This is a genomic window from Micromonospora sp. NPDC049101 (genome assembly GCF_040648675.1).
Taxonomy (GTDB): Bacteria; Actinomycetota; Actinomycetes; order Mycobacteriales; family Micromonosporaceae; genus Micromonospora.
In genome coordinates this window covers 169,830-224,608 of sequence record NZ_JBEZED010000008.1, presented here as the reverse complement: position 1 = coordinate 224,608, position 54,779 = coordinate 169,830, and the positions used below count along the sequence as shown (strand labels likewise).

Annotated in this window: 55 protein-coding genes and 1 tRNA gene (1 of these 56 only partly in view); 26 read left to right on the top strand and 30 right to left on the bottom strand. The window is 71.5% G+C overall.

From position 1 onward, the window contains the following. The first annotated feature begins 534 nt into the window (after positions 1 to 534). Positions 535 to 1,293 (top strand): A24 family peptidase, encoded by a 759-nt coding sequence (locus AB0B57_RS13930; RefSeq protein WP_357068846.1) that lies wholly within the window; start codon positions 535 to 537, stop codon positions 1,291 to 1,293. An 8-nt stretch (positions 1,294 to 1,301) separates the two neighbouring features. On the opposite strand, the gene AB0B57_RS13925 is transcribed toward AB0B57_RS13930, so the two are convergent. Then, a complete protein-coding gene (locus tag AB0B57_RS13925) occupies positions 1,302 to 1,931 on the bottom strand; it encodes a phosphatase PAP2 family protein (RefSeq protein ID WP_357068844.1) in 630 nt (209 codons plus the stop codon). A gap of 218 nt (positions 1,932 to 2,149) precedes the next feature. Between AB0B57_RS13925 and AB0B57_RS13920 the strand changes: the two genes are divergently transcribed. Continuing rightward, entirely contained in the window at positions 2,150 to 4,501 is a 2,352-nt protein-coding gene (locus AB0B57_RS13920) for a glycosyl hydrolase family 65 protein (RefSeq protein WP_357068967.1), read from the top strand. Between the two features lie 62 nt (positions 4,502 to 4,563). Here the strand turns inward: AB0B57_RS13920 and AB0B57_RS13915 are convergent, their stop codons facing one another. Further along, entirely contained in the window at positions 4,564 to 5,028 is a 465-nt protein-coding gene (locus tag AB0B57_RS13915; RefSeq protein ID WP_357068842.1) for a hypothetical protein, read from the bottom strand. A gap of 197 nt (positions 5,029 to 5,225) precedes the next feature. Between AB0B57_RS13915 and AB0B57_RS13910 the strand changes: the two genes are divergently transcribed. Further along, on the top strand, positions 5,226 to 6,383 hold the full coding sequence (locus AB0B57_RS13910) for a low temperature requirement protein A (protein WP_357068840.1): 1,158 nt from the start codon (positions 5,226 to 5,228) through the stop codon (positions 6,381 to 6,383). 27 nt (positions 6,384 to 6,410) lie between these two features. Beyond that, positions 6,411 to 7,307 carry a helix-turn-helix domain-containing GNAT family N-acetyltransferase gene (locus tag AB0B57_RS13905; RefSeq protein ID WP_357068838.1) on the top strand — a complete coding sequence of 299 codons (897 nt, stop codon included), beginning with the start codon at positions 6,411 to 6,413 and terminating at the stop codon, positions 7,305 to 7,307. Between the two features lie 6 nt (positions 7,308 to 7,313). On the opposite strand, the gene AB0B57_RS13900 is transcribed toward AB0B57_RS13905, so the two are convergent. From AB0B57_RS13900 to AB0B57_RS13890, 3 genes are read right to left on the bottom strand one after another with little or no spacing between them, the layout of a single operon-like run. After that, positions 7,314 to 7,745: a hypothetical protein gene (locus AB0B57_RS13900; protein WP_357068836.1), complete on the bottom strand. Its 432-nt coding sequence runs from the start codon at positions 7,743 to 7,745 to the stop codon at positions 7,314 to 7,316. After that, on the bottom strand, positions 7,742 to 8,665 hold the full coding sequence (locus AB0B57_RS13895) for a methyltransferase domain-containing protein (RefSeq protein ID WP_357068834.1): 924 nt from the start codon (positions 8,663 to 8,665) through the stop codon (positions 7,742 to 7,744). The genes AB0B57_RS13900 and AB0B57_RS13895 overlap by 4 nt, the downstream gene beginning before the upstream one ends. Further along, entirely contained in the window at positions 8,665 to 8,958 is a 294-nt protein-coding gene (locus AB0B57_RS13890; RefSeq protein WP_357068832.1) for a hypothetical protein, read from the bottom strand. Before AB0B57_RS13890 ends, AB0B57_RS13895 begins: the two co-directional genes overlap by 1 nt. A gap of 57 nt (positions 8,959 to 9,015) precedes the next feature. On the opposite strand from AB0B57_RS13890, the gene AB0B57_RS13885 reads away from it, so the two are divergent. Then, a complete protein-coding gene (locus tag AB0B57_RS13885; protein ID WP_357068830.1) occupies positions 9,016 to 9,660 on the top strand; it encodes a TetR/AcrR family transcriptional regulator in 645 nt (214 codons plus the stop codon). A 29-nt stretch (positions 9,661 to 9,689) separates the two neighbouring features. Here AB0B57_RS13885 and AB0B57_RS13880 read toward each other — a convergent pair whose 3' ends face one another. Next, the gene (locus AB0B57_RS13880; RefSeq protein WP_357068828.1) at positions 9,690 to 10,586 is read right to left on the bottom strand and encodes a LysR family transcriptional regulator; all 897 of its coding nucleotides are present in this window, start codon (positions 10,584 to 10,586) and stop codon (positions 9,690 to 9,692) included. Between the two features lie 130 nt (positions 10,587 to 10,716). Between AB0B57_RS13880 and AB0B57_RS13875 the strand changes: the two genes are divergently transcribed. Then, entirely contained in the window at positions 10,717 to 11,328 is a 612-nt protein-coding gene (locus AB0B57_RS13875; RefSeq protein ID WP_357068826.1) for a dihydrofolate reductase family protein, read from the top strand. Then, positions 11,325 to 12,275 (top strand): GNAT family N-acetyltransferase, encoded by a 951-nt coding sequence (locus tag AB0B57_RS13870; RefSeq protein WP_357068825.1) that lies wholly within the window; start codon positions 11,325 to 11,327, stop codon positions 12,273 to 12,275. The genes AB0B57_RS13875 and AB0B57_RS13870 overlap by 4 nt, the downstream gene beginning before the upstream one ends. Before the next feature lie 39 nt (positions 12,276 to 12,314). Here the strand turns inward: AB0B57_RS13870 and AB0B57_RS13865 are convergent, their stop codons facing one another. From AB0B57_RS13865 to AB0B57_RS13855, 3 genes are all read right to left on the bottom strand, one after another. Continuing rightward, positions 12,315 to 14,246, bottom strand: coding sequence for an ABC transporter permease subunit (locus AB0B57_RS13865; RefSeq protein ID WP_357068822.1), 1,932 nt, complete (start codon positions 14,244 to 14,246; stop codon positions 12,315 to 12,317). Positions 14,247 to 14,347: 101 nt separating this feature from the next. After that, positions 14,348 to 15,784: an extracellular solute-binding protein gene (locus tag AB0B57_RS13860; RefSeq protein WP_357068820.1), complete on the bottom strand. Its 1,437-nt coding sequence runs from the start codon at positions 15,782 to 15,784 to the stop codon at positions 14,348 to 14,350. Between the two features lie 380 nt (positions 15,785 to 16,164). Beyond that, the gene (locus AB0B57_RS13855; protein WP_357068818.1) at positions 16,165 to 16,935 is read right to left on the bottom strand and encodes an IclR family transcriptional regulator; all 771 of its coding nucleotides are present in this window, start codon (positions 16,933 to 16,935) and stop codon (positions 16,165 to 16,167) included. A 179-nt stretch (positions 16,936 to 17,114) separates the two neighbouring features. On the opposite strand from AB0B57_RS13855, the gene AB0B57_RS13850 reads away from it, so the two are divergent. The 4 genes from AB0B57_RS13850 (at position 17,115) to AB0B57_RS13835 (ending at position 19,611) form a co-directional block, all read left to right on the top strand. Beyond that, complete coding sequence (locus AB0B57_RS13850) at positions 17,115 to 18,365, top strand: acyltransferase (protein WP_357068816.1); 1,251 nt, start codon at positions 17,115 to 17,117, stop codon at positions 18,363 to 18,365. After that, entirely contained in the window at positions 18,362 to 19,003 is a 642-nt protein-coding gene (locus AB0B57_RS13845) for an AAA family ATPase (protein ID WP_357068814.1), read from the top strand. Before AB0B57_RS13850 ends, AB0B57_RS13845 begins: the two co-directional genes overlap by 4 nt. 12 nt (positions 19,004 to 19,015) lie before the next feature. Further along, entirely contained in the window at positions 19,016 to 19,294 is a 279-nt protein-coding gene (locus AB0B57_RS13840; RefSeq protein WP_357068812.1) for a hypothetical protein, read from the top strand. A gap of 242 nt (positions 19,295 to 19,536) precedes the next feature. After that, a tRNA-Lys gene (locus tag AB0B57_RS13835) sits at positions 19,537 to 19,611 on the top strand. 120 nt (positions 19,612 to 19,731) lie between these two features. Here AB0B57_RS13835 and AB0B57_RS13830 read toward each other — a convergent pair. From AB0B57_RS13830 to AB0B57_RS13815, 4 genes are all read right to left on the bottom strand, one after another. After that, positions 19,732 to 20,232 (bottom strand): cupin domain-containing protein, encoded by a 501-nt coding sequence (locus tag AB0B57_RS13830; RefSeq protein WP_357068810.1) that lies wholly within the window; start codon positions 20,230 to 20,232, stop codon positions 19,732 to 19,734. Positions 20,233 to 20,376: 144 nt separating this feature from the next. After that, a complete protein-coding gene (locus tag AB0B57_RS13825; protein ID WP_357068808.1) occupies positions 20,377 to 20,922 on the bottom strand; it encodes an SRPBCC family protein in 546 nt (181 codons plus the stop codon). 6 nt (positions 20,923 to 20,928) lie between these two features. Continuing rightward, the gene (locus AB0B57_RS13820; protein ID WP_357068806.1) at positions 20,929 to 21,873 is read right to left on the bottom strand and encodes an NADP-dependent oxidoreductase; all 945 of its coding nucleotides are present in this window, start codon (positions 21,871 to 21,873) and stop codon (positions 20,929 to 20,931) included. Between the two features lie 189 nt (positions 21,874 to 22,062). Next, on the bottom strand, positions 22,063 to 22,917 hold the full coding sequence (locus AB0B57_RS13815) for a helix-turn-helix transcriptional regulator (protein WP_357068804.1): 855 nt from the start codon (positions 22,915 to 22,917) through the stop codon (positions 22,063 to 22,065). A gap of 126 nt (positions 22,918 to 23,043) precedes the next feature. Here AB0B57_RS13815 and AB0B57_RS13810 point away from each other — a divergent pair, with 126 nt between their 5' ends. After that, complete coding sequence (locus tag AB0B57_RS13810; protein ID WP_357068802.1) at positions 23,044 to 24,126, top strand: NAD-dependent epimerase/dehydratase family protein; 1,083 nt, start codon at positions 23,044 to 23,046, stop codon at positions 24,124 to 24,126. Positions 24,127 to 24,133: 7 nt separating this feature from the next. Here the strand turns inward: AB0B57_RS13810 and AB0B57_RS13805 are convergent, their stop codons facing one another. The 8 genes from AB0B57_RS13805 to AB0B57_RS13770 form a co-directional block, all read right to left on the bottom strand. Then, positions 24,134 to 25,333 (bottom strand): hypothetical protein, encoded by a 1,200-nt coding sequence (locus tag AB0B57_RS13805; RefSeq protein WP_357068965.1) that lies wholly within the window; start codon positions 25,331 to 25,333, stop codon positions 24,134 to 24,136. 59 nt (positions 25,334 to 25,392) lie between these two features. Next, the gene (locus AB0B57_RS13800; protein ID WP_357068800.1) at positions 25,393 to 26,142 is read right to left on the bottom strand and encodes a ZIP family zinc transporter; all 750 of its coding nucleotides are present in this window, start codon (positions 26,140 to 26,142) and stop codon (positions 25,393 to 25,395) included. Positions 26,143 to 26,196: 54 nt separating this feature from the next. Then, complete coding sequence (locus AB0B57_RS13795) at positions 26,197 to 27,387, bottom strand: GNAT family N-acetyltransferase (RefSeq protein ID WP_357068798.1); 1,191 nt, start codon at positions 27,385 to 27,387, stop codon at positions 26,197 to 26,199. A gap of 59 nt (positions 27,388 to 27,446) precedes the next feature. Continuing rightward, positions 27,447 to 28,139 (bottom strand): ABC transporter permease, encoded by a 693-nt coding sequence (locus tag AB0B57_RS13790; RefSeq protein ID WP_357068796.1) that lies wholly within the window; start codon positions 28,137 to 28,139, stop codon positions 27,447 to 27,449. Next, positions 28,136 to 28,981: an ATP-binding cassette domain-containing protein gene (locus AB0B57_RS13785; RefSeq protein ID WP_357068794.1), complete on the bottom strand. Its 846-nt coding sequence runs from the start codon at positions 28,979 to 28,981 to the stop codon at positions 28,136 to 28,138. Before AB0B57_RS13785 ends, AB0B57_RS13790 begins: the two co-directional genes overlap by 4 nt. After that, positions 28,978 to 29,316, bottom strand: coding sequence for a PadR family transcriptional regulator (locus tag AB0B57_RS13780; RefSeq protein WP_357068792.1), 339 nt, complete (start codon positions 29,314 to 29,316; stop codon positions 28,978 to 28,980). The genes AB0B57_RS13785 and AB0B57_RS13780 overlap by 4 nt, the downstream gene beginning before the upstream one ends. A 104-nt stretch (positions 29,317 to 29,420) precedes the next feature. After that, positions 29,421 to 30,140, bottom strand: a complete 720-nt coding sequence (locus tag AB0B57_RS13775; protein ID WP_357068790.1) for a protein phosphatase 2C domain-containing protein — start codon at positions 30,138 to 30,140, stop codon at positions 29,421 to 29,423. 115 nt (positions 30,141 to 30,255) lie between these two features. Further along, entirely contained in the window at positions 30,256 to 30,816 is a 561-nt protein-coding gene (locus AB0B57_RS13770; protein ID WP_357068788.1) for an XRE family transcriptional regulator, read from the bottom strand. 56 nt (positions 30,817 to 30,872) lie between these two features. On the opposite strand from AB0B57_RS13770, the gene AB0B57_RS13765 reads away from it, so the two are divergent. Continuing rightward, the gene (locus AB0B57_RS13765; protein WP_357068786.1) at positions 30,873 to 32,099 is read left to right on the top strand and encodes a benzoate/H(+) symporter BenE family transporter; all 1,227 of its coding nucleotides are present in this window, start codon (positions 30,873 to 30,875) and stop codon (positions 32,097 to 32,099) included. 3 nt (positions 32,100 to 32,102) lie between these two features. On the opposite strand, the gene AB0B57_RS13760 is transcribed toward AB0B57_RS13765, so the two are convergent. The 4 genes from AB0B57_RS13760 to AB0B57_RS13745 form a co-directional block, all read right to left on the bottom strand. Continuing rightward, positions 32,103 to 32,474: a hypothetical protein gene (locus AB0B57_RS13760; protein ID WP_357068784.1), complete on the bottom strand. Its 372-nt coding sequence runs from the start codon at positions 32,472 to 32,474 to the stop codon at positions 32,103 to 32,105. Positions 32,475 to 32,656: 182 nt separating this feature from the next. Further along, positions 32,657 to 32,908, bottom strand: coding sequence for a hypothetical protein (locus AB0B57_RS13755; RefSeq protein WP_238642919.1), 252 nt, complete (start codon positions 32,906 to 32,908; stop codon positions 32,657 to 32,659). Between the two features lie 80 nt (positions 32,909 to 32,988). Next, positions 32,989 to 33,462, bottom strand: coding sequence for a large conductance mechanosensitive channel protein MscL (gene mscL, locus AB0B57_RS13750; protein ID WP_357068963.1), 474 nt, complete (start codon positions 33,460 to 33,462; stop codon positions 32,989 to 32,991). Between the two features lie 39 nt (positions 33,463 to 33,501). Further along, complete coding sequence (locus AB0B57_RS13745) at positions 33,502 to 34,182, bottom strand: FCD domain-containing protein (RefSeq protein ID WP_357068782.1); 681 nt, start codon at positions 34,180 to 34,182, stop codon at positions 33,502 to 33,504. A gap of 86 nt (positions 34,183 to 34,268) precedes the next feature. Between AB0B57_RS13745 and AB0B57_RS13740 the strand changes: the two genes are divergently transcribed. Next, the gene (locus AB0B57_RS13740; protein ID WP_357068779.1) at positions 34,269 to 35,549 is read left to right on the top strand and encodes an MFS transporter; all 1,281 of its coding nucleotides are present in this window, start codon (positions 34,269 to 34,271) and stop codon (positions 35,547 to 35,549) included. Between the two features lie 13 nt (positions 35,550 to 35,562). Here AB0B57_RS13740 and AB0B57_RS13735 read toward each other — a convergent pair whose 3' ends face one another. Then, the gene (locus AB0B57_RS13735) at positions 35,563 to 35,916 is read right to left on the bottom strand and encodes an STAS domain-containing protein (protein ID WP_357068777.1); all 354 of its coding nucleotides are present in this window, start codon (positions 35,914 to 35,916) and stop codon (positions 35,563 to 35,565) included. A 164-nt stretch (positions 35,917 to 36,080) separates the two neighbouring features. Between AB0B57_RS13735 and AB0B57_RS13730 the strand changes: the two genes are divergently transcribed. From AB0B57_RS13730 to AB0B57_RS13705, 6 genes are read left to right on the top strand one after another with little or no spacing between them, the layout of a single operon-like run. Beyond that, positions 36,081 to 36,941: an STAS domain-containing protein gene (locus AB0B57_RS13730; RefSeq protein ID WP_357068775.1), complete on the top strand. Its 861-nt coding sequence runs from the start codon at positions 36,081 to 36,083 to the stop codon at positions 36,939 to 36,941. Further along, complete coding sequence (locus AB0B57_RS13725) at positions 36,941 to 37,354, top strand: STAS domain-containing protein (protein ID WP_357068773.1); 414 nt, start codon at positions 36,941 to 36,943, stop codon at positions 37,352 to 37,354. The genes AB0B57_RS13730 and AB0B57_RS13725 overlap by 1 nt, the downstream gene beginning before the upstream one ends. Beyond that, positions 37,351 to 37,770 carry an anti-sigma regulatory factor gene (locus AB0B57_RS13720; protein WP_357068771.1) on the top strand — a complete coding sequence of 140 codons (420 nt, stop codon included), beginning with the start codon at positions 37,351 to 37,353 and terminating at the stop codon, positions 37,768 to 37,770. Before AB0B57_RS13725 ends, AB0B57_RS13720 begins: the two co-directional genes overlap by 4 nt. Then, positions 37,767 to 38,780 (top strand): SpoIIE family protein phosphatase, encoded by a 1,014-nt coding sequence (locus tag AB0B57_RS13715; RefSeq protein WP_357068962.1) that lies wholly within the window; start codon positions 37,767 to 37,769, stop codon positions 38,778 to 38,780. Before AB0B57_RS13720 ends, AB0B57_RS13715 begins: the two co-directional genes overlap by 4 nt. After that, positions 38,777 to 40,135: an ATP-binding protein gene (locus tag AB0B57_RS13710; RefSeq protein ID WP_357068769.1), complete on the top strand. Its 1,359-nt coding sequence runs from the start codon at positions 38,777 to 38,779 to the stop codon at positions 40,133 to 40,135. Before AB0B57_RS13715 ends, AB0B57_RS13710 begins: the two co-directional genes overlap by 4 nt. A gap of 4 nt (positions 40,136 to 40,139) precedes the next feature. Next, positions 40,140 to 41,678 carry a SpoIIE family protein phosphatase gene (locus AB0B57_RS13705; RefSeq protein ID WP_357068767.1) on the top strand — a complete coding sequence of 513 codons (1,539 nt, stop codon included), beginning with the start codon at positions 40,140 to 40,142 and terminating at the stop codon, positions 41,676 to 41,678. Positions 41,679 to 41,691: 13 nt separating this feature from the next. Here AB0B57_RS13705 and AB0B57_RS13700 read toward each other — a convergent pair whose 3' ends face one another. Beyond that, positions 41,692 to 42,489 (bottom strand): AraC family transcriptional regulator, encoded by a 798-nt coding sequence (locus AB0B57_RS13700; RefSeq protein ID WP_357068765.1) that lies wholly within the window; start codon positions 42,487 to 42,489, stop codon positions 41,692 to 41,694. Positions 42,490 to 42,520: 31 nt separating this feature from the next. Between AB0B57_RS13700 and AB0B57_RS13695 the strand changes: the two genes are divergently transcribed. From AB0B57_RS13695 to AB0B57_RS13680, 4 genes are all read left to right on the top strand, one after another. After that, positions 42,521 to 43,099 carry a TIGR03086 family metal-binding protein gene (locus AB0B57_RS13695; protein WP_357068763.1) on the top strand — a complete coding sequence of 193 codons (579 nt, stop codon included), beginning with the start codon at positions 42,521 to 42,523 and terminating at the stop codon, positions 43,097 to 43,099. 206 nt (positions 43,100 to 43,305) lie between these two features. Beyond that, entirely contained in the window at positions 43,306 to 43,842 is a 537-nt protein-coding gene (locus tag AB0B57_RS13690; protein ID WP_357068761.1) for a PadR family transcriptional regulator, read from the top strand. Beyond that, the gene (locus AB0B57_RS13685) at positions 43,839 to 44,540 is read left to right on the top strand and encodes an ABC transporter ATP-binding protein (RefSeq protein WP_357068759.1); all 702 of its coding nucleotides are present in this window, start codon (positions 43,839 to 43,841) and stop codon (positions 44,538 to 44,540) included. Before AB0B57_RS13690 ends, AB0B57_RS13685 begins: the two co-directional genes overlap by 4 nt. Then, positions 44,537 to 46,069 (top strand): FtsX-like permease family protein, encoded by a 1,533-nt coding sequence (locus AB0B57_RS13680; protein WP_357068757.1) that lies wholly within the window; start codon positions 44,537 to 44,539, stop codon positions 46,067 to 46,069. The genes AB0B57_RS13685 and AB0B57_RS13680 overlap by 4 nt, the downstream gene beginning before the upstream one ends. Positions 46,070 to 46,135: 66 nt before the next feature. On the opposite strand, the gene AB0B57_RS13675 is transcribed toward AB0B57_RS13680, so the two are convergent. Both AB0B57_RS13675 and AB0B57_RS13670 read right to left on the bottom strand, forming a co-directional pair. Then, the gene (locus AB0B57_RS13675; protein ID WP_357068755.1) at positions 46,136 to 46,321 is read right to left on the bottom strand and encodes a hypothetical protein; all 186 of its coding nucleotides are present in this window, start codon (positions 46,319 to 46,321) and stop codon (positions 46,136 to 46,138) included. Positions 46,322 to 46,534: 213 nt separating this feature from the next. Continuing rightward, a complete protein-coding gene (locus AB0B57_RS13670) occupies positions 46,535 to 48,631 on the bottom strand; it encodes a S9 family peptidase (RefSeq protein ID WP_357068753.1) in 2,097 nt (698 codons plus the stop codon). Between the two features lie 95 nt (positions 48,632 to 48,726). Between AB0B57_RS13670 and AB0B57_RS13665 the strand changes: the two genes are divergently transcribed. Then, positions 48,727 to 50,085 (top strand): FAD-binding oxidoreductase, encoded by a 1,359-nt coding sequence (locus AB0B57_RS13665; RefSeq protein WP_357068751.1) that lies wholly within the window; start codon positions 48,727 to 48,729, stop codon positions 50,083 to 50,085. 33 nt (positions 50,086 to 50,118) lie between these two features. On the opposite strand, the gene AB0B57_RS13660 is transcribed toward AB0B57_RS13665, so the two are convergent. Then, positions 50,119 to 52,170, bottom strand: coding sequence for a SpoIIE family protein phosphatase (locus tag AB0B57_RS13660; RefSeq protein ID WP_357068749.1), 2,052 nt, complete (start codon positions 52,168 to 52,170; stop codon positions 50,119 to 50,121). A 316-nt stretch (positions 52,171 to 52,486) separates the two neighbouring features. Between AB0B57_RS13660 and AB0B57_RS13655 the strand changes: the two genes are divergently transcribed. Further along, positions 52,487 to 54,779 carry the 5' portion of a HAMP domain-containing protein gene (locus AB0B57_RS13655; protein WP_357068747.1) on the top strand. 2,075 nt of this gene lie beyond the right edge of the window, so only the first 2,293 of its 4,368 coding nucleotides appear in the window; its start codon is at positions 52,487 to 52,489; its stop codon lies beyond the right edge, outside the window.

Below are 54,779 nucleotides of genomic sequence, written 5' to 3'. Positions count from 1 at the left end.
CGGAAGCGCGCCCGGATCAGCACATCCGGAGCCGATCATTGCGCCTCTGCATTCACCGTTACGGATCTTCTACAAATGCATGGTCCCGTGTCGTCGGATTGTGGAGGTGAGGCTTGCATCACACCCAAGGGGCGAGCATAAGCTGACGCTCGCCGATGCAACAGAGGCAATCAAAGCGAATACGCTCCGTGGTGACAGGTGGTGGTGGCGGGTGTCCGTACCGCGTCCGGCGCAACGGCCCGGCGGGAGATCATCCACGGCCGGGCGCCGGTGGGCCGCTCGGGGGCAACGACGTCTCGTCGGCGGTGCTGGGAGTAGGACATCGCGGTCTCATCCCGGCATCCGGGTGGGGTTGTCGACCTATCGACGAGCTGTCTCGTCCAGCGGGGTGCCCGGTCCCGATCCCGCCGGAGGCACCCTCCGGTGGCCGGTCGGAGAGGTCGCTTTCTGCGCCATCCGCCACACCGCAGCGATTGCTCAGTCACTATCCGTGTTTGCCGTCGCGGAGGGACGTCGGAGCGCCCCGACGGTGACATGGCGCTGACCGGCCGCCCGGTCGTGGCGCACGTCCGGGTCCCGACCGTGCTCGCGTTCCTCACGGTCAGCCCACTGATGCGGATGGCCGCGCTGCGCTACGCCGTACCGTCGGGCCTGCCGAACCGGACCGGCTGCGACGCCTGCGGCGCGCCGGTCCGCCTGACCCGGCCCTGGCCCGCGCTGGGCCCGGCGGCCCGGTGCGGTCGCTGCCGCGCACGGGTCGGCCCTCCGCCGGGCACGGTCGAGCTGGCCGGGCTCACCGCGCTGCTGCTGCTGGCAGTTGTCGGCCCAGCGGGCGGGGCGCTGCCGGCGCTGGCCTGGTGGCTCGGCTGGACGATCCCGGCGGTCTTCGTCGACCTGGCCGCGCACCGGCTGCCGGACCGGCTCACCCTGCCAGCGGCAGCCGGGACGTGGCTGCTGCTCGGCGTCGCCGCCGCCCTGGCCGGCGAGCCGGGGCCCTGGCTACGGGCTGCCGTCGGCGGCGCGGGGCTGGCGCTGTTCTTCGCCACCACCACGGTGCTGCTGGGCAACCGCGGCTTCGGGCTGGGTGACGCCAAGCTGGCGCTCGGTGTGGGGGCGCTGCTCGGCTGGTACGGCTGGCCGGTGCTGCTGCTCGGGCTGCTGCTCGCCTTCGGGCTGTCCGCCGTGGTGAGCCTCGGCCTGTTGGCCACCCGTCGGGCCCGCTGGAGCACGCACCTGCCGTTCGGCCCGTTCCTCCTCCTCGGCACGGTGGGCGCGCTCCTGCTGCCCGGCTGACCGCCGGGTCACCGGCGGGTGCGGCTCGGCAGTTTCGGCGTCGGGCGGTCGGCGCGGTCGGATCGACGGCGTAGCACCTCGGCGGCCGGGCGGGCCAGCAGCGGGGTTGCCACCACGGCGACCAGCGCACCGAACAGCACACCGGCGATCACGTCGTGCGGGTAGTGCACGCCCACGAAGACCCGGGAGAAGGCGCCCAGCGCGGCCAGGGGCAACGCGACCAGACCGAGTCGGCGGGAGAGCAGCAGCGTGGTCACCGCCAACGCGCCGGCCACTGTCGCGTGGTTGCTGGGAAACGACCAGTCGCCCGGGGGTGGGCAGGTGCCCGCGATGATCGCCCGGCCGACCGTCCGACAGGGGCGATCCTCGTCCACCACGGTCTTGAACCATTCGCTGCCGACGTACGCCAGAATGGCCGGCAGCGGCGCGATCAGGGCGAGCGCCCGGTCGTGCGGACCGCCGGACCGGCGGGTCAGCGCGGCCATCAGCAGCAGCGCGCCGAGCAGCAGGATCACCCCCTCGGTGGCGTGCCCGACGAACCACTGCACCGGCTCCGGGCTGCTGGCGGCGGCGTCGACGACGTCGCGGTACCACTCGACACTGATCTCTGGGACGTCCATGTTGCCGTTGTCGGCCATGCCTCACCTCACCTCACGTTCATACCCTGTTCACCTTCGAGGCACCCTAGGAACACGGCAGCGGGCATCACAGCCGACGAAGGTCGGTCGGGCTTCCTGACCTTCGTCCAGGATTCGTTCAGCCTGCTCTGCTTGGCTGGTCGAGGACGTCGGCATTCACAGGAGGCTTTGTGCAGACCAGTTCGGCCACCGACCAACCGCCGCCCGCCAGCGAGACGGTGGACGACCAGGCCTGGCGGATTCGACGGACGAAGGCCGACCTGGACCGGCTCGACGAGACCGAGTCGATCTTCGCGGTGGGCAACGGGTGGGTCGGTTGGCGTGGCGTCCTCGACGAGGGCGTGCCGTGCGGAATGCCGGGCAGTTACGTCAACGGCCTGCACGAGCGGCGCGAGCTGAGCTACCCCGAGGAGGGGTACGCGTTTCCACCGGCCAGCGACACCGTCATCAGCGCGCCGAACGCCGCGCTGATCCGGCTCTGGGTCGACGACGAGCCGCTGGACATCCGGACCGGGACGCTGCGCCACCACGAGCAGGTGCTCGACCTGCGCTCCGGCGTGCTGCGCCGGGAGACCGAGTGGATCTCGCCGGCCGGGCGGGCGGTGCGCATCCGCAGCACCCGGTTGGTGTCCCTGCCGCGCCGCCCGGTCGCCGCCGTCCGGTACCAGGTCGAGCCGCTAGACGCCCCCGTCGAGGTGCGGGTCTGCTCGGATCTGCTGGCCAACGAGACGGTGCCGGAACGCTCGGACGATCCCCGCGCGGCCTCGGTGCCCGACAACCCGCTGACCGCCGAGGCCCACCGTGCCGCCGGGCGCGACGGAGTGCTGGTGCACCGCACCGAACGCAGCGGTCAGCGCGTCGCGGTCGCGGTCAGTCACCTGGTGGACGGGCCGGGCACGCTCACCACCACCGGCGACGACACCCCGGACCGGGTTCGGCTGACCGTGGCGGGCCGCCTGCACCCGGGGGAGTGGCTGCGGTTGACGAAGTTCGCCGCGTACGAATGGGCGGCTGTCGACGCGACACCCGCCGACGAGTTGGCCGCCCTGGTCACCGCCGAGGCGGACGCCGCCCGCGCCGACGGCTTCGACGCGCTGCTCGCCGACCAGCGCGCCGCCCTGGACGCGGCCTGGCAGGTCGCCGACGTGCAGCTCGACGGCGACCCGGAGCTACAACAGGCGGTCCGGTTCGCGATGTTCCACCTGATCCAGTCCGGCCGCCCGGACTCCGACCGGACCATCCCGGCGAAGGGCCTGACCGGCAACGGCTACGACGGGCACGTCCTCTGGGACACCGAGACCTACGTCCTGCCGGTGCTCACCTACCTGGCACCGGCGGTGGCCCGGTCGGCGCTACGGTGGCGGCACAGCCACCTGCCCGAGGCCCGTGAGCGGGCCACGGAGCTGCGGCTGACCGGTGCGACGTTCCCGTGGCGCACCATCGGCGGCCGGGAGTGCTCCGGCTACTGGCCGGCCGGCACCGCCGCACTGCACGTCAACGCCGACATCGCCGACGCGGTGCTGCGCTATCTGGCCGCCACCGACGACGAGCGGTTCCTCGCCGAGTCGGGGCTGGAGTTGCTGGTGGAGACGGCGCGCCTCTGGCACGGCTTCGGGCACTGGTCGGACGAGGGCCACTTCCACCTGCACGGCGTGACCGGCCCGGACGAGTACGCCGCGCTTGTCGACGACAACGTCTTCACCAACCTCATGGCCCGGCGCAACCTGCGGGGCGCGGCGGACGCCGCCGAGCGGCACCCCGACCTGGCCGACCGGCTCGGCGTGGACCGCGACGAGATCGCCGGCTGGCGGGCCGCCGCCGATGCGGTCTTCGTCCCGTACGACCGCACGCGCGGCGTGCACCAGCAGGCCGCCGGGTTCACCGGGCAGCCCGAGTGGGACTTCGCCAACACGGGCGACGACGACTATCCGCTGCTGCTGCACTTCCCCTACCTGGAGCTGTATCGCAAGCAGGTGGTCAAGCAGGCCGACCTGGTGCTCGCCATGCAGCTCTGCCCCGGCGAGTTCACCGCCGCCGAGAAGGCCCGCAACCTGGCCTACTACGAGGCCCGTACCGTCCGCGACTCGTCGCTGTCGGCCGCCCCGCAGGCGGTGCTGGCCGCCGAGGTCGGGCACCTGGACCTGGCGTACGACCTGTTCGCCGAGTCGGTCCTGCAGGACCTGGCGGACCTGGGCGACAAGACCGCCGACGGGCTGCACCTGGCCTCGCTGGCCGGTGCGTGGCTGGCGCTGGTGCGGGGCTTCGGCGGCCTGCGCGACGACCGGGGTGTGCTCTCCTTCGACCCTCGGCTGCCACGACGGATCGACCGGCTGGCGTTCAACCTGCGCTGGCGCGGCCACCGGCTGCGAGTCACGTTGACCCCGACCGAGGCCCGCTACGAGTTGCCCGGTGCCGGCCCGGACGCCGAGGTCGAGCTGTGGCACCACGGTGAGTCGCTGCGAGTCACCGGGGCCGAGCCGGTCACCCGGCCGATGCCGCCGGTGCCCGACCCCGGGCCGGAGCCGCCCTCCCCACCCGGTCGTCGCCCCACCCGCCGCTCGGCCGACTGAGCCGCGCAGTCGGTCTCTGGTCCGCGCGGCCGGCACAGGTCCGCGGCCACCGCGCGGCCGGCTCAGGTTGGCCCGGGGCCGCCGGCCATGCGTTCGCGGACGGCCTCCAGCGCCTCGAAGGCGTACGCCCAGTTGTGGCACTTGAAGCTGCGGAGACCGTCGATCGCAGTGTGGCAGTCGGCGCAACGCACACCGGCGATGGCGGCCGGGATCTCGGTGTTGACGTACTTCCGCTCGCCCAGGATGACGGTGGCGATCATGGTCTTGTCGTGCAGGCCGGAGAGCGCCGACGAGACGATGTCGTACCAGGTGACCCGGCGGCCACATTTCGGGCAGTCGGGTTCGTCGCCGCTGACCCAGAGCGGGGCGCCGATGCTGCGAGCCGGTATGCCGAGCAGTTTCTCCAGCCGGCGGACGTCCGACTCCGGGGTGGTCCAGCGGTGCCGACCGGGCAGCGATGCGGGCGAGTCGTACACGGCGCGGAACAGGTCGTGGTCGACCTGCACGGTCTCCCGCTGAGCGGTCATCGGCGTCCCTCCTCGTTGAGTGGGTGCCCCCACCGTGGTCAGCGACGACCATGGGCGCAGCCGGATCAACGACAGGAGGGGGCGGTGGGTCGTCGTCGCGGGGTGGGCGTTCGCCGGCTGACCCGGTTTCGCCTCCGCTGGTCGGCGTCGGGTGGTACGACGGACGCAGGGCGTGCGTGCCAGCGGGAGGAGCGCCGATGGCGAGCAGGCCCGAACGGCTGCTGCGGGGCAGTGACGCCCCGCTGAGCGCCTCGTTCCTGGAGCTCTTCTTCGACCTGGCGTTCGTGCTCGCCCTCAGTCAGCTCGCGGAGCATCTGCTGCACGACCTCACAGTGGTCGGCGCGCTGCGTACCGCCCTGCTGTTGGCCGGGGTCTGGTGGATCTGGTTGACCACCACCTGGACCGCCGACTGGTACGACCCGGACACTCCGACCATCCGAACGGTGCTGGTCCTCGCGACTCTCGGCAGCCTGCTGGCCGGGGTGGCGATTCCGCAGGCCCTGCACGGACGCGCCGGGCTGTTCGCTGGCGCGTACGTCGCGGTCCACCTCATCCGGGGCATGATCACCGTCTCGACGCTGCGCGGGCATCCGCGCCAGCGTCGGGCGCTGCGGATCCTCTGCTGGTACAGCGTCACCGCAGTGCCGTGGTTGGCCGGCGTGTTTCTGCCGGAGTGGCGGGTGGCGCTCTGGGCGTTCGCCCTCGCGATCGACCTGTCCGGCCCACGGCTCGGCTGGCCCACGCCGGGGATGGGTCGCGCCCGACCGGAGGAGTTGCACCTCGCGGGCGAGCATTTCGCCGAGCGGTACCAACAGATCATGATCATCGCGCTTGGTGAACTTGTCCTGGTCTCCGGCCTGGCGTACGCCGGCAACCGCCTTCACCTCCCGGAAACCACCGCATTCCTGCTGGTCTTCGCCACCGCCATGCTGATCGGTCTGCTCTACGTGACGCCCGCCGGTCAGCACCTCGGCTCGGCCATCGAGCACGCCCCGTCCCGGCTCGGCGTCTTCGCCGGGTACCTGCACCTGGTGATGATCGCCGGCATCGTGGTCACGGCCGTCGGGGCGGAACTGAGCATCGCCCACCCCACGGAGACCGGCGACATGAAGGCTGTCATGGTCATCCTGGGCGGGCCGACGCTGTTCCTCCTCGGGCGGATCCTCCTCTCGCTGGCGATCCACCGGCGGCTGTCCTGGCCTCGGGTGGGCGCCCTGTTCGTACTGGGCGGCGCGGCGGCGTTCGTGCGGATGCCGCTGCTGGCGGTCAGCGCGGTCGCCACCGGGGTGGTGGTCGTGGTGACGGTCCTGGACCACGCCGGCATCATGTCCTACCGCCGCCGCGCTGGCGCGTAGGCGAAAAGCCTGACTAAAGTCAGGCATATGGACTCGGCCCTCATCGCCGCCGTGCGGCGGTTCAACCGGACAGTCACCCAGCGCGTGGGTGCGCTCGACGACGAGTACATGGCCCAGGGGCGCCCCCTCGGGCAGGCGCGTCTGCTCTGGGAGATCGGCCCGGCTGGCGCCGAGGTCGCCGCGCTCCGGGCCCGGCTCGGCCTGGACTCCGGCCACCTCAGCAGACTCCTGCGCGCCCTGGAGAACGACGGCCTGGTCACCGTGGCGTCGGCCGACCAGGCCGGGGGCGACGGCCGGGTCCGCACCGCCACGCTCACCGACGCCGGCCGAACCCAGTGGGCCGACCTCGACAGGCGGTCGGACGATCTCGCCTCCTCGATCCTCGCACCACTCACCGAGCACCGCCGGCAACGACTCGTCGCCGCCATGGCGGAGGTCGAACGGCTGCTCATCGGGTCGATGGTCGTCATCGAGGCGTGCCCGCCGAGCGACCCGCGGGCGCGCGCGTGCCTGCGGGCCTACGTCCGGGAGATCGGCCGAAGGTTCGACGACGGGTTCGACCCCGCGCTGAGCAACCCGGTCCACGACGAGGCGCTCGTCCCGCCCGCTGGCGCGCTCCTGCTCGCCACCCTCAACAGCGAACCGGTCGGCTGCGGTGCGGTCAAACTCCAGCCGGACGGCCCTGCCGAGCTCAAGCGTGTCTGGGTCTCCGACACCGTGCGCGGGCTCGGCATCGGCCGGCGGCTCCTGGACGAGTTGGAGCGGTACGCCGCCGAAGGTGGCGCGACCGCCGTCCGGTTGGACACCAACCGCAACCTCACCGAGGCGATCGCCATGTACCGCGCGGCCGGTTATGCGGAGATCGAGCCGTACAACACCGAGTACTACGCCCACCACTGGTTCGGAAAGCAGTTGGAGCAGTGAGGGCTACTACAGCCGCTCGAAGCTCTCCATGCCGGCGAGTTTCAGCACCTCGGTCCGGGTCGCCGGGCACTCCTGCCGGGTCTGGTCGTCGATCTGGCGGCCGGTCGGCACGGGGCCCTGCTTCTCGTACCAGGAATAGAGGTTCACGGTGAGGTTGGCCATCGCGCCCGTCTCGGACCCGATCCCCTTCAGGGTCGGCAACTGGCCGTCCAGGTAGGCGCACACCTCCTTCGCCGACACCGCCGTGGAGCCGCCGACCGGAGCGGAGCCGCCCTCCGGAGCGGATCCGCCCTCCGGAGCGGAGCCGGCCGCGCTGGGCGGGGCGTCGGTCGCGGCGGGTTGGTCCGGTGCCCCGGGCTCGGGCGCGTCGGTTCCGGTGCACGCCGTCGCGGCGAGCACAAGGCAGAGGGCAGGCGCGAGCAAACGGATCGTTCTCATCGGGTTTCGTCCTGACGTGGTTGTTGGTGGGTAGCGGCTGCGGGGGATGGGTCGTCAGCCCCGGCGGAGTTGGCGGCGACGAGCCAGAGACCGGTGGGCAACCGGTAGCCGACGCCCGGCGCACGGAACCGGCCGAGCAGCCGGGCGGCCCCCGCCCGGGCCGATGCCTGCGCACCCGGCGGCGCCGCCCGGTACGCGGCACCGGCCGGGCCGATCTCGACGAGCCATTCGGCCACCGCGTCGGCGTCGTCCGGGGCTTCCAGGGCGACGTCGCACGGTGTGATCGTGACGGCGGTGAAGCCGGCGGTGGTGAGGATCCGGACGAGCCGCGCCGGGTCGGCGAACGCGAACGGACCTGGCTCGTCACCGACCGGGAGCGGTGGTAACGGTCCGAGATGCGGTGCGGCGCCGAGCATCGCCGCGGACAGCCACGGGTTGACGCCGCTGTCCCGGAAGACGGTCGCGGCGAGGCGCCCTCCCGGGCGCAGTGATCGCCGGATCGCGCGGCAGCCGGCAACCGGGTCCGCCAACAGCATCAGGGTCATTCGTGAGTACGCCGCGTCGAACGGGGCACCCGGCGCGACCTCGACAGTCTCGATGTCGGCCACGTGGAACTGGATGCCCGGGTACTCGTCGGCGGGGAACCGGCGTCGAGCGGCGGCCACCATCGTCTCGTCGATGTCGACACCGATCGCCGCGCCGGTGACGCCGACCGCGTCGGCGATCTCGGCCGTGGTGCCGCCGCAGCCGCAGCCCACGTCGAGGATCCGTTCGCCGGGTCGTGCGGCCAGTCGATCTGTGGCCGCCGCGCCCAGCGGTCGACCGCTCTCGTCCTGCCGATCGGCGTGGCGGATCCAGCCAGCTGCCGCTCCCGCCCAGAAGGCGGTGCCGCGGGCCCGCAGGCTGGCGGTGTCGGCCATCAGAACGGCATCTCGGCGCCGTCGACGCTCATCGAGCGGAAGTGCGCCGCCTTCGTCGGGTCGAAGCCGTCCTGCTGGGCCGCCAGGCCAGCAGCCCGGACCAGCCGTTCGGACTGGAACCGGCGGAACGCCGCCTCGTCCTGCCAGATGTTGATGATCCGCCAGCCGTCCGCTGTCGGCCCGGCGACGTGGGCGAGGAGACCCGGCGGCCGGTCCGGCCCGAGGTGTCGCTCCACCTGCCGGTATTCCGCCTCGCTGACGCCGGGCATCTCCTGCAACACACCGAACGGCATGGCCGCCACCTCTCCGATAGAGTGAGACTCTATCCAATAGAGCACTACACTCGTAAGGTGGTTGTCAAGAGGCGTTACGACTCTTCCCGCCGACAGGAGCAGGCCCGGCAGACCCGACGAGCGATCCTCCAAGCGGCTGGCCGGCTGTTCGTCGACCCCGGCTACGCGGCCACACCGCTGACCGCCGTCGCCGTCGAGGCCGGCGTCGCGGTCCAGACCCTGTACTCGGTGTTCGGCAGCAAGCGGCAACTGCTCTCCCAGTTGGTCGACGTCACCCTGGCCGGCGACGACGAGCCGGTGGCCCTGCCGGACCGGCCCTTCGTCGCCGAGATCCGCGCCCTCGCCGACCCCCGAGCCAAGCTCGCCCGCTACGCCGTCCACCTGGCCGAGGTCAACGCCCGGCAGGCCCAGGTGATGCTCGCGCTGGCCGGCGCGGCCACGGCCGACCCGGACGTCGCCGAGATCTGGCGCAAGAACGTCGACGACCGCCGCCGCGGCATGTCCATGTTCGCCGCCGAACTCGTCGGCACCGGAGGCGTACGCCCGGACCTGAGCGTCGATCAGGTGGCCGACATCCTCTGGTTGGCCCAGGACGTCCGCAACTTCGACTGGCTCGTCCGGCAACGCGGATGGGAGGTCGAGCGGTACCAGCGGTGGTATGTGGACACCGTCAGCGGCGCGATCCTCGCCAGCGCCGGATAACGGTTACGGCAGTGCTGCCGACGTTGTCGTCACTGGCCCGCGGGCGGTGCGGCGGAGTGGAGACGGTGTGCGATGCCGGCGAACGACCGGATGAGTTCCGTCTCGCTGCCGGTACGCCAGATCAGCCCCCACCGGCCCGGCGGGGCGTCCGAGATGGGCACGTACGCGATGTCCGGCCGCGCGTAGTAGCGGGCGGCCTGCGCGTGCACCGGTGAGACGGCTTCGCCCGTGACGAGGATCGGGATCATCTCCTGAAAGTTGGAGACCGACGGGCCGATGCGGATCAGACGCCCGCTGGGTGTGCGCAGCGGCACCAGGATCTCCCGCCAGTAGTCCGGCCGGGCCCCGCCCATGACCGTCTCGTCCGCCAGGTCCTCGTAGCAGACCGACTCACGGCCGGCCAGCCGATGGGTTGCCCCGACGGCGAGCACGATGGGTTCGCGGTAGATGACCGGGCCGACGGTGAGGTCCGGCTCCCGGACGGGCAACCACACGATCTGCACGTCGATGTCGCCGGCGCGCAGTTGACCGAAGGGGTCGCCGAAGTCGACGTGCCGTAGCTGCACCTCGCACTCGGGGTGGCTCGCCGCGAACGCGTCGAACAACTCGCGGAAGTCGTGGAGGTTGACGGCGATCGACCCGACCCGCAGCACGCCGGTCTTGCCGCGGGCGGCGAGCCTGGCCCGATCCATCCCCGCGCAGAGCCCTCGGTACATGGGCTGAATGTCGTCGAAGAGCCGTTGACCGATCGGTGTCAGTGCCACCCGCCGGTTGTTCCGCTCGAACAGGGCGGCGCCGATCCGCCGTTCCTGCTTCTTGATCGCCTGGCTGACCCGGGCCTGGGTCACGTGCAGTCGCTCAGCGGTGCGGGTGAAGTGCAGCTCCTCCGCCAGGGTGAGAAAGATTTCGATGTCCCGAAGCTCCACCGATCATCTCGTTTCATGAATTAGCGAAGGGTTATGGCACGCTACCAGAAGTGATCTTGTGGGCGGGCCGCTCGCCGCGCACGCTGATCTACGTCGGAGCGAGGAACACCCCTCAGCCAAGGAGACGCCCGTGCGCAAGCTCGTGTACTACATCGCCACCACCCTGGACGGCTTCATCGCCGGTCCGGACGGTGCCGACCCCACCGGCCCGGACGGATTCTGGCCCCTCCCGGACGACTACCTGCACCACCTCGTCGCCGAGTATCCGGAGACCCTGCCCGGCCCGGCCCGGCAGGCGTTCGGCATCACCGACGCGGGCAGCCGGTTCGACACCGTCCTGGAGGGGCGCCACTCCTACGAGGTGGGGCTGCGGGCCGGCGTGACCGACGCCTACCCGCACCTGCGTCACCTGGTGTTCTCGCGCACGCTGGGTGCGAGCCCGGACCCGGCCGTCGAGGTCCTGGCCACCGAACCCATCGCCACGGTACGAGAGCTGAAGCGGCACGACGGCAAGGACGTCTGGGTGATCGGCGGTGGCGAGCTGGCCGGTGCCCTCTATCCCGAGATCGACCAGTTGGTCGTCAAGCTCGCCCCGCTGACCATCGGCGCCGGCATTCCGCTCTTCGGTCGCGACGCCGTCTTCGCACCGCGTACCTGGCGCCTGACCGACCACACCGTCCTGGGCAGTGGCTCGCTGTTCCTCACCTACACCCGCGCACAGACCGGAGACGAATCCGCATGAGCACGACCCCCGCCACCGTCACGATCCGCCCCATCACCGGGCCGGACGAGATGGCACTGTTCAACCGCCTGCCGTACACCATCAACCACGAACTCGCCGACGACCTCGCCGCCCACCGGCGCCGGCCGGAGTGGATGTGGGTGGCGCTGCACGGGGATCGCCTGCTCGCCAGGGTCGCCTGGTGGGGCCGCGACGGCGACAGCGGCCCGCTGCTGCTGGACATCCTCGACGTCGACGACGACGGCACCGAAGACCTGAGCGAGGTGGCGCGGGCGCTGTACGAGACGGCCGCGAAGCAGGTCGTGCCGTCGGGCACCACCCCGCCGGAGTACGGCCGCTTCATCCCGGCGGACTGGCGCGACGACCCGGACACCTACCGGGCGGTGCGTACGCGGATGAGCGTCCTGGAGAGCACCGGCGCCCGCCTGACCGTCGAGCGACTGCGCCTCCAGTGGCGTCCCGGAACCGGTCTGCCCGCGCCCGACCCGCGCCTGGCCTTCCGTTCGGCCCTCGACACCGACGAGTTGGTCGCGCTGATGACCCGTGCACTGGACGGCACCCTGGACGCGCACAGCCGCACCGATCTGGCGCGGATGTCACCCCACGAGGCCGCCGTCAAGCACTACGAGCAGGAACTCGCCACGTACTCCAGCCCTCGGCAGTGGTGGCGGATCGGCACCCTGGGCGAGGATGGCGAGCCGGTCGGGTTCGTCATTCCGGCGCGCAACGCGTACCACCCGGTGATCGCCTATCTCGGCGTCGTTCCGGAGCACCGGGGTCACGGGTACGTCGACGGCCTCCTCGCCGAAGGCACCCGCCTCCTGGCCGCCGAACACGTCCCCCGCATTCGCGCCGCCACCGACCTGGGCAACGGGCCCATGGCAGCCGCCTTCGCCCGCGCCGGCTACGTGAACTTCGAGCGGGCCGTCAACATGGCCTGGCAGTGACCGGTGGCCATGCCGCCCGCACCGGCGGCATGCACCCGATCAGCCCTTCACCGCGCCCGCGGTCAGCCCCTCGGTGAGGAAGCGCTGCCCGAAGGCGTACATGACCACCACGGGGATGCTGACGAGCAGCGACGCGGCGGCGAGTTGTCCCTGCGGCACGACGTCCCCGGCGATCATCGACTGCATCCCCACCGGCAGCGTCTTGTACTCGTCCTTGGTGATGAACACGAAGGCGAAGAGGAATTCGTTCCAGGCGTTGGTCAGGGTGAAGAGCGCGACCGCCAGCAACCCCGGCTTGGCCAGCGGCAGCACCACCCGGCCGAACGCCTGGATGCGGGTGCAGCCGTCGACGAGCGCGGCCTCCTCCAACTCGACGGGGATCGACGAGAAGTACCCCACCAGCAGCCAGGTGGCGAACGGCAGCGTGAACGTCGGGTACGTCACCACCAGAGACCACAACGAGTCGGTGAGCCGCACGCCGATGAGCATCTGGTAGAGCGGGATGAACAGCAGCGCGCCCGGCATCACGTAGGTGAGCAGCACCGTGACGGTGAAGCCCTGCGCCCCGCGGAACCGCAGCCGGGCCAGCGCGTACCCCGCCAGGGCGGCGCAGACCAGTGCCACCGCGGTGGACGCCGCGGACACCAGCAGGGTGTTGAGATACCAGCGCCCGAACGGCTGGTTGTCGAACAGCGCCCCGAACTGTTCCAGGGTCCACGGCGTCGGCCACAGGTCGTCGGCGCGCATGACGACCTGGCCCTCGGACTTGAAGGCCGTGACGGCGATCCAGTAGAGCGGGCCCAGCACGAAGAAGAGCAAACCGGCGAGTGCGACCCAGGATCCCAGGCCCGACACCACTGACGACGACCGGCGACCGCCCCGCGACTGGAGGGTCGAGACCACCCGGCCGACCGCCGCCGCGATCAGCAGGATCACCGCGAGGACCACCGCCGCCTTCCAGAAGATCTCCGGCGATGCCCAGGCCAGCAGGCCGGTGACCACCGCGGCGACCACCCACGGCAGCGCCCTGCGCGCCGTCGGGGCCCACCGCCTCGTCCCGACCCGCCGCACGGCTCGACGCCGCCGGGGCAGTTTGCGGGTGGTGTCCGGGCGCAACAACCGGACCAGCACGAACACCAGCCCGCCGATGATCGGCAGCATGACCAGCGTGGCCGCCGCGCCCGCGCCGTACTGCAACTGCAAGATCGCCTTCGAGTACGCATTGAGCACGTACGGCGCGGTCACGTCGCCCGGACCGCCCTGCGTCAGCAGCCAGACGAGGTCGAAGTTGTTGAACGTCCAGATCGACGACAGCGTCACCGTCACGGTGATCACGTGGCGCAGTCCGGGCAGCGTCACGTTGACGAAGCGCTGCAACGACGAGGCGCCGTCGATCGTCGCCGCCTCGTACAGGTCCGCCGGGATGGCCTTCAACCCCGCGAGGAAACACACGGTGAAGAACGGCACGCCCTTCCAGACGTTGACGAGGATCACCGACGGCATGGCCAGTGACGGGTCGGAGAGCCAGCCCGCGGGCCAACTGTCGACCAGGTGCGCGCTGGCCAGCAGCGGCCCGATGCCCGAGGCGGTGAGCAGCGTGTTGACGCTGCCGAAGATCGGGTCGAGCAGCGCGCGCCAGCTGAACGCCGTCACCACGGTCGGCACCACCCAGGGCAACAGGAGCAGCCCGGCCAGCACGGCCCGCCCGCGGCGTCGGTGGTGCAGCAGCAGGGCCGCGGACAGGCCCAACACCACCTTGAACACCTCGGCGTACGCGGTGAAGACGAACGAGTTCACCACGCCCGTGTGGAACTGCTCGTCGCCGATGAGGGAGAGGTAGTTGCCCAGGCCGACGAACACGGTGTCCTGCCCGTGCCGTTCGGTGGTGCTGGTGACGATCGAGCGGACGATCGGCACGATGACGAGACCGCCGACCAGCAGCGCCATGGGTGCCAGGAACAGCGCCGCCATCTTCCAGTCACGACCCAGCCGCCGCTGGGTCGCCGTGAGGGAGCCGGACCCCGGCGGCGTGGAGCTCCGCGCCGCCGGGACCCGTGCCGGACGGACCGATCTCACTGCGGCAGCCCCTGCTGGTTGAAGATCTGCACCATCTTCGCGTGGGCGGCCGTCACGGCCTGCGCCGGCGCCGTGCCCTGCACGATCTGCTGCATCATGTCGGTGAGGACGTAGGCCGACCCCACCGCCTGCTGACCCGCGCTGGCCTTCTGCGGGAAGGTCAGGCCGTTCTTCGTGTTCAGCGGCAGCTTCAGTTCAGTGATCCTGCGCAGCATGGGGAATGCCGGGTCGCCGCTCGTGAAGAACGGGTCGGCGTCCCAGACCTTCTGCCAGGCGGGCATCACCAGGCCGGGCGCCTCCTTGGCCACCCCGAGCAGCGCGGGCGCGCTGACCAGGTACTGCGCCAGGAGCTTGGCGAGCGCCGGGTTCTTGGCACCCTTGAAGACGACGAAACCCTGCGACTGGCCGAGCAGCAGCGGATTGTTGGTCGCCGGCCCGATGCAGTCGGAGAACACGTGGGTGTTCGCGTGCACCGGGTTCTTCTTGGTCCGGGAGTCCGCGTAGACGCTGAACTGGTTGCGGGTGTAGCCGAGGACGCCGGCGAGCCAGTTCTCGTTGTTGCTGGTGTCGGTCCAGCTGGCCACCCCCGGTGGCAGCATCGGCTTGTACTTGGCATTGGTGTAGATATCGCCCAGGAAGGTCGCCGCCTGCACCGTTTCGGGGGAGTCGAACGTGACCTTCCTGCCGTCGTTGGAGGCGATCGACCCGCCGTAGGCGTTGATCAGCGCCTCGATCATGCCGTTGCCGTCACCGGAGCGGTTCACCGTCATGCCCCAGCCGAACCGGCGTTTGGTCGGATCGGAGATCTCCAGGCACAGATCCCGCAGCTCCTCCCAGCTGTAGATGTCCTTGGGAGTGATGCCCTTGTCCTGCATCCAGTCCTTGCGCAGGAACGACCCGATCCCGATGAAGTGGTACGGGATCGCGAACCACTTGCCGTCGAAGACGCAGTAGTTCTTGGCCTCGGCGCAGGGTTCGCCGTACTTGGCGGTCAGCGCCTGGACGACGTCCGTCACGTCCTCCAGGTCACCGAGCGCCTGGAACTGCGCGACGAACCGTGAGTCGGTCATGAACGCCAGGTCACGCGCCACCCCGCCCTTGACCTCGGCGTCGATCTTGGCAACCACGTCACCGGCGTCGGCCTGGACCAGGCTGTTCTCGATCTTCGTCCCGGTGGTCTCGGCGAACTTCTTGACCGAGCTGTCGAGGGCGTCGTTGGCCGCCGTCGAGTACAGCTTCTGTGACAGCATCCCCATCGAGGAGCCCTTCATCGACGCCGCGGCGTCGACCAGCTCCTGCGGAACGTCCGGCTGCACCTTGCTGGGTGAATCGGAGCCGTCCCCACACGCGGCCAGACCTGCCGCGCCGAGCACCCCCACCCCCATCCCCAGAAAGCCGCGCCGGGACCACGCCGGATTGTCCTGCATGGACATTCGCCTCCTTCATCTCCCCGCACCGCTGCACGCCGAAGGCGCGCTTGACGAAAACCGCGATCCTCGTGTTCCAGGTGTGTCTCGATGCCGGCGACCACGGGTGCGCCGCCCGCGTCGATCAATGCGTCCGCGTACTCGTTGGTGGGGTTGGTGGGGTTGCCCCGGTGGCGTCGCTGGCCGGGTGGCGCGACAAGCACGAGGCATGCGGCGACCGGGCCGAGTTGGTGGCGCTGGCGTTCCAGTTCGGTCGGGTCACGGACCACCGCCGTTCGAGATTTCGAACTGAGTTCGAGATACCGCATCGAGTGGACGCGACGCTAGAGCAACGCCACAACGGATGTCAATGTTTCGATACTGTTTCGGCCGAAACGACAAGTTGGCTATCGACGCTGGGCCCGGTAGCCCATCCGGGCGGACAGCGCGGCCGCGCCCTCGCGAACCAGCCCGGTCCACCGCACGTGCGCCTGCGGGGTCCAGCGGATGATCGGTGCGGACAGGCTCATCCCGGCGATGGTCGCACCGGAATGGTCCCGGACCGCCGCGGCGACGCAGCGCATGGCGCTGTCCGACTCGCCGATGTCGACCGCGACGCTCTCCGCCCGGACACGTTCGAGATGTGCGCGGAGGCGGTCCGGGTCGGTGATGCTGTCCGGCGTCATGCCCGGCAGAGCACCCTTCGTCAGCACGGCGTCCAGACCCGCCTGATCGAGCTCCGACAGCAACACCTTGCCCACCGCCGTGCAGTGGGCCGGCAGTCGCCGCCCGACCGCGGAGACCATCCGGACCGGGTGCGTGCTGTCGAACTTGACGAGGTAGATGACATCGGCGCCGTCGAGCACGGCCACGTGCACCGCCTCGTCGCACGCGGCGGCCACGTCCCGCGCGACGCACTGCGCCTCGCGGACCAGGTCGAGCCGGCCGGCGAACGCCGCGCCGAGCTGGAACAGCGGCATGCCGAGCCGGTACTGCACCGGCTGACCCGGGACGGAGATCAGGTACGAGCGGGCCTCAAGCGTGACGAGTAGTTCGTGGACGGTGGTGCGGGGCAGGTCGAGCCGCTCCATCACCTGGCGGGCCGACAGTTGGGGGTGGTCCAGGAACAGTTCGAGGATGTCGAGTGCGCGGTTGACCGCCGATACCACACGGGGCATGTCGATAGTCCCTTCGAAATGCCGGACCCGTGTCAACGAGATCCACACGGACCAGCACCTGAAGAGGATAACTGCGTCAGCGCCCGGCCCGTCTGCCACGGCAGATGGAAGCCTGGCATTATGCCTGGAGCGCCAGCCCACCCTCGGTCAGGCCGATGCCCAAAAGGTGCCAGATCACGATGACCTCTGCCAAAGAACGCATGCCCCGGGTCGAATCACTGACCGGGCTGCGCTGGTTCGCCGCGTTCGCCGTGTTCCTCTTCCACGCGAACCAGATCATCAGCCTGCCCACGGTCTACGGCATCAAGCTCGGGGACTTCTTCCGATTCGGCGACGCCGGGGTCACGTTCTTCTACGTCCTCTCGGGCTTCGTGCTGACCTGGTCGTTCTCCCCCAAGGTGAACACCTCGACGTTCTACTGGCGTCGGTTCGCCCGGGTCTGGCCCGCGCTCCTGGTCAGCACCATCATCGCCTGGGTGAGCCTCAACCAGGTCTGGGAGCACTCCTGGAAGCGGACCCTGCTGAGCCTGTCGCTGACCGAGTCGTGGTTTCGCCCGGCGGACTTCCTCGTCGCCAACCCGGTGGCGTGGTCGGTCTCCTGCGAGGCCTTCTTCTACCTGCTCTTCCCGTTCGTCATCCGGCCACTGCTGCGGCTGCGGCTGCCGGCGCTCGCGATCATCGCGGCGGCGGGCCTGTTCATCGAGTGGGCCTACTGGTTCTTCGTGCAGGATCTGATCGACCCGAAGCAGTACTGGATCCAGCTCTCCTGGTTCCTCCGCTTCCCGCCGATCCGATTCATCGAGTTCCTGCTGGGGATGATCGCCGCCGCCGCGCTCCTCCGCGGGTGGCGACCGAGGATCAACCTGTGGCTCGCCCTGTCGACGGTGCCCGCATCGGTGCTGTTGCTGTGGTGGGGCACCGAACAGCGCTGGTGGGGCGCGCACTGGTCGCAGCAGGGGCTGGTGCCGGCCTGCGTAGTCGTGGTGCTCGCGGCGGCGATCCGCGACGTCTCCGGGCGGCCCTCGATCTTCCGGAGCAAACCACTTGTCGCCCTCGGCGCCTGGTCCTACGCCTTCTACCTGGTCCACCTGTCGGTCATCCACTGGCTGATGGGCCCGGTGACGCCCAGCGCCGCGACCTGGGCGAACCTCAAGGTCCTGCTGATCTGGACGGTGATGGGCATCGCCCTGGCGTGGGCCTGCTACCGGTGGGTCGAACACCCGGTGGAGCGGTTCCTGCGCAATCTCTACCCGCGCCGCGTGCCGCCCGCACCGCCGGCGCCGCCCGCACCCCAGGCACCGGAGGAGCCGCAGGAGTTGGCCGCGGTGTCCGAGCAGCGCACCGAAGTCGTCCTGGCCGGGCACGGCGTCCTGACTGAGGAAATCGAACCCGGCCTCTATCGGAGCACCGGAAGCTTCGACGTCCGGTGATCGTATGGCTCAACGGCACGCACGGGGTGGGCAAGACGACGACCAGCGCGCTCGTGCAGCACCTGATCCCGGACTCCCGGGTGTTCGACGCCGAGAAGGTCGGCGAGACGCTGATGGACATCACGCCGGGGCTGCCCGAGACGGACAACTTCCAACACTGGCCGCCGTGGCGGCAACTCGTCGTCGAGACCGCCCGCCGCGTGCTCGACTACACCGGCGGCACGTTGGTGATACCCATGACTGTCCTGGTCGAGCAGTACTGGCGCGAAATCAGTACGGGCCTCGCCCAGCACGGCATCCCGGTAAGGCATTTCGTCCTCCACGCCGACCAGGACACCCTTCGCCGGCGAATCGAGGGAGAACACCCCGTTCCGTCGCCGTTCCGTCTCACGTACCTCAAGCCCTACGCCGAGGCGGCCCGCACGTGGCTGCACGCCGAGGCCGTGGTCGTCGACACCACGCACCTGACTCCCGCCCAAGCCGCCACGGAGATCGTGCGACAGGCCCTAGGGAAGCCCAGGGGCCCGAGGCGCACGGAGCGTCAGGCTGCGGCTCGGGCCAAGCCGGCCCTGGCCAGTGTTGACCCCCGCGTCGGGCCCGGAGCGTCCACGCCATCGCGGCCACCGCCGTCCGGGTGAAAGGCTGAGCGCGTGGGGCTGAACAAGGAGACAGCGGCAGCGCTTGCCGATGCGCGCCTGATCGAATGGCAACGCCTCGGCTATGGCGAGTTGCGCGAGCTGCTCGACGAGAAGGACGTACGCCAGGTCGTCGGCGAGGACGGCAAGCGCTACAGCGTCGTCAGCTACGCCCTCGACGACGGCGACGGGCGTATCCGCACGTCGGTGGCCGTGGATGACGGGGCCGGATCGGCGTTCGTGCCGTTGGTGCGAGATCAGGTCATGAATCCGGATGGCACGTTCGTCGAGTGACGGCTTCGGCGTCAAGGCAACGATCGGCCGTCGTTGAGCTGCGCGAGTCGTAGGCCTGGTCGACGTCTTGCTCGTGGATCAGGCGGCGAGATGACGCTGTGACCGCAACCCCGATTCGGCTGGCGACCGGCTGCCGTTATCGTCGCTGACGAATCGCGGCCGACGTAGATCAGCTTCGCTGGTCTGGACCCGGGGGCGGACATCAACCCGGGCACCGGTGGTCGGGTAGCCTGAAGCGCAGAGGGCTGTTAGCTCAATGGTAGAGCTGAGGACTTTTAATCCTTAGGTTCTGGGTTCGAGTCCCAGGCGGCCCACCAACGGTTCGACCAGCCGGCGAGGGGTCCCAACCGCACCTGCGGCTCGGACCCCTTCCGCAGTCAGTCCGACGGCTGCTGCTGCTCGGGCTCGATATCGTCAGAGCGCCAGCGGTCGGCTGGTCACAGGAACTCGCTGCGGTAGGTCGAGGCCAGTTCGGTGGCGCGGCGGCGGCGTTCGGCGAGTTCGTCCGGGGAGAGCTGCGGCGGCGGTGCGTCCTTGCCCGCGACGACGTCACCGATGCGGGTGAAGTACTCGTCCTGCCCGGCCGGGGTGCACATGCAGAGCATGTGGGCCGGCGCACCGGAGTTGTTGCGGAAGTTGTGCGGTGCGTTGGCCGGGATGTTGATCGTGGAGCCGGCCCGCACGACGTGCTTCTCGCCGCGGAAGGTGAACTCGATCTCGCCCTCGAGGATCGTGAACATCTCCTCGAAGTCGTGCCGGTGCGGCGGCGGGCCGCCGCCGTCGGGGATGCGCATGTCGATCAGGCAGTACGCGCCGTTGGTCTGCTCGCCCGTGATCAACATGCCGTAGTTGTCTCCCGCCAGGGAGATATGGGTCGTGTCGGGATCGTCGGGATTCGCCACGGTCAGCGAGCGAGTGGGATCGTCGTCGGGAATCATGGAAATCGTCTCCTGGAGTGTGCTGTCGGTTGGTTCGATCGGCCGGGCGACGACGCGTCCCCGGAGGCAGCTCGACGGGCTGCTTGTTGATCCTCATGGAAAGCACCGTCACGTCGCGTGCTTTCCGGTGGCTGGCCGGGACTGCTACAGCCGCGGCTCCTGCGCCTCGGCCGCCTGCACGCACCGGTCCAGGGCGGCCGCCAGGTAGCGGCGCCACAGGGGGGCGAAGGGGCCGGCGAGGATGGGGCGCCGGCCGGGGAGCGGCTTGAACTCGTAGGTCCAGCGGATGAGGGTGCCGTCTCCGTCGGGGTTGAAGTTGAACTCGCCCCGCACCCCGGACGCAAGGCGGGAGAGGACGTTCGTGAACCCGGTCAGCTGGTACGCGAAGATCGAACCCTCCGTGTACTCGGTCAACTGCTCGCTGGCCTGTGACCCGTCCTCGAACTGCGGGTTACGGGTGGGGCCGACGTGATCCCAGGTCTCCGTCTGGTTGGCCACGCCCTTGACGCCGGGGAACGGCCCGACCCGGTGGAAGACGCTGGGCAGGTCGATCGGCGCGATCACCCGGAACGCGGTGGCGGGCGCCACCGGGGTGCGTTGCTGGACCGTGATCGAAACCGTGCGGTCGGTCCGGCTGATGAGCAGCGGTATGGCCGGAGTGCCTGACGGGTTGGTGCGGCTGTCGGTCATCGGGTGTCAGGCCGTGGGCGCGAGGACGACGGTCTTGCCCGGCAACTCGCCCGCGCCGGCCCGGGCGTGGAGTGTGGGCAGGTCGGCCAGCGCCACCCGCTGGGCGACGTCGACGACCAACTCTCCGGTGCTGATCCGAGCGGCCAGGTCGGCGAGTTGGTCGGCGTCGCTGCGGACGAACAGGTCGATGCCCCGCACATCGCGCGCCTCGTCCGAGGGGGCGGGCATCCAGACTGTGGTGTTGACCAGGGTGCCGCCGTCGCGGATCAGCGTGACCAGCGCGGCCAGCTGTTCCGGGGAGACGGGCGCGAGATTGAGTACGAGGTCGACCGGCTCGGTCACCGCCGCGGTCACGTCGGTGGTGGTGTGGTCGATCACCTCGTCGGCGCCGGCAGCCTTGACCCGCTCGGCGCTGCGTGGGCTGGCCGTGGCGATCACGTGGGCGCGGACCTCCTTGGCCAACTGCACCGCGTATCCGCCGACCGCTCCGCCGGCGCCGTTGATCAGCACCCGCTGGCCGGCGGTCAGCTTGCCGTGGTCGAACAGCGCCTGCCACGCGGTCAGGCCCACCAGCGGGAACGCCGCCGCGTCGGCCAACGGGATGTTCCTGGGTGCCCCCGTCAGGATCTCCGCCGGCGCGATCACATATTCCGCGGCCGCCCCGGTCCCCGTCATCGGCAGGAAGCCGACGACACGGTCGCCGACCGCGACGTCGTCCACGCCGTCACCGAGCGCGTCGACAGTGCCGGCGACATCGAGACCGGGAGTGTGCGGCAGCTCCACCGGGATCGGGCCCTGCATGTAGCCTGCGCGGATGTTGCCGTCGACGCCGTTGAACGACGTCGCGGCGACGCGGATCCGGACCTGCCCGGCGCCGGGGGTGGGCTGCTCGACGTCCTCGTAGCGGAGGACCTCAGGACCGCCGAACTCGTGGAAACGTACTGCCTTCATCGCTGAACCTGCCTCGGTGAGCGCCGTCGATGGACTCCGCACTCGAAGCGCTTGCGACGCAGGGATGCTCCCTGCGGTCTGCTTCGAGTTGCGAAGGCATCCAGCCCCGCCTCACCGGAGCCGCCCGGAGGCAGCGACTGGATCCGCGTTCGCTGGAGACGTCACTTACCTTCACAGGATTTGGTGCGGTTAACCTGGGCCGGGCTGGCCCACCTTGATGACTGTCGGTGCCCCGGCGACGCCGACGATCTCCGCGAGACGCGCCGCATCGGCCGAGCCGGGAGCCGCGGTGAGCAGCAGAGCCGCCAGATCGTCGCCCGGGATGGCGAGCAGGCTGCCGACGAGCGTGACGGCGCCGCCGTCCGGATGAATGAACGCGGCACTGCTCTCGTAGGCCGCCACCGGTCGTGGCGCGCGCCACAGGGTGTCGAACAGGCGGCTTCGGCTTCGCATCTCGTCCACCAGCGTGGCGAGCGACGCGTCGGCGGGGTAGCGCAACAGCGCGCTCTTCAGCCGGGCAGCGAGGATCGATTCGTGATCGGTCGCGTCAATGGTGGACTGCTTGAAGCCGTTGAACGGATCGCAGAACGTACGCCACGCGATGTTCCACTCCCAGGGTTGCCCGGTGAGTTCCCAGTGCCCCAGAGCCATGAACGCGCTGTTCACGGCGACGAGGTTCATCGCCGCGTCGGAGACGAACATCGGAGTGTCCGTGAACCGTTCCAGCAGCCGCATCGCGCCCGGACCGATCTCGTTCGGCACCTGGCCGTCCGCGGCGGCGTACCCGGCCAGCGCGCAGAGCCGCTCGTACTCCGCCCGCCCGATCCGTAGCGCCCGGGCGATGGCGTTCACCACCCCGGCGGACGGGTGGCTGCGCCCCTGCTCCAGCCGGCGTACGTAGTCCGCGGACATCCCCGCCAGCTCGCCGAGCTCCTCCCGGCGCAACCCCCGCACCCGCCGACGGCCGATCGGCAGCCCGACAGCCGCAGGCGGCGTGCTCTCCCGCAACTGGCGCACCGCGGCACCGAACTCGTGACGTTCCACAGCCCAATTGTGCCCGGGAAATCCGGACGTGCCCGAGCGGTGTCGACGGGTCCTGCCCGCACCCAAGCCCTGCGGCCCTTACCGGGTGGGCGGTTGAGCGGCTGCTGGGCGGGTACGGGGTCGAGCATGCGGATCGTGGTGGTGGGGGCGAGTGGCAATGTCGGTACGGCGGTGCTGCGGCGGCTCCGTCAGGAGCGGGACGTGGAGCTGGTCGGGGTGGTCCGACGGTTGCCCGCGCCGGATGCCGGTGAGCCGTACGACCAGGTGCGGTGGCACTCCTGCGACATCGGGGCGCCGGGCGCGGCGGGGCAGCTCGCCGAGATGTTCGCGGGTGCGGACGCGGTGGTGCACCTGGCCTGGCAGATCCAGCCCAGTCACGACCAGCGGGTGCTGCGTCGGACCAACGTCGAGGGCAGTCGAGCGGTGTTCGACGCGGTGCTCCGGGCCGGTGTGCCGGCGGTGGTGTACGCCTCGTCGGTCGGCACCTACGCCCCCGGCCCGAAGGACCACCCGATCAGCGAGCGGTGGCCGACCACGGGTGTGCCCGGCTCGTCGTACAGCGAGCACAAGGCGGAGGTCGAGGCGCTGCTGGACGGGATCGAGCGTGATCACCCGACGCTGCGGGTGGTGCGGATGCGACCCGGGTTGATCTTCCAGCGGGCCGCGGGAACGGAGATCACCCGCTACTTCCTGGGTCCGCTGGCGCCGGTGCGGCTGCTGCGCTTCGGCCGGATCCCGCTGGTGCCGACGAACCGTCGGCTGCGGATGCAGGCGGTGCACGCCGACGACGTGGCCGATGCGTACACCCGGGCGGTCTTGGGTGATGTGCGCGGTGCTTTCAACGTCGCCGCGGACCCGGTGCTCACCCCGGAGCTGGTGGCTCGGCACTTCCACGGTTGGACGGTGCCGGTCGCCGCGCCGGTGCTGCGGGCGGCGGCGGCGCTGACCTGGCGGGCGCGGCTGCAGCCGGTCGACGCGGGCTGGGTGGAGTTGGGCCTGAACGCCCCGCTGATGTCCAGCGAGCGGGCGGAGACCGAGCTGGGTTGGCAACCCAAGATCAGCGCGCTGACGGCGCTCAGGGAACTCTTCGCCGGCATGGCCGACGGCGACCACACGGCAAGCCCACCGATGTCCGGCGCGCCGAACCTGCCCGGCCGCCCCGCCGCCCTCCTCCAGGCCCGCCCTCCGGGCCAGGGAAACCCCTACTGACCTCCGATCAGCTGAGCTTGGAACCGGTGACCGTGGGGTTCTGGGCGCCCAGGAAGAAGATGCCGGGGAAGCCTCGGGTCTCGAACTTGCCGCTGGGGTTGCGGCGCAGGGTCGAGTTTTCGATCCGCATCGTGCCGGTGCGGTTGTTGCTGACGAAGAAGACCGCGCCGCCGCCCTCGTTCGCCCGGTTGTTCTCGATGATCGTGCCGGCGATCCGCACGGTGAACTCGTTGCCGTCGCAGTAGATGGCGCCGCCGCTGCCGCCGCCGGGCGTGCCGGACTTGGCCGGGTTGGCACCGCTGCCGATCGCCTCGTTGTGGCTGAGCACGCTGTTCAGCACGACCCAGGAGACGCCGATGCTGCTCAGCGCGCCCCCGTTGGAGCAGGAGCCGCCCTGGCCGGCTGCGCCGCCGAAGGTGCTGCTCACCACGTACACGGGCTTGTTCTCATACTGGCTCAGCACCCGGATCGCCGCGCCGCCCAGGTCGGGGCCGGTGCGGTCGCAGCGGTTGCGGACGAAGCGCGAGTTGACCACCTTGAACCGCCCGCCGCGTACGAAGATGGCACCACCGCCACCACCCTCGGCCTTCTCGCCCGTGGAGTTGCCGTCGGCGAAGGTCAGGTTCTGCACGGTGAGCTGCGGGTGGTCCTGGTTCTGGCAGTGCGAGGTGGTGAAGCCCTGGGCCTCGTCGCAGGTGTTCAGGTAGAGGATGCGGCGCTGCCCCTGACCGCTCAGGGTGACAGTGCCGCCGCCGTCCAGCACGACCTTCGGCCCGTTGGCGTTGCGGACCTTCGCGGTGGCGGTCATCTTGATCGTCACCGGGGCGGGCCCGCAGTTGAACGTGATGACACCGCCGGCCGCGACGGCCTGCACGACCGCCGCGGAGGTGCAGCTCGCCGGGGTGCCGGTGCCGATGGTCCGGGTCGGCTTCGAGGTGTCCACCGCCCGCGCCTCGGCCGGCACGGTGGCCGTGCCGTTCGGGTTGCCGGCCGCGAGCACCTTTCCGGCGGGCTTCGGGCTCGCGCTGGCCCCCGGGCCGCCGAGACCGTCGCGGGTCTGCGGTGCCTCGGCCTGGGCACTCGTCGGCGGGGCCACCGGCGCGGCGGACGCGCCGGGCTGGAAGGCCGGGGTCGGGTCGTCGGCCGCACAGGCGGGCAGGGTCGCCGCGGCGACACCGAGGACGAGGAGGGCGGCAACCGACGTCATGCGCACCCCGTGATGCTAAGGCCTGTTCCACCCGAGCTGGCCAGCCCGCTGCGGAGCGCTCAGGCGTGGGAGAGGGCGAAGGCGGTCAGGAAGCCGGCGACAGTGATGAGACCGACGAGCAGATGGGCGTTCTCGAACGCCTCCGGGACCATGGTGTCGGTGATCATGGCGAGGATCGCCCCGGCGGCCAGCGCCGTGATTCCGGCCAGCACCTCCGGCGGTGCCCCACCCAGCACCGTGTTGCCGAGCAGTGCGGCCGCACCACTGATCAGCGCGATGCCGATCCAGAGCAGGAAGACGTACCGCCGGGACCGGCCGGCCTGGCGCATGCCGGCCGCGCTGGACAGGCCCTCCGGCACGTTGCTGAGGAAGACCGCCGCCACCGTGACCAGGCTGACCGTGCCCCCGCCGAGCAGGCTCGCGCCGATCACCACGGATTCCGGTACGCCGTCCAGCAGCGCGCCCACCGCGATCGCCGACCCCGAGCCGGGCTGCTCACCCTCGGAGGGCTGCTGGTCGCCGGAGCGCTTCCGGTGCCGCGCGCCGTGCCGGGCGAGGGCCACGTTGGCCAGGGTGTAGACGACCGCACCGCCGCCCGCGCCGAGCGCCGTGGGCAGCAGCCCGCCCTGCGCGTGCGCCTCGGCGATCAACTCGAACGACACGGCGGAGAGCAGCACACCCGCCCCGAACGCCATGATCGACGCGATGACGCGCTGCGGCACCCGGGCGAACCAACCGACCGCCGCCCCGACCAGCAGGGCCGACCCGGCCAGCAGCCCCCACCCACCCGCCTGTAACCACTCCGGCATTCGCGGGACCGTACCCACAGCCGCCGGGACGACAAACCCAGTTGTGAGGAAGGCTCAGAAGTCGGCGAAGACGTACGGCACCCGGCGGGGAAAGACGTCCCGCAGCTCCGCGGCGGCGTCCACCGGCACCTCGCCCAACCCCCGCAACGGCAGCTCGGCCGGATCCAGCACCCCGTACGCCAGGGCGGAGAGCCCGGCCGCGGTGAGGGTGGCGGTCGGCGCGCGGCCGGCGGTGTCGGCGACCAACTCCAGCGCGCCGGTCGTGCCGTCCAGCAGGTGGGTGCCGGCCAGCCAGCGGTCCCCGGTCAGCTCGATCCGTACCCGACCGGGGCCGGCCGGCAGCCCGCCCAGCGCGTCAAGCGACAACAGCCGGGCCATCGGGGCGGACGTACCCGGCACGGCGACGCGTGCCTCGACGTGCACGTCCAGGTCGGTCAGCCACAGCTCCGGCAGCTCGTCCGGCGGGACCTGCACGGTGATCCGGTCGACCTGGTCGACGTGCCGGGCGAAGAACTGCAACAGCAACACCCGCGCGAGCGGATCGGCGACCAGCAACTCGTTGCCGTGCAGCGTGCCGCCGTGCTCGTCGATCCGGTAGGTCACCGCGCCGGTGACCTCGCCGTCGACGCGGGCGGTGAGCAGCCAGTACTCGTCCCGCTCCCGCATCCCGTCCGCCCGGTAGTCCGGAAAGAGCGCGAAGCCGTGCCGCTGCGTCAGGCAGCGCTCGGTGAACGCGCGCCACGCCGGATAGCCGGTGCCGATGCGTTCCCAGCCGACCTCGCCGGGCAGCTCCGCGCGCAGCAGCGAGCCCAGGTGGGCCGGCGAGAAGGTGACCCGCCGCGGCTTGGGCAGCCCGACGTAGCCGAACCGGGCGTAGAAGCTGGGCCGGAACGGGTAGAGCGTGCTGACCGGGTGCCCCTCGTCGCGTACCTCGTCGAGGAGTTGGTGCAGCAGTGTCCGGACGTGCCCCTGCCGGCGGGCCAGCGGGTGGGTGGCGACCCCGGCGACACCCGCCATCGGCAGCACTTTCCCGCGCAGGTTCTGCCGCATCGGAATGGACGAGGCGGCGGCCAGCGTGACGCCGTCCTCCTCGGCGATCAGCGTCCGGTTGCCCTCCTGGTAGGGCAGGTAGTCGCGGAACTCGTCGATCCGTGCGGCACCGAGTGGCGAGGACTCGAAGGCGTACGCGGCCAGCGGGAAGCTGGTGGTGAGACGTTCGTCGGCGGTCACCCGGCGGATGGTCATCCGCCCATCTCAACCCGCCGTGCTGGCCGGAGCAACCGGATTGGCGGTATCCGGGCCGGTCATCCCACCGGCAGGTGTCGCAGGTGCCGGCGGCGGCGCAGGCGGACGCTGACCACGGCGGCCACACCGACGACCAGCAGGACGGTGACGGCGAGCCCGTGCAGCACGCCTCGGGAGAGGTAGCCCTGGTCGGTGTGGTCCACCGCCCAGGTGGCGATCTCCCGGGTCGACCAGAACGGCGTCAACTTCGCCCCGGAGCCGGCCGGGTCGATCAACATCTGCACCGTCACCACGGTGAGCAGCAGCAGCGTCCCCTCCATCTCGCGGGGCAGCAGCGCGCCGATCAGCATCCCGAACGGCGCCGCCACCGCGACCGAGCAGAGCAGCGCGGCGGCCAGACCGCCGTACCGCAGGTCCGCGCCGTCGATCATGGGGAGCAGGAAGAACGGCACGGCGATGACCAGCCCCACCGTCCACAGGCCCAGCACCCGGCCGAGGTAGAGGTGATGGGGACGGTAGCCGGCCAGCCGCAGCCTCGGCTCCAACTCGCGGGCCGCGGTGGTGGCGAACAGCGCGGCGGTGCTCACCGCCCAACCCACACCCAGCAGCAGCGACCGGACCGACTGCCCGAGATAGGCGTCCCGCCGGATCAGGTAGAAGGTCAACGGCATCGACAACAACAGCAGGAGTACGCCCCGACGCCGCAGCAACTCTCGCAGGGTCATCTCGGCGACGACGACGAGCCGGTTCATCGACGGCCTCCCTGGACGCCTGGCGTGTGCCACCCGGTCACCTGTGCCGGGGTCAGGTCGAGCACGATGTCCACCCGGTCGAGTTGGGTGAGCAGGTGGGTCACCACGACGACGGCCGTGCCGGCGTCCCGCAACCGACCGAGCTGGTCCCAGAAGTTGACGTACGTGCCCTGGTCGAAGCCCTGGTAGGGCTCGTCGAGCAGCAGCACGTCCGGGGCGCTGAGCGTGGACATGGTCAGGTTGAGCTTCTGCCGGGTGCCGCCGGACAGGTGGCGGGCCTGCACGTCCCCGTCCGCCTCCCAACCGAGCTGCCGAGCCGCCGCCCGACCGGCCCGGCGCGCCGGCCCCCGGGCCACGCCCTGGCCGGCGCCGACGAGCACGAAATGCTCGTCGGCGAGCAGGAAGTCGGCGGTGCCGCCGGACTGTGGGCAGTAGCCGAGCCGTCCGGAGACGGTCACCGCACCGGCGTCGGGTGACATCAGCCCGGCGCAGATCCGCAGGAAGGTGCTCTTGCCGCAGCCGTTCGCCCCGACGACGGCGGCGATCTGTCCGGCCCGGACGGTGAGCGTGGCGTCGCGCAGCACCGTTCGCCGCCCGTACCGCTTGGTGATGCCCTCCGCGTGCAGCCGGACCGGCCCGGGGCGCGGTCCCGGCGCGGTGCCGATGCTCTCCACCACCGCGCCCGCGTACTGCTGGGGTGGGCCGAAGACGACCCACGGGTCGCCGCCCCCCTCGCGCAGGTGGGTGGCGGCCTCGGCGACCACGTGCCGGGCGGCGTCCGCCGCGACCCGGCGCTGGTGCAGCTCGGCGGTGAGCGTTCGCAGCCAATCGTCGGCGTTCACCGGGTGACCCCCTTCGTGACGATGTCGTTCACCGGCCCGACGAAGGCGAGCCAGGCGTTGCCGCCCGTGCGGAGTGCCGCGTACCCGTCGTCGGTGAGCCGGTAGTACTTGCGGGCCGGCCCGGCGCTGCCCTCCCGCCACTGCGCGGTCACCAGGCCGGTCTTCTGCAGGCGCAGCAGCACGGGATAGAGCGTGCCGCCCTGGATGGGCCCCACGCCCGTCGCTTCGAGCGCCTGGGCGAGCTGGTAGCCGTAGGACTCGCGGTCGGCCAACAGGGCCAGGACACAGATGTCGAGCACCCCGCGCAGCCACTGCCCGCGCCGGTCGGAATCCACGGGTCGGACAGTAGCGGCGCAAGCTAGATGGCACAACTACCTAGCGAGGCGGCCGAACCCGAGCCGACCGGTTCCGACGAACCGCCGAGCGGGATCCGGCGAGGTCAGTGGGCGACGACGTCGGAGACGACGACTGTGACGTTGTCCGGTGCGCCGGCGTGGTGGGCGAGCTTCACCAACTGCTCGCCACACTGGTGGCGATCGGCGTACATGCCAAGCGCCGCCGCGATGGCGTCGTCCTCGACGTAGTCGGAGAGCCCGTCGCTGCACAGCAGCAGCCGGTCGCCGGGGACCACGGTGAGCACACCGACCGCCGGTGGGGTGTCGGCGCCCTGCACGGCCCGGGTCACCAGGGAGCGCTGCGGGTGGTGGCGGGCCTGCTCCGGGGAGAGGGTGCCCTGGTCGACAAGTGCCTGGACGAACGTGTCGTCCCGGGTGAGCTGGGTCAGCTCCCCGTCGCGCAACAGATAGCAGCGGGAGTCGCCGACCTGGGCGAGGACCAGCGTCTCGCCGGCCAGCAGCGCCGCGGTGAGCGTGGTGCCCATCCCGTCGCGGCTCGGGTCGACGGTGATGGCGGCGTGGATGCGCTGGTTGGCGGTGCTGACCACGGCACGCAGGGCGTCCGCGGCGCCGTCCGGCTCGGTGGGCGGGGCCAGCTCGTCCAGGATCCGGATCACGATCTCGCTCGCCACCTCGCCCGCGGGCAGCCCGCCCATGCCGTCGGCGACGGCGATCAGGCGGTCACCGGCGAGGGCGGAGTCCTCGTTGTTGGTGCGGACCAGGCCGATGTCGTTGAGGATGACCGAGCGGAGGATCAGCGTCATGGGGTCAAGCTTGCCAAGAACACCCCGCCTTCGTCTCTACGCCTCCTGCGTGCGTCGAGAAATGATTGCGATTTTCGTCGACGGGCCCGACGGTGCGTGACCGATCGGCCGGGCCTCAGCGGCGCGGGTAGCGCAGTAACAGGCTGGCGGCGACCTCCTCGTCACCCACCGCCGCGTAGCTGTGCGGCACGTCGGACACCCAGCGGAGGTGACCGCCGGCCGGGGCGGTCAGCGGCGCGTCGACCGGTCCGGCGCGCAGCACCCCGGCGAAGACGGTGATGTGCTCGGTGACGCCCGGCTGGTGGGCGGGGGAAAGCTGCACCGGGCCGGGCGCGACCCGCATCCGGTACAGCTCGTAGGTCGCGTCGGTGTCGGTGAACACCTCCAGCAGGGTGGCGGTGACCGCGGCGCCGTGTGCGGTGGGCCCCGCGGTCGGCTCGGCCAGCAGGGCGGTGAACGGTACGCCGAGCTGCGCGGTGACCGCCCAGAGTGTCTCCAGGGTCGGGTTGCGGGTGCCGTTCTCCAGGCCGGAGAGGGTGGCCTTTCCGACACCGGCGAGCCGGGCCAAAGTGGACAGTGAGATTCCCCGCTCCTCGCGCAGGGCGCGGACCCGGCGGCCGACGACGGCGGGGTCCACGTCGAGGCCGGGGCGGCGGGCTGGTGGTGACTGCGGCACCCGGCTATCGTGCTACACACTGTCGTTCCGTAAACGGAACAGTTGGGGAGGGTGGCATGGCCGGACGCGTCCAACCGGTGTTGGCCGGCGTGGTGACCGCCCTGGTCGGCTTCGCCAGCTCGTTCACCGTCGTGCTGGCCGGGCTCCGGGCGGCCGGCGCGTCGGACGCACAGGCCGCCTCCGGCCTGCTCGCCCTCTGCGTGGCGTGCGGGCTCGCCGCCGCCTGGTTGGGCTGGCGGCACCGGATACCGATGAGCGTGGCCTGGTCCACGCCGGGCGCGGCGCTGCTGGTGGCCACCGGAGCGCCGCCGGGCGGTTGGCCGGTCGCGGTGGGCGCCTTCCTCGTCTCCGGTGTGCTGGTCGTGGCGGCCGGACTGTTTCCGCCACTCGGCCGTGCGGTGGCCGCCATCCCCAAGCCGGTGGCCGGCGCCATGCTCGCCGGGGTGCTGCTCCCGCTCTGCACCGCCCCGGTCCGCGCGCTCGTGGAGCTGCCCGCCGTGGCCGGGCCGGTGGTGGTCGGCTGGCTGCTGCTGCACCGCTTCGCCCGCCGCTGGGCGGTGCCCGGCGCGTTGCTGGTGGCGGTGGTCGCGATCGCGCTGACCGCGCCGCCCACCGGTCTGACCGGTGCCACGCTGGCCCCGTCGATCGTCCTCACCGCGCCGGCCTGGGAAGCGTCCGCCCTGGTCGGCCTGGCCCTACCGTTGTTCCTGGTCACCATGGCCGCACAGAACGTGCCAGGCATGGCGGTGCTGGCCGGCTACGGCTACCGGCCACCGTTCGGCGCCGCGCTGCGGGCCACCGGCCTGGCCAGCCTGCTGGCCGCCCCGGCCGGCGGGCACGCGGTGAACCTCGCGGCGATCACCGCCGCGCTGGCCGCCGGCCCGGACGCCCATCCGGACCCGGACCGCCGCTGGGTCGCCTCGGTCACCGCCGGCGCCGGGCTGGCCCTGCTCGGCCTGGGCGCCGGTGTGGCCACCGCACTTGTCGCGGTCGCCCCGCCGATCCTCATCGAGGCGGTCGCCGGGCTGGCCCTGCTGGGCGCCCTCGCCACCGCGCTCGCCGCGGCGGTGACCGACTCGGCGACCCGCGAGGCCGCCGTGGTCACCTTCGTGGTGACCGCCTCCGGGGTGACCCTGATCGGCGTGGGCGGCGCGTTCTGGGGCCTGATCGCGGGCTGCCTGATGCTGTTGCTCTTCCACCGCCGCCCACCGGCCGCACCCGCCGCGCCCGGCGACGTGCCGACGGCCAGTCCTGCCGACGTGCCGACTGGATCTCGGGGCTGAGGGCTACTCCTCGGGTGGCAGGTCGGCCACGCCCACGGCGAGGAGGACCCGGCCGTCGGCCACCGACCCGATCCGGTCGGCCGGCACGTAGACCGCGCCGGTGCGGGTCAGCTCGGTCGAGACCTTCAGGTAACCGCTGTGCAGCAGCCGCGCCGCCAGGTCGGCCGGAACGTCCGGCTCCTCGACCGCGGTCGCCTCGATCAACTCGTCCAGGCTGCTGCCCGGGTCGGCGGTCGGTGCCTGGACGGTCACCGCGTTCGGATCGGCCCGCTGGACGAGGTCCACCGTGCCGACCTCGGTGCCGGTCGAGTCGATCACCGGCATCCCGGTGGTGATCCGTGAGATGGTCGTCTGCTGCTCGCCCTGCTGGTCCATCCCAGAGCGGTTCCCGGGGCGGTGCGCCGCTAAACGCCGCCGGCAGCCCTGCGGCGGCGGGCCAGGGGGCGACGGAGCCCGAGAGGATGATGACTCTGAGGCATATTTATGCCGCTGAGTCAGCACCGATGGAGTGCACCACCGCCCCCAGGTCTGGAGTGACGGTGGGCGGCGGCGACCGCTCAGCCGTTCGGGAGGGTCCAGCTGCCCGGCGGGCGGGGGGACAGCTCCCGCCAGGTGTCCGGGCCGTCCAGGAGCGCCCGGACGGTGTCCTCGGCCTCGTCCGCACTGCCGTACTCGTAGAACCGGGAGATGCCCTCGGCGCCGCCGGCGCGCTGCTCGACGTGCCACCGGTCGGCGTCCACCCGCAGGAAGACGTCCCGCCGGGCCAGTCGCCCCCACTTCCCGTTCCACCAGTGCTTCCGCTGCTCCATGGCGGGACTCTATCGAACACACGTACGAGAAAGTGCGGCCCCTGCGGGAATCCCGCAGGGGCCGATGTGCATCCGTTCGGTCAGCGCTGCGTCGGCGGCTCGGGACGGCGGCCCAGCACGTCGTCCAGCGCCCCGCGCTGCTGGCCGGGCGTGGTGTGGCCGGCGGAGACCAGGGCGTCCCGGATCTCGGTGAGCAGCTTGACCTCCTCGCTCGGCGCGGAGGGCGGCGGCTCCTCGCCGCGCTTGCGCCGCTCGGCCAGCCGGTTCATCGGGTAGACGACCAGGAAGTAGAGCGCCGCCGCGGTGAGCAGGAAGGTGATCACCGCGTTGACGAAGGCGATCCAGTCGAACGCGATGCCGCGGAACTTTGGCGCCGTGCCGGCCAGGCCCTTGTCGCTGCCGGTGATGAGCAGCACGATGACCCGGATCAGTGGTTCGAGGAACGACTTGGTGAGCTGGGTGACCACGCCCGTGAACGCGGCGCCGATGACGACACCGACCGCCAGGTCGACGACGTTGCCGCGCATGATGAAGTCTTTGAAGCCCTTGAGCATCCGTACTCCCGAGGTGTCCGCTTTTCTGTCGGGCACAACCTATGCCCCGCCGGTGGGCTCCAGAAAAGCGCCGGCTTCGCTCGCCGCCCGGCCCGGATCGCTGGCCCGGATCGCCTCGACCAGTCGGGTGTGGTCGACGTAGCGCTCGGGCGTGAGCGCGCCCCCCATCGCCTGGGCGACAGTGCTGCGCAGGGCGGTGCCGACCGAGGCGTACAGCTCGGCGAGCATGGCGTTGTGCGCGGCGGCGACCACCGCGACGTGCAGCGCCGCGTCGGCCTCGACGAACGCGTCGACCCGGCCGCCGTGCCAGGCGGCCTCGCGTTCGGCGAGCAGGCCGTCGAGCGCGGCCAGGTCCTCCGGTGTACGCCGCAGCGCGGCGAGCCGGGCGGCCTCCACCTCGAAGGCGCGCCGCACCTCGACGACCTCGGTCATCCGGTCGTCGCCGAGTCGACGGGCGACCACCGGCGCCAGCTCGTCGGTGGACACCACGTAGGTGCCGGAGCCCTGCCGGCACTCCAGCACCCCGGCGTGCACCAGGGCGCGGACGGCCTCGCGGACCGTGTTGCGCCCCACGCCCAGCGCGGCGACCAGTTGCGGCTCGGTGGGGATGCGCCCGCCGACGGGCCACTCGCCGCCGAGGATGCGGGCGCGGAGCTGCTCGATGGTCTGCCGGACCCGGTGGCCGCGGGGCGGCACGGCGGGCTGGCCGCGGGGCGGCACCTGCGGTGCGGAGGGGGAATCGCCAGATGGTGGCACTGGTTACAACACCGGCCCATAATTCATCCCATGATTGTAGGTTAGTGGTCATGACCCCGCCACCCACCGCCGCTCCGGCGCCGCCCGCTCCCGTCCTCGTCGACCCACCCTCGACGAGCGACCCGGGTACGGGCCGACGGACGCACCCGGCGACCGGTGGCGCGCTCGTGCTGGTCGGGATGCTGCTTGTCGCGCTCAACCTGCGCGCCGTGGTGACCAGCCTCGGCGCGCTGCTGGACGAGGTCCGCGACGGGCTGGGGCTCTCCGGCACGATGGCCGGTCTGGTCACCACCCTGCCGACCATCGCGTTCGCCGGCCTCGGCGCGCTCACCCCGTGGCTGGTCCGTCGGGTGGCACCCGCCCGGGTGCTGGTGGTCGCCATGCTCGCCCTCGCCGTCGGCCAGGTGCTCCGGGCCGCCACCGACTCGGCCTGGATCTTCGTGCTCACCAGCGCCCTGGCGCTGGCCGGGATCGCGGTCGCCAACATCCTGTTGCCGATGCTTGTCAAACAGCACTTCCCGCACCGGACCGGGCTGGTCACCGGGGCGTACACGATGGCACTGACCCTGGGCACGACGGTGGCCGCGGCCTCCGCGGTGCCGATCGCGCACGCCTTCGGCTCCTGGCGGGCGGGGCTGGGCGTCTGGGCAGCGATGGCCGCGGTGGCCGTACTCCCGTGGGTGCCGCTGGCGCTGCGGACCCGGGCGGGCGCGCGGCGCTCGACCCCGACGGCGGCCGGCACCGCGCCGGTGCGGGTCCGGCCGGCGCGGACCCGGCTCGGCTGGGCGATGGCCGTCTACTTCGGGGCGCAGTCACTGAGTGGGTACGCGATCATGGGCTGGCTGGCCCAGTTGTTCCGGGATGCCGGCTACCAGCCGGAGTCGGCCGGACTGCTGCTCGCCGGAGTGACCGCGCTCGGCGTGCCGATCGCCCTGGTGATGCCGACCGTGGCCGGCCGGATGACCAGCCTGCGTCCGCTGGTGCTCGGGATGACCACCGCGTCGACGCTTGCCTACCTGGGGCTGGCGCTCGCCCCGCACGGGGCCGCGCTGCTCTGGATCATCCTGCTGGCGATCGGTCAGGGCGCGTTCCCGATGATCCTGACCGCGATCGGCCTGCGGGCCCGCACGGCCGAGGGGACCGTCGCGCTCTCCGCGTTCGCGCAGAGCACCGGGTACGTGATCGCGGCTCTCGGCCCGCTGCTGGTCGGCATCCTCTACGAGGTCACCGGCGGCTGGACCGTGCCGATCGGGTTCCTGCTGGGCGCGCTCGCCGTGCAGACGGTGGCGGGGATGGCGATCTCCCGCCCCCGCTACGTCGAGGACGAGTGACGAACGGCAGCGGTCAGGAGGCCGACGTCGGTTCGCCGGCGACTGCCTCGTCCACCGTCGGGTAGGTGTGCAGCACCTCGACCAGCCCGCTCACCTCGAGGATGCGCAACACACCCCGCTGCGGGGCGGCCAGTCGCACCACGCCGCCGGCCTCGTCGCAGCTGTTCTTGGCGCGGACGAAGACCGAGAGACCCGTCGAGTCGCAGAACGAGACGTCCGCCAGGTCGAACACCAGCCGGCTGCGGCCCTTGTCGAGCAGGTCGGTGATCTGGTCCTGAAGCTGCGGTGCGGTGGCCATGTCCAGCTCGCCCGCGACCGACACGACGACCACGTCGCCGCGCTGTTCCGTGTGCACCGTCAAGGACATTTGCCAGACCTCCTGTTATCGGGGGAACGGTATCCCACGACCGGGGGCGTACGCAGAACGGGGAGCCGGGATCCGGTGGCCGTCGTCATTCCGTTGCTACGGGGCAAGTAGTTGGTCAGGCCCCGGTGATAGAGTCCGCCCGGTCCAGGTCAAGGGGGTTCCAAATGGCGTTGAGCACCGAAGAGAGTGGTCGGCTCGCCGCGCTGCTCAGCGGGCAGGCCGAACGGGTCACGTCTCGGTGGACCGAGATCGTCACCAGTTCGTTGCGGGGCCGGTTGAGCCAGGCCGAGCTGCGCCGGCAGGTCCAGGACCTGCATCGCGTCGTCGTCACCGCCGGTGAGCAGGGCGAGATCGACCTGTCCACCGACAACGCCGCCGAGTTGCGCGCCGCGCTCACCGAGTTGTCCCGTGGTCGGGCCCGGCAGGGCTTCTCCGCCACCGAGACCACGGTGAGCATCTTCGCGCTCAAGGACGTGCTGGCCGAGCTGGTGCAGGAGGCCGGCGGCGTCAACGCACTGCACGACTACGTCGCCTTCTCGAAGCTCGTCGACGAGATGGGCCTGTTCACCTTCGAGAGCTTCGTCCGCACCCGGGAGAGCCTGATCGCCGACCAGGCCGAGCAGTTGCTCGAACTCTCCACGCCGGTGGTCAAGCTCTGGGAGGGTGTGGTGGCCGTCCCGCTGGTCGGCACCCTGGACTCGGCGCGGGCCCAGGTCGTGATGGAGCGGCTGCTGCAGACGCTCGTCGACACCGGCTCCCCGTACGCGATCATCGACATCACCGGCGTCCCGGCGGTGGACACCCAGGTCGCCCAGCACATCCTGAAGACCGTGGTGGCCGCCCGGCTGATGGGCGCCGACTGCATCATCTCCGGCATCCGCCCGCAGATCGCGCAGACGATCGTCGCGCTCGGCATCGAGTTCGGCGACATCGCCACCAAGGCGAGCCTCGCCGACGCGCTGCGCCACGTGCTGCGGCTCACCGGGGTGGAGACCGCCCGCCGCCAGCCGCGCCGGGGCGTCTGATGGAACGGGTGCCGATCCTCAAGATCGGCGACATCCTGCTCGTCTCCATCCAGTTGGACATGTCCGACCAGACGGCGGTCCAGCTTCAGGAGGATCTCGCCGAGCGGATCGTGGACACCGGCTGCCACGGCGTCATCATCGACATCACCGCGCTGGACATCGTCGACTCCTTCGTCGGGCGGATGCTCTCCACCATCGCGTCGATCTCCAAGGTGCTCGACGCGGAGACGGTGGTGGTCGGGATGCGCCCCGCCGTCGCCATCACCCTTGTCGAACTGGGGCTGTCGCTGAACGGCATCCGTACCGCGCTGAACGTCGAGCGCGGCATGGAACTGATCGCGGCGGCCCACGCCGACGAACTGCTCGATTATCAGCTCGACGACGAGCCGGACGCCGAGACGGCCACGACGTGACCGCGGACATCGACCTGGGCCCCCCGCAGGCGCAGGCGGTCCGCAGCGACGAGGACGTGGTGCGGGTCCGGCAGTTGGTCCGGTCCGTGGCCGTCACCGTCAAGCTGTCCCTGGTCGACCAGACCAAGGTGGTCACCGCGGCGAGCGAGTTGGCCCGCAACACCCTGGTGTACGGCGGCGGTGGCTCGGTCGAGGTGACGACCGTGGACAACGGCCGGCGCAAGGGCGTGCGGATCGTCTTCGCCGACTCCGGGCCGGGCATCCCGGACCTGGGCCTGGCCCTGACCGACGGCTACACCACAGGCGGCGGGCTCGGCCTGGGGCTCAGCGGGTCCCGCCGACTCGTCGACGAATTCGAGATCGAGACATCCGCGGAGACCGGCACGCGGATCACGGTCACCAAGTGGTCCCGGTGAACGCCGACGCGGTCACCGACAGTGGCATCTGGTTCCGGGTGGAGGCCAGCAGCGCGGCGAGCGCCGTGCGGCGCGCCGCCGAGCGCCTCGGCGCGCAGGTGGAGTTGAGTGCGGTACGCATCGCCGACCTGGCCATCGTCGCCGCCGAGCTGACCAGCAACCTGGTCAAGCACGCCGACGACGGTGTCCTGCTGCTGCGACCGGTACGCCGCGCCGGGGAGGCCGGTGTGGAGCTGATCGCCATCGACTCCGGGCCCGGCATGGCCGACCTCACCGTCTCGTCGCAGGACGGGCACTCCACCACCGGCACGCTCGGCATCGGTCTGGGCGCCATCGTCCGGCAGGCCAGTTGGTTCGACGGCTACTCGCTGCCCGGCCGGGGCACCGTCCTCGCCGTGCAGGTCTGGCCGGCGGAGCCGGCGCCGCCGTCCTGGGTGGGTGCCCTCACCCGACCGCTGACCGGCGAGACGGTCAGCGGTGACGGGTACGCCGTCCGGGTCGCCGACGGGCGGCACCAGGTGCTGGTCAGCGACGGGCTGGGGCACGGCCCGCTGGCCGCCGCCGCCACCGACGCGGCGCTCGCCGCGTTCCGGAACGCCCCCGCCGGGCCACCGGCCGCGGTCGTCGGTCACCTGCACCGGAGCATGTCGCACACCCGGGGCGCCGCGCTCGCGGTCGCCGAGCTGGCACCGGCGGCCGGCATGCTGCGCTACGCCGGCCTGGGTAACATCTCCGGCGTGGTCGTCGAGGGTGACGGTCAGCGCCGAGGGCTGGTGTCGCTGCCCGGCATCGCCGGTCACCAACGGCCGACGATCCGGGAGTACGACTACCCGCTCGCTCCGGGCGCCCGACTGGTGATGCACAGTGACGGTGTGGTCGACCGCTGGCGGTTGACCGACTACCCGGGCCTGGCGGAGCGGTCTCCGCTGGTGATGGCCGCGACCCTGCTGCGCGACGCGGGTGTGCGACGTGATGACGCCTGCGTACTGGTCGCGAGGTCCTGGGCATGACCGCCGAGCCAGCGCTGCCGCTGCTGCAGATGGCGCTGCGGGTCGAGCAGGACATCTTCGTGATCCGCCAACGGGGCCGTGAGGTGGCCGCCGTCGTCGGCCTCGAACGCCAGGACCAGGTACGGATCGCCACCGCGCTCAGCGAGGTGGCCCGGGACCTGCTGCACACGACCGGCGGCGCGGACGTCTCCTTCCACGTCGACGAGGGCGCAGACGGCCGGTTCCACCTGCGCGCCGACCTGGCCCCGGTGGCCGCGCTCCCGGACGGCGGTTACCAACCGCAGTCCGGCGCGGTGTCCCGACTGGTCGACACACTGAGCGTGTCGACCGTCGAGGGGGTTACGGTCGTACGGATGTCCCGACGAGTTCCGGCCAACGCGCCGACGCCGACCCCGGAGCGGCTCGCCGAGTTCCGTACGGAACTCGGCCGTATCGCGCCGGCCAGCGCGCTGGACGAGTTGACAGTGCAGAACGGGCAACTCATCGCCGCGCTCGACGAGGTGCGCAGTCAGCGCGACGAGCTGGCCGTGCTGAACGAGGAGTTGGCCGAGACCAACCGGGGGGTGCTGGCGCTCTACAACCAGCTCACCGAGGAGTTGGAGGAAACCAACCGGGGTGTCGTCGCCCTCTACGCCGAGTTGGACGAGAAGTCGGCGCAACTGCGCGCGGCGAGCGAGTCGAAGAGCCGCTTCCTGGCCAACGTCAGCCACGAGCTGCGCGCGCCGGTCACCGCGATCATCGGGTTGGGGCGGCTGCTCACCGACTCCGCCTCCGACCCGCTCACCGAGGAGCAGGGCCGCCAGGTCGATCTGATCCGCTCGTCGGCGGCGGACCTGCTGAACCTGGTCAACGAGCTGCTGGACCTCGCCAAGGCGGAGTCCGGCCGGATCGAGCCGGACTGGGCCGACGTCGACCTGCGGCCGGTCTTCGGCCAACTGCGCGGCACACTGCGCGCCCTGGCCACCCGCCCAGGGGTGGAGCTGGTGGTGGAGGAGCCGACCGCGCCGGCCACGCTGCGCACCGACGAGGTGCTGCTCGGCCAGGTGCTGCGCAACCTGCTGCACAACGGGTTGAAGTTCACCGAGCGCGGCGAGGTGCGACTGCGGGCCCGCCAGCACGACGACCGGTGGAACTTCGAGGTCAGTGACACCGGCCCCGGCATCGCCACCGAGCTGCACGACCGGATCTTCGAGGAGTTCTACCAGGTGCCGGGCGCCACCCGGGTCGGCGGCACCGGCCTCGGCCTGCCGTACGCCCGGCGGTTGGTGACACTGCTCGGCGGGACACTGGAGCTGGCCAGCGTGCCGGGCCGGGGCAGCACGTTCACCGTCTCCCTGCCCATCGGCGGGGCGTGACAGCATGGACGGCATGCCGGCAACCATCCTGGTCGTCGACGACAGTCGTACCAAGCGCTACCTGCTGGTCAGCTGGCTGACCCGGGCCGGGTTCACGGTGCTCGAAGCCGAGAACGGCGCCGACGCGTTGGCCCGGGTCGAGGTGGACCGGATCGACCTTGTCGTCCTCGACGTGCGGCTGCCCGACCTGAGCGGGTACGAGGTCTGCGAACAGATCAAGGCCCGGCACCCGGCGATGCCGGTGATCCACGTGTCGGCGCACGCCGTCGACGTGGCCGACCGGGCCCAGGGGCTGACCCGGGGCGCGGACGCGTACCTGACCGAGCCGATCGAGCCGGAAGAGCTGATCGCCACCACGCGGGCGGTGCTGCGCTACTACCAGGCCCGGCAGCGCGCCGAACTGCTCGCCGAACGCCTGCTCGGGCTGGCCGACACGACAGTCGCGGTGCACGCCGCGCCGACCTTCGCACGCCTGCTGGAGGCCGCCGCCGAGGGCGCCGCGCAGATCTTCAAGAGCCCCGCGGCGGTGATCGCCGAAACCTTCGACGGTGACTGCCTCGCGGGGATCTGCGCCGGTCCCGGCGCGACGGCCGCCGTGGTGCCCTGGGTCGTCGACGACACCGGAGTGCCGACCGGCGCCACCGTCCGGGTGCAGAGCCCGGACAGCTGGGCGCTTGTCGACTGGCCGGCGGACGACACGGTGACCGTCTCCGCCGCCCGGCTGCGCGAGGACCGGGCCCCGCTGTACGTGGTGGTCCCGACCGCCACCCAGACCGCTCGGACCCCGGTGCTCAAGCAACTGGCCCAGGCGGTGGCGGCGGCCGTGGAGGGGCAACGCTCGTTCGACGAGGAGCACCGGATCGCCGTCACCCTCCAACGCAGCCTGCTCCCGCGCGGGCTGCCCACCGTCGCCGGCCTGGACCTCGCCGTGCGCTACGAGCCGGCCAGCGCGCAGACCGAGGTGGGCGGCGATTTCTACGAGCTGGTGATGCTCGACGGGCACCTGCTGCTGGCCATCGGCGACGTGGCCGGCCACTCGCTGCACGCGGCGACAGTGATGGCCGAGCTGCGGCACGCGGTGCGGGCGTACGCGGTCGAGGGGCACCAGCCCGGCGAGATCCTGCACCGGGTCAACGAGCTGATGCGGACACTGCTGCCCAACGAGATCGCCACCCTCTGCGTACTGCTGCTGCACCCGCCGACCGGGCGGGTCCGGCTGGCCAGTGCCGGGCACCTTCCGCCGGTGCTCAACCTGGGTGGCACTGTCGAGTTCGTGCAGCACTCCGCGCCGCTGCTCGGCGTCCGCGCGCCTCGTCCGGCCGACCTGGAGTTCGTGCTGCCGGCCGGGGCCACGCTGGTGTTCTACACCGACGGGCTGATCGAACGGCGGGACGCGACAATCGACGAGGGGCTGGCCGCGCTCGCCGCGGTCTGCGCCACTGTCGACGACGACCTGGACCGGTTCTGCGCCCGGCTGCTGGTGGAGCTGGCCCCACCGGAGATCCAGGACGACGTCGCCGTGGTCGTCCTGCGCCGCCGCTGAGCCGGCGCCGGCCTCAGTGCACCGAGCGGGCGTACGCGGCGGGGGACACCCCGGCCACGGCGGTGAAGTCGCGGACCAGGTGAGCCTGATCGCTGTAGCCCAGGTCGGCGGCGAGATCCGCCCAACACAGCGGGCCGCCGGCGGCCTGTTCGACGGCCTCCTGGAGCCGGTAGCGGCGGATCACCCACTTCGGCCCGACCCCCACGTACTCGATGAAAAGTCGCTGCAACCGGCGAACCGGAACGTCGTGCCGCGCGGCGAAGTCGTCGACCCGCAGCACCGTCCGGTCGGTGCGGATCGCATCGGCCAGCCGGACGGCCTCCTCGGCCATCGGATCCGGCTCCGGATCCCAGGCGGTGAGCAGGGCGTCCAACGCGCGGCAGCGCTCGTCGTCGGTGGCCCCACACACCACCTCGTGGGGTACGGCCAGCCGGCCAGCGGGCAGCGGCACCCGGCGGCCGGTCAGCTCGGTGACCGGTCGTCGCCAGAACGAGTGGAACCCGCCGGGGCGGAACTGCACCCCGCACACCCGGCCGGTGCCGGCGAGCGTGATCCGGAACAGGTCGCGGCCCACCCCGGCCACCTCGCCGGACTCGGGCCCGTCACCGTCTCGCCGAAACACCACGTTCACCGCCGGGTGTGGCAGGACACGCTGCTCGAACGGTGTGCTCAACGCCCAGTCGATCAGCCAGTAGTGCTCCACCCACGGGCGTAGCGACTCCACCGGCAGGTGCCGACGGAAGCGCACCTCGCGCAGCATGCGCCCGGGGTCGAGGATGCCCCGGCTGTCGCCACGCGGTCGGTGTCGCATTTGTTCAAGACCACCCTCATACGCTGGCCCCATGACCACTCAGACTAGCGACCTGCTGGCGGCCGCCGCGCCGCGAACCGTCGACGTGGTGCGTGGCATCACCGACGACCAACTCGACCTGGCCACGCCGTGCCGGGACTACGTGGTGCGCGATCTGCTCAACCACCTGTTCGAGGTGGTGGTCAACTTCCAGGATCTGGCCGAGAAGCGGCAGGTGGAGTGGGCCGAGAAGCCCGACCACCTCACCGACGGCTGGCGGGACCGGTTCAAGACGGAGACCGACAGGTTGATCGCCGCCTGGTCGGATCCGTCCACCCTGGAGGGTGTCTCGCCGGGCATGGGGATGCCGCAGGCCGTCATCGGTGGCATGGCTCTGCTGGACCTGACCGTGCACGGCTGGGACCTCGCCGTCGCCACCGGCCAGCCGTACCAACCGGCCCCGGAGGCGGTGGCCGAGCTGCACGGGCTGGTCGAGCAGTTGGGCCCGACGGCCCGCAAGATGGGCGTCTTCGCCGACCCAGTGCCAACCCCAACCCCAACCTCGCCGCCCGACCTAGCCCACCTCCTAACCCAAACCGGCCGCACCCCCACCTGGCCCCCCACCCCATAACCCCACCCCACCCCCCACCCCCCTTGCCCACCCCACCCCCGCCCCCCTTGCCCCCGTTGATCATGGAGTTATTGCGCGTCTCGGCGGCGTGTCGCCGCTATAACTCCATGATGAACGAGGTGAGAGGGGGTGGGGAGGGGGTGGGGGTGGGGTGGGTGGGTGGGTGGTTGTTGACTTGGGTATTCGCTCGGTGAATAGTTGGTCGGGTGTCTACGCCGCATGTTCTGCTCGGGCTGTTGGCCGGTGGCAGCCGGCACGGCTATGAGCTCAAGCGTGCACACGACGAGCGGCTGCCCCGGGCTCGGCCGCTGGCCTTCGGGCAGGTCTACGCCACTCTTGGCCGCCTGCAACGCGACGGCCTGGTGGCCGCCGCCGGGCAGGACCGCGCCTCCGGTCCGGATCGCACGACGTACGAGCTGACCGAGCAGGGGCGGGCCACGCTGGACCAGTGGTTGTCCACGGTGGAGCCACCCATGCCGTACGTGACCAGCACACTGTTCGTCAAGGTCGTGGTGGCGCTGCTGGCCGCCGACGTCGACCGGGCCCGGTCCTACCTGATCTCTCAGCGTGCCGCGCACACCGCGCGGCTGCGTGAGCTGACCGTGGTCAAGGGAGATCCGGCCGCCACTCTCAGCGACGTGGTCGCGGCCGACTTCGCGATCGCCCACCTCGACGCGGATCTGCGGTGGCTGCACACCACCCTGGGCCGGGTCGCCGACTGGCACCGGGAGGTGCATCCGTGACGCAACTCCAGGCTCGCGGCGTGGTTCGGGCGTACGGCCCGACACCCGCACTGCGTGGCGTGACGCTCGACGTGGCCGAGGGCGAGATCGTCGCCGTCACCGGGCCGAGCGGCTGCGGCAAGTCGACTCTGCTGCACTGCCTGGCCGGGATCCTCCGACCGGACGTCGGCGAGGTCACCTGGCGCGGGCACCGCATCGACACCTGGTCGGAGAAGGCCCGGTCCCGACTGCGGCGCACCGAGTTCGGGGTGCTGTTCCAGTTCGGCCAACTGGTCGCCGAGTTGACCGCCGCGGAGAACGTCGCCCTGCCACTGCTCCTCGCCGGCACGGGGCGGCGAGAGGCACGGACGGCGGCGCTCACCTGGCTGGCACGGTTCGGCGTGGAGGAGGTGGCCGACGTGCGGCCGGGTGAGATGTCCGGTGGCCAGCAGCAACGCTGCGCCACCGCGCGGGCGTTGGTGACCGAGCCTCGGGTGCTCTTCGCCGACGAGCCGACCGGCGCACTGGACACGCTCACCGGCGAGCAGGTGCTCACCCATCTGGTCCGGCTTGCCCGTGAGCAGCGCACCGCCGTCGTGCTGGTCACCCACGAGCCGCGGATCGCCGCGTACGCCGATCGGGAGATCGTGCTGCGCGACGGCCTGGTGGACCACACCGGCCTGGGGCTCGACGTGCCGCTGGCCGGCGGAGCCCGGTGAGACCGGCGACGCTGGTCCGCCTCGCGCTCGCCGGCACCCGCACCGACACCGCGCGGGTGGTGCTCACCGCGCTCAGCGCCCTACTGGCGACCCTGGCCGGGTTCGCGGCGCTCACCGTGCTGGCCATCCCCACGCCCGCCGCGACGAATGAGAACCCGAACAGGTGGTCGGAGCAGTACCACAACGCTCTGCTCGTGGAGCCCGGGTTGCGGGGCGGGACGGCGTTCGCGCTGCTGATGCTGATGATCCCGGTGCTGGCGCTGGCCGGGCAGTGCGCCCGGCTCGGTGCGCCGGCACGGGACCGCCGGTTGGCCGCGCTCCGGCTGGCCGGTGCCACCCCCGGCCAGGTCACCCGGCTGGTGGTGCTGGAGACCGGCATGGCCGCCCTGCTCGGCACGCTCGTCGGGTTGGGTGTCTACCTGCTCGGCCGCGACCTGCTGCACCGGCCGGACGCGCGAGGTCGACTGGCCCTGCCCACCGATGTGCTGCCGTCGACCGGCGTACTGGCCGGGGTTGTGCTCGGTCTGCCGGTCGTCGCGGCGCTGGCCACCGTACTGATGCTGCGGACGGTCACCACCAGCCCGCTCGGGGTGAACCGCAAGGCCCCCCGCGAGCGCGGCCCGCGCCCCTGGGTCGGGTTCCTCATCGGGCTTGGCGTGGTCCTGTTCGCGGCTGCCCGCCCGGTGGCATACCGGTTCGACGACGACGAAGAGTTGGTGGCCTGGCTGGTGCCGCTGATGTTCGCGGCGGGTGGGTTCACGGCGATGATCGGCGTGGTGATCGGCACCGGCTGGATCTCGTACCACTGTGGGCGGTTGCTGCGCCGGTACGCCCGCCGTCCCGCGGCCCTGCTCGCCGCGGGCCGGTTGATGGCCGACCCGTGGGCGGGCAGTCGCACCTTCGCGGCGCTGCTCTCCGCCTTGATCTTCGGTGCCGGTGCGGCCGCGTTGCGCGCCTACTTCGCCACCCAGGGCCAGCTCGACCGCGAGCAGAGTCGGCTCGCCGGGGCCGAAGTGACCTCCGACTCGTTCTACCTCTCCACAATGGATCTGGTGGACGCCGCCGTCGCGGTGGCCGTCCTGATCGCGGCCGGCGGGCTGATCGTCGCGCTGGTGGAGGGGATCGTCGCCCGCCGACGCGCGTACGCCGCACTTGTCGCTACCGGGGTGCCCCGCGCGGTGCTGAGCCGATCGGTGGCCTGGCAGGCGTTGGCTCCGGCGGTGCCGGCGATCCTGCTCGCGCTCACCGTGGGCACGTTGCTCGGTCGTGGGCTGTTCCCGAAGGCATCGAGGAGTGGATCCTCGATGGAGGTCTGCAACGCCACGGCCGCGCTCTGTGCCGATCCGGCCACCCGTGCGCAGTACACCCAGGTCGTCGAAAGCCCCGGGCTCGAGCGGGTTCCCGCCGTACCCCTGGAGCAGTTGGCGTGGCTCGGCGCCGGCGCCCTGGCCGCGGTGCTGGTGACGGTCGGTGTCGGTGTGCTGTTCCTGCGCGCCAGCACGGCCCTGGACGAGCTGCGCACGACGTGAGTCGAGCGGTCCGCCGGTCCCGAGTCGATCAAGCCAGTCGAGCGCGGCCTGCCGCGATCGGCCGGTTCAGGCGGTGAGCAGGCCGGAGGAGAGCGCCACCAACGCGCCGATCACCGCCGAGCAGCAGCAGACCAGGAGGCCGGCGACCACCGCGAGGATCAGCCAGACCCGACGATTCCGGGCCAACGCCGCCAGGCTCGGCCGACGGACGTCCTCGGCGGCCCCGCCGTCACCATCCGTAGCCCCGGTCACCCCGGAAGTCTAGGCCCCGACATCCGCGCCAGCCCGGGAACAACAAGCCCGAGCGCCGCGCGCCCGCCCGCGCCGGGCCCGGTGCAGGGCGGCGGCCGTTCCACCCGGCCGGTCCATGATCGCGCTCGATCATGGAAGTGGTGGTCTCCCCGAGCTGCCGAGGCGACTACTTCCACGATCGAGCGCGATCGCGTCGGACCACACTCGCCCCGATCAGGCGCGGCCGATGCGGTCCAGGATCCAGGCGTTGATGAACGCCTCCTCACGCCAGGAGTCGTAGCGACCGCTCGGGCCGCCGTGCCCGGCACCCATCTCGGTCTTGAGGAGGTAGTCGCCGCCCGGGGCGACCGCCCGCAACCGGGCGATCCACTTCGCCGGCTCCGAGTAGAGCACCCGGGTGTCGTTGAGGCTGGTCACCGCGAGGATCGCCGGGTAGTCCACGGCGGCCACGTTCTCGTACGGCGTGTAGGACTTCATGTACGCGTACACCTCGGGGTCTTCCAGTGGGTTGCCCCACTCCTCCCACTCGGTGACGGTCAGCGGCAGTGACGGGTCGAGGACCGACGTGAGCGGGTCCACGAACGGCACCTGCGCGACGATGCCGGTGAACGCGTCAGGTGCCAGGTTCGCCACCGCGCCCATCAGCAGGCCGCCGGCCGAGGCCCCCCTGGCCACCAGCCGGTCGCTGGCCGTCCAGCCGGCCTTGACCAGGTGTCGGGCGCAGGCGACGAAGTCGGTGAAGGTGTTCTTCTTGGCCAGCAGCTTGCCCTGGTCGTACCAACGCCGACCCAGCTCGCCGCCGCCCCGGGTGTGTGCCACCGCGAAGACCACGCCCCGGTCCAGCAGCGACAGTCGGGCCACCGAGAACCACGGGTCCATGCTGGCCTCGTACGAGCCGTAGCCGTACAGCTCGCAGGGCGCCGAGCCGTCCCGGGAGGTGCCGACCCGGCAGACCAGTGAGATCGGCACTCGGGTGCCGTCGTCGGCGAGCGCCCAGTCCCGGTGCTGCTCGTACTCGGCCGGGTCGTACGGTCGGCCGTCCGGCCCGGGCAGCACCGGCTTCTGCTTGCGCAGCACCATCTGGCGGGTGACCAGGTCGTAGTCGTACACCGAGTCGGGCGTGGTCAGCGAGGAGTAGCGCAGGCGGACCTGCCCGGTGCGGTACTCCGGGTTGGCGTCCAGCCCGACGCTGTACAGCGGCTCGGGGAAGTCGATGTCGTGGGCGTCGTCGCTGCCCACCGGCAACACCCGCAGCCCGGTCAGCCCGTCGGTACGCAGCGACACCACCAGGTGGTTGGCGAAGGCGTCCACGGCCTCCAGCCGGGTGCCGGGGGAGTGCTCGATCAGCGGCACCCAGTCGCCCGGCGTGTCCGCCGAGGTGAACGCCAGCGCGAAGTCCTCGGCGCCGTCGTTGTGCAGGATCAGGAAACGGTGGCCGTGGTGCTCCACCGCGTACTCGACGCCCTGCCGGCGGGGGGCGATCACGGCCGGCGTGCCGGTCGGGTTGCCGGCGGGGATCACCAGCACCTCGCTCGTCAGTTTGCTGTGGATGTCGATCAGGATGAACTTCTCCGACCGGGTCAGCTCGACGCCCACCCAGAACCGCTCGTCGTCCTCCTGGTGGATCACCACGTCGTCGCTGGCGGCCGAACCGATGGTGTGTCGCCAGACCCGGTTGGGTCGCCAGGCCTCGTCCACCGTCACGTAGAACAGTGTCGACGCGTCGGCCGACCAGGCCGTGCCGTAGGACGTGTCCGGGACCTCGTCCGGCAGCAACTCGCCGGTGGTCAGGTCCTTCACGCGCAGGGTGAACCGCTCGTCGCCGGAGAAGTCGGTGGAGTAGGCCAGCCAGCGACCGTCCGGGCTGACGTCGAACGTGCCAAGCGAGAAGAAGTCGTGCCCCTCGGCCAGCAGGTTGCCGTCGAGCAGCACCTCTTCCCCGTCGAGGGGGGCGCCCTCCGCGCTGACCGGCGGGTCGGTTTCACCGTCGCGCACGGCGCGCCGGCACTGCACCCCGTACTGCTGCCCCTCGACCGTCCGGGTGTAGTACCAGTGCCCGCCCTTGCGGGTCGGCACGGACAGGTCGGTCTCCCTGGTGCGTTGGCGGGTCTCCTCGAACAGGTCCGCGCGGAGCGCGGCCAGGTGCGCCGTGCGCGCGTCGGTGTACTCGTTCTCGGCGGTCAGGTAGGCGATCGTCTCCGGGTCGTCCTTGGTGGCGAGCCAGGCGTACTCGTCGACGACGGTGTCGCCGTGGTGGCTGCGCTCGCTGGGCACCCGCTTCGCCGCGGGCGGGGCAGTCTCGGTGGTCACGGCGCCACGTTACCGGCCAGCACCTGCTGTACGCCGTACCAGTGATATCCCGGTCCGCGTCGGTACCGCTTTCGAACACATGTACGATAGCCGGCATGGCGGCAGCAGCGAGTTCCCTCGGCCGGTCCGGCGCTCTCGAGATCACCCGGCGGTTGGCGGCGATCTGCGGTCCGCCGTTCTCCCGGCTCGGCGGCGCGGCCGACGAGGTGGCGGGGCGGCGGGCGCGCTGGGTGGCGGTGCCGGGCGGCCCGCACGCCGCCGCCGAGGTGCTGCGCCTGGCTGCCGCGCACGACCTGACGGTGGTTCCCCGGGGTGCCGGCACGAAGATCGACTGGGGTGCCACGCCCGTGCAGGTCGACATCATGCTGGACACCGGTCGGTTGGCCGGCATCGGTCACGAGCCGGCCGGCGCGCCGGTGGCCGAGGTGGGTGCCGGCACCCCGCTTCGCGCGGTGCAGGCCACGCTGGAGCGCACCGGGCAGCGGTTGGCGATGGATGCCCCGTCACCCGGCGCGACCCTGGGCGGGGTGCTCGCCGCCGGCGAGGCCGGCCCGCTGCGCCACCGCCACGGCAGCCCCTGCGACCAGTTGCTCGGTGTCCGTTACCTCGCCGCCGACGGTGAGTTGGTCAGCGCCGGGGGTGGCGCACCCGGTCTTGACCTGGCCCGGCTGCTGTGTGGCTCCCAGGGTGCGCTCGGTGTGCTGGTCTCGGCGAGTCTGCGGGTGCAGCCGCTGCCGGCGAGCCGACTCTGGGTGTCCCGCCCGGTGTGGACGCCGCTGGAGGTGCACGAGCTGATCCGGACGATCCTCGCCGCCCGACTGGAGCCGGCTGCCGTCGAGCTGGACCTGCCGGGCGGCACCCTCCGGCCACGTTCGCCGTACCCGCCCGGCCACCCGTCCGCGGCGGCCCGGGAGCGCCACCCGTCGATGTCCGGCCGGGCCGGTGTTCCGTCCCGGGCGGGCAGCCTGGTGGTGCTGCTGGAGGGCGGTCCCGCCGACGTCACCGAACGCGCCGAGCGCCTGGTCGGCCTGCTGGACGGCGAGGCGACGATCGCCCACTCCGCGCCGACGTGGTGGCGTCGCTACCCGTTCGCTCCCGGCGACACGGCGCTGCGTCTGGAGGTGCCGATCGGCGATCTGCACGCCGCCGTCTACGCGCTACGCGACGCCACCGGCACGCCGGTGCCGGTGCGCGGGTCCGCCGGGCTGGGCGTGGTGCACGCGGCACTGCCCGGAGCGTTGGTTCCCAGCCGGGTGGCGTCCATCCTGGCCGCCGTCCGAGGGGTGTTGCTGGCCCGGCAGGGCCGCTGCGTGGTGGTCTCCGCCCCGGCGGCCGTCCGCCAGGCCGTCGACCTCTGGGGCGACCTGGCCGGCCTGGCCCAACTGCGCGAGGCCAAGGAGCACCTCGACCCGGAGCACCGGCTCTCCCCCGGGCGACTACCCGGCGGCCTCTGACCCCGCCGCCGCCGATCGCCCGGTCAGCTCAGCTCAGGTCGCGTCGTTGCGGAGCACCAGGATGGCGATGTCGTCCCGGGGCGGCTCCACCGAAAAGTTGATCGCGACGGAACGCAGCCGGGCGGCCACCACGTCGGCCGAATAGCCGGCCAGAGGAGCGGCCGCGTCCCGCAGTCGGTCCGTGCCGAACAGCTCCCGGCCGCGCCGTCGTTCGGTGACACCATCGGTGTAGAAGATCAGCGAGTCGCCCGGCGCGAGCGTGATCTTCGCCGTTGGCGAGGTGATCGTGTCCAGCAGGCCGAGCGCGGTGCCACTGGTGCCGACGAACCCCGCGCCGCCCGCACCGGCCAGCAGCACCGGCTGGTCGTGCCCGGCCAGGTGCAGCGACACGTCCAACTGGTCGCCCTGGCCCGGCCCGACCGCCGCCAGCGCCAATGTGCAGTATCGTCCGCCACCCCGCTCGACGAGCGTCTCGTTGAGCCGCGCCAACGCCTCCGGCAACGGTTTGCCGTCGCCGACCAGCACCCGGATCACGTCCCGGACCAGCCCGGTCACCGCGGCGGCCTGGACACCCTTGCCCGAGACGTCACCGATCACCACCAGCCAACGCCCGTCGGGCAGCGGCACCACGTCGTAGAAGTCGCCCCCCACCTCCGCGTCGTCACCGGTCGGGACGTACTCGGCGGCGAAGCCGATCCCGTCCACGAGCGGCAGCACCGGCGGCAACAGGGACTGCTGAAGCGTCTGCGCCACGCGGCGGCGTTCGGCGTGAATGCGGGCGTTCTCGATGGCCAGCGCGGCCCGCCGGGCCACGTCCTCCAACACGGCCACCTCGTCCGGGTCGTGCCGGTGCCGCTGGTGCCGCCCCACCGCCAGGGTGCCGAGCCGCTGCCCCCGCGCGATCAGCGGAACCGCGAAACCCTCCATGGGCCCGCCCAGGGGGATCTGCGCCGCACTGCGGGACGCCTCGCGCAGGCGAGCCTGGATCGAGTCCGGCCCGGTCTCGGCCAGCACCTTGTGCAGTTGCGGCAACATCGACTCGTCGGCGTGGCTGGCCGCCGCCAGCCGGAGCCGGCCCCACTCGTCGGCGGTGTGCACCGCACACCACTGGCCGAGCCGGGGCACCACCAGCTGCGGCACCAGGGCCATGGTCAGGTCGACGTCCAACGACTGGGCGAGCAGCTCGCTCGCCTCGGCCAGGAACGTCAACCACACCTGCCGGCGGACGTCGGCCCGGCGCAGCCGGTCGTTCTCCAGGTGCAGCGACAGCCGCTCGGCGGTGAGCACCGCCAACGGCTGGGCGTACGCCGACGGCGCGGCGTCCAACTCCAGCTCCCCGGCGTACGGGCGGTGCACCGTCAGCGGCACCCGGAGCAGCTCACTGCCGGCGCGGGGCGGTCGACCGAAGTGGGCCAGCACCTGGCGGCCCTGCCCGTCGCCCCGGTCCAGGCGGATCGTGCCGCCGGCCGCTCCCACCATCTCGGCGACTCGGCTGAGCAGGCTGGTGGCGAAGTCCGGCAGCGGATCGTCCGCGTACAGGTCGGGGGCGGTTTGCATGAGTTCGCTCATCGCGCTGGCGCTCGGTGCGGACCGGTCGGTGCCCACCTGGGCGCCACCGGTGGTGCCGCCGGTCGGCGGGTCGGCGCCGGGGCGGTCCAGCCGGAACCAGACGCCCTTGCCGGTGGGCAGGTACGTGGTGCCCCAGCGGCTGGCGAAGTGGTCGACAAGCAGCAGACCGCGCCCCCGCTCGGAGACCTCGTCGATCTCGGTGGAGTCGTTGCGGGCGCCGACGGTCAGCTCGTCGCCCGAGCCCGGCGCGAAGTCGGAGACGGTGACGGTCAGCCCGATCTCGTCGGCGACGACCTCGATGTCCAACTCGGTACCGGCGTGCTCGACGGCGTTGGTGGTCAACTCGGTGGTGAGCAGCAGGGCCTCGTTGGCCAGGTCGTCCAGGTGTGACTCGGTCAACACCGAACGGACCACGGCGCGCGCGGCGGCCGGCGTACGGCGGTCGGCTGGCAGGCGGACGCGCCGGGTCGCCCCGTCCCGGGCCCCGGCCGTCGCGGGCCCCGCCTCGGCTGACACCCTCGTATCCTCCACCGTTCCCCCACCGGGTGCCAAGCCGATCATCATCCGCGCGTCCCCTCCTCCCCAACCGGGAGGAAGGGTCCCCTGTCGGCACTAACCGAACACGCTGCGTCGCGTTGCGTCCATGAGCGGCGTTGGCGAACTCTGCGAGGTGTGCGACCCACGCAGCCAGCCTCGCGTCGATCGGGCGGATCGGACGGCGCTCGGGGCCACCTGGCGGGTCGCGCACCCTGGCACTACGGCGCGCGCGGGCACAATATGGGGTGCCGGTGTGTCCGCACGGACCGGCAGCCCCCGAGTGGAGCGAGGAATGATGACCACGGCGAAGCAGTCGGTGGCGGATCCGTCCGTGCCCGACCACGAGGCGCTCCTCGGTGAGTTGACCGAGGCACTGCGACGGATCGGTCGCGGCGACCTGAAGGTCCGCCTTCCCCGCCGCGCCGGCGCGGCCGGCGAGGTGGCGGACGCCTTCAACGAGGTGGTCTCGCTCCAGGAGCGGCAGTACCTGGACCTGCGGCGGATCAGCCGGATCGTCGGCCGCGACGGCCGGCTCACCGAGCGGCTCGACGACGAGGGGCTGGACGGCTCCTGGGCGGAAGGGCAGCGGGCGATCAACTCGCTGATCGACGACCTGGGCCGACCGACCACCGAGATCGCCCGGGTCATCGTGGCGGTCGCGGACGGCGACCTGTCCCAGCACATGGCGTTGGAGATCGACGGCCGGCCGCTGCGCGGTGAGTACCTGCGCATCGGGCGCACCGTGAACACGATGGTCGACCAGTTGTCCTCGTTCTCCAACGAGGTGACCCGGGTGGCCCGTGAGGTGGGCACCGAGGGCAAGCTGGGTGGCCAGGCCGACGTGCGGGGCGTCGCCGGCACCTGGAAGGACCTCACCGACTCGGTGAACACCATGGCGTCGAACCTGACCGGCCAGGTGCGGTCGATCTCGCAGGTGGCGACGGCGGTGGCCAAGGGCGACCTGTCGCAGAAGATCACCGTCGGGGCGCGCGGTGAGGTCGCCGAGCTGGCCGCCACGATGAACTACCTCACCGACACACTGCGGCTCTTCGCCGAGCAGGTGACCCGGGTGGCGCGCGAGGTGGGCACCGAGGGCAAGCTGGGCGGCCAGGCCGAGGTGCCGAACGTGGCCGGCACCTGGAAGGACCTGACCGACAGCGTCAACTCGATGGCGTCGAACCTGACCGCCCAGGTCCGCAACATCGCGCAGGTCTCCACGGCGGTGGCGCGTGGTGACCTGTCGCAGAAGATCACGGTGGCGGCGCAGGGCGAGATCCTGGAGCTGAAGGACACCGTCAACACGATGGTGGACCAGTTGTCGTCGTTCGCCGACGAGGTGACCCGGGTCGCCCGTGAGGTGGGCATCGAGGGCAAGCTCGGCGGGCAGGCCCAGGTGCGCGGGGTCTCCGGCACCTGGCGGGACCTCACCGAGAACGTCAACCAGCTCGCCGGCAACCTGACCAGCCAGGTCCGCAACATCTCCCAGGTCTCCACCGCGGTCGCGAAGGGTGACCTGTCGCAGAAGATCACGGTGGACGCCCAGGGCGAGATCCTGGAACTGAAGAACACCGTCAACACGATGGTGGACCAGTTGTCGTCGTTCGCCGACGAGGTGACCCGGGTCGCGCGTGAGGTGGGCACCGAGGGCAACCTGGGCGGCCAAGCCCAGGTCAAGGGCGTCAGCGGTACGTGGCGGGATCTCACCGACAACGTCAACTCGATGGCGTCGAACCTGACCAGCCAGGTCCGCAACATCGCCTCGGTGACCACGGCGGTGGCGAAGGGTGACCTGTCGCAGAAGATCACGGTGGACGCGCGGGGCGAGATCCTGGAGCTGAAGTCGACTGTCAACACGATGGTGGACCAGTTGTCGTCGTTCGCCGACGAGGTGACCCGGGTGGCCCGCGAGGTGGGCACCGAGGGCAAGCTCGGCGGCCAGGCCCAGGTGCGCGGGGTCGCCGGCACCTGGCGCGACCTGACCGACAACGTCAACTCGATGGCCTCGAACCTGACCGCCCAGGTCCGCAACATCGCCCAGGTCTCCACGGCGGTGGCGAAGGGTGACCTGTCGCAGAAGATCACGGTGGACGCGCGGGGCGAGATCCTGGAGCTGAAGTCGACTGTCAACACGATGGTGGACCAGTTGTCGTCGTTCGCCGACGAGGTGACCCGGGTCGCGCGCGAGGTGGGCACCGAGGGCAAGCTCGGCGGTCAGGCCCAGGTCAAGGGCGTCTCCGGTACGTGGCGGGACCTGACCGACAACGTCAACTCGATGGCGTCGAACCTGACCAGCCAGGTCCGCAACATCGCCTCGGTGACCACCGCCGTGGCGAAGGGCGACCTCTCCCAGAAGATCACCGTCGACGCCCAGGGCGAGATCCTGGAGCTGAAGTCGACAGTCAACACGATGGTGGACCAGTTGTCGTCGTTCGCCGACGAGGTGACCCGGGTGGCCCGCGAGGTCGGCATCGAGGGCAAGCTCGGCGGTCAGGCGCAGGTGAAGGGCGTCTCCGGCACCTGGCGGGACCTCACCGAGAACGTCAACCAGCTCGCCTCGACGCTGACCACGCAGTTGCGGGCCATCGCCC

What these genes read in the sequence shown, in the direction of transcription:
- AB0B57_RS13930 (WP_357068846.1), top strand. Translation starts at nt 535, where the DNA reads ATGGCGCTGACCGGCCGCCCGGTCGTGGCGCACGTCCGGGTCCCGACC.
- AB0B57_RS13925 (WP_357068844.1), bottom strand. Translation starts at nt 1,931, where the DNA reads ATGGCCGACAACGGCAACATGGACGTCCCAGAGATCAGTGTCGAGTGG.
- AB0B57_RS13915 (WP_357068842.1), bottom strand. Translation starts at nt 5,028, where the DNA reads ATGACCGCTCAGCGGGAGACCGTGCAGGTCGACCACGACCTGTTCCGC.
- AB0B57_RS13910 (WP_357068840.1), top strand. Translation starts at nt 5,226, where the DNA reads ATGGCGAGCAGGCCCGAACGGCTGCTGCGGGGCAGTGACGCCCCGCTG.
- AB0B57_RS13905 (WP_357068838.1), top strand. Translation starts at nt 6,411, where the DNA reads ATGGACTCGGCCCTCATCGCCGCCGTGCGGCGGTTCAACCGGACAGTC.
- AB0B57_RS13900 (WP_357068836.1), bottom strand. Translation starts at nt 7,745, where the DNA reads ATGAGAACGATCCGTTTGCTCGCGCCTGCCCTCTGCCTTGTGCTCGCC.
- AB0B57_RS13895 (WP_357068834.1), bottom strand. Translation starts at nt 8,665, where the DNA reads ATGGCCGACACCGCCAGCCTGCGGGCCCGCGGCACCGCCTTCTGGGCG.
- AB0B57_RS13890 (WP_357068832.1), bottom strand. Translation starts at nt 8,958, where the DNA reads ATGCCGTTCGGTGTGTTGCAGGAGATGCCCGGCGTCAGCGAGGCGGAA.
- AB0B57_RS13870 (WP_357068825.1), top strand. Translation starts at nt 11,325, where the DNA reads ATGAGCACGACCCCCGCCACCGTCACGATCCGCCCCATCACCGGGCCG.
- AB0B57_RS13865 (WP_357068822.1), bottom strand. Translation starts at nt 14,246, where the DNA reads ATGGCGGCGCTGTTCCTGGCACCCATGGCGCTGCTGGTCGGCGGTCTC.
- AB0B57_RS13860 (WP_357068820.1), bottom strand. Translation starts at nt 15,784, where the DNA reads ATGTCCATGCAGGACAATCCGGCGTGGTCCCGGCGCGGCTTTCTGGGG.
- AB0B57_RS13855 (WP_357068818.1), bottom strand. Translation starts at nt 16,935, where the DNA reads ATGCCCCGTGTGGTATCGGCGGTCAACCGCGCACTCGACATCCTCGAA.
- AB0B57_RS13850 (WP_357068816.1), top strand. Translation starts at nt 17,115, where the DNA reads ATGACCTCTGCCAAAGAACGCATGCCCCGGGTCGAATCACTGACCGGG.
- AB0B57_RS13830 (WP_357068810.1), bottom strand. Translation starts at nt 20,232, where the DNA reads ATGATTCCCGACGACGATCCCACTCGCTCGCTGACCGTGGCGAATCCC.
- AB0B57_RS13825 (WP_357068808.1), bottom strand. Translation starts at nt 20,922, where the DNA reads ATGACCGACAGCCGCACCAACCCGTCAGGCACTCCGGCCATACCGCTG.
- AB0B57_RS13820 (WP_357068806.1), bottom strand. Translation starts at nt 21,873, where the DNA reads ATGAAGGCAGTACGTTTCCACGAGTTCGGCGGTCCTGAGGTCCTCCGC.
- AB0B57_RS13810 (WP_357068802.1), top strand. Translation starts at nt 23,044, where the DNA reads ATGCGGATCGTGGTGGTGGGGGCGAGTGGCAATGTCGGTACGGCGGTG.
- AB0B57_RS13805 (WP_357068965.1), bottom strand. Translation starts at nt 25,333, where the DNA reads ATGACGTCGGTTGCCGCCCTCCTCGTCCTCGGTGTCGCCGCGGCGACC.
- AB0B57_RS13800 (WP_357068800.1), bottom strand. Translation starts at nt 26,142, where the DNA reads ATGCCGGAGTGGTTACAGGCGGGTGGGTGGGGGCTGCTGGCCGGGTCG.
- AB0B57_RS13795 (WP_357068798.1), bottom strand. Translation starts at nt 27,387, where the DNA reads ATGACCATCCGCCGGGTGACCGCCGACGAACGTCTCACCACCAGCTTC.
- AB0B57_RS13790 (WP_357068796.1), bottom strand. Translation starts at nt 28,139, where the DNA reads ATGAACCGGCTCGTCGTCGTCGCCGAGATGACCCTGCGAGAGTTGCTG.
- AB0B57_RS13775 (WP_357068790.1), bottom strand. Translation starts at nt 30,140, where the DNA reads ATGACGCTGATCCTCCGCTCGGTCATCCTCAACGACATCGGCCTGGTC.
- AB0B57_RS13765 (WP_357068786.1), top strand. Translation starts at nt 30,873, where the DNA reads ATGGCCGGACGCGTCCAACCGGTGTTGGCCGGCGTGGTGACCGCCCTG.
- AB0B57_RS13760 (WP_357068784.1), bottom strand. Translation starts at nt 32,474, where the DNA reads ATGGACCAGCAGGGCGAGCAGCAGACGACCATCTCACGGATCACCACC.
- AB0B57_RS13755 (WP_238642919.1), bottom strand. Translation starts at nt 32,908, where the DNA reads ATGGAGCAGCGGAAGCACTGGTGGAACGGGAAGTGGGGGCGACTGGCC.
- mscL (WP_357068963.1), bottom strand. Translation starts at nt 33,462, where the DNA reads ATGCTCAAGGGCTTCAAAGACTTCATCATGCGCGGCAACGTCGTCGAC.
- AB0B57_RS13740 (WP_357068779.1), top strand. Translation starts at nt 34,269, where the DNA reads ATGACCCCGCCACCCACCGCCGCTCCGGCGCCGCCCGCTCCCGTCCTC.
- AB0B57_RS13735 (WP_357068777.1), bottom strand. Translation starts at nt 35,916, where the DNA reads ATGTCCTTGACGGTGCACACGGAACAGCGCGGCGACGTGGTCGTCGTG.
- AB0B57_RS13730 (WP_357068775.1), top strand. Translation starts at nt 36,081, where the DNA reads ATGGCGTTGAGCACCGAAGAGAGTGGTCGGCTCGCCGCGCTGCTCAGC.
- AB0B57_RS13725 (WP_357068773.1), top strand. Translation starts at nt 36,941, where the DNA reads ATGGAACGGGTGCCGATCCTCAAGATCGGCGACATCCTGCTCGTCTCC.
- AB0B57_RS13710 (WP_357068769.1), top strand. Translation starts at nt 38,777, where the DNA reads ATGACCGCCGAGCCAGCGCTGCCGCTGCTGCAGATGGCGCTGCGGGTC.
- AB0B57_RS13705 (WP_357068767.1), top strand. Translation starts at nt 40,140, where the DNA reads ATGGACGGCATGCCGGCAACCATCCTGGTCGTCGACGACAGTCGTACC.
- AB0B57_RS13700 (WP_357068765.1), bottom strand. Translation starts at nt 42,489, where the DNA reads ATGCGACACCGACCGCGTGGCGACAGCCGGGGCATCCTCGACCCCGGG.
- AB0B57_RS13695 (WP_357068763.1), top strand. Translation starts at nt 42,521, where the DNA reads ATGACCACTCAGACTAGCGACCTGCTGGCGGCCGCCGCGCCGCGAACC.
- AB0B57_RS13665 (WP_357068751.1), top strand. Translation starts at nt 48,727, where the DNA reads ATGGCGGCAGCAGCGAGTTCCCTCGGCCGGTCCGGCGCTCTCGAGATC.